Origin of the sequence: Acinetobacter chengduensis (assembly GCF_003664645.1) — a bacterium.
GTDB classification, from domain to species: Bacteria; Pseudomonadota; Gammaproteobacteria; order Pseudomonadales; family Moraxellaceae; genus Acinetobacter; species Acinetobacter chengduensis.
The window spans coordinates 1-57,671 of sequence record NZ_RCHC01000010.1 but is presented as its reverse complement, the minus strand read 5'-3'; the positions used below and the strand labels follow the sequence as shown (position 1 = coordinate 57,671).

At 40.1% G+C, this 57,671-nt stretch carries 41 protein-coding genes (1 of these 41 running past the window's edge); 22 read left to right on the top strand and 19 right to left on the bottom strand.

Annotation, left to right across the window (positions count from 1 at the left end):
• Together D9K81_RS10375 and D9K81_RS10370 are read right to left on the bottom strand one after the other, a co-directional pair.
• Positions 1-175: the 5' portion of an amino acid transport protein gene (locus D9K81_RS10375; RefSeq protein ID WP_120375163.1), read on the bottom strand. The gene continues 29 nt to the left of window position 1, outside the view; the window shows 175 of its 204 coding nt (coding positions 1-175); its start codon is at positions 173-175; its stop codon lies beyond the left edge, outside the window.
• Between the two features lie 113 nt (positions 176-288).
• Entirely contained in the window at positions 289-879 is a 591-nt protein-coding gene (locus D9K81_RS10370; protein ID WP_120375164.1) for a DedA family protein, read from the bottom strand.
• 135 nt (positions 880-1,014) lie between these two features.
• Here D9K81_RS10370 and def point away from each other — a divergent pair, with 135 nt between their 5' ends.
• Positions 1,015-1,500 carry a peptide deformylase gene (gene def / locus D9K81_RS10365; protein ID WP_120375165.1) on the top strand — a complete coding sequence of 162 codons (486 nt, stop codon included), beginning with the start codon at positions 1,015-1,017 and terminating at the stop codon, positions 1,498-1,500.
• 14 nt (positions 1,501-1,514) lie between these two features.
• Here def and D9K81_RS10360 read toward each other — a convergent pair whose 3' ends face one another.
• Positions 1,515-2,297, bottom strand: a complete 783-nt coding sequence (locus D9K81_RS10360) for an AraC family transcriptional regulator (RefSeq protein WP_120375166.1) — start codon at positions 2,295-2,297, stop codon at positions 1,515-1,517.
• A gap of 105 nt (positions 2,298-2,402) precedes the next feature.
• On the opposite strand from D9K81_RS10360, the gene D9K81_RS10355 reads away from it, so the two are divergent.
• From D9K81_RS10355 to D9K81_RS10345, 3 genes are all read left to right on the top strand, one after another.
• Positions 2,403-3,626 (top strand): MFS transporter, encoded by a 1,224-nt coding sequence (locus tag D9K81_RS10355; protein WP_121523274.1) that lies wholly within the window; start codon positions 2,403-2,405, stop codon positions 3,624-3,626.
• A 122-nt stretch (positions 3,627-3,748) separates the two neighbouring features.
• Entirely contained in the window at positions 3,749-4,192 is a 444-nt protein-coding gene (locus D9K81_RS10350) for a hypothetical protein (protein ID WP_120375168.1), read from the top strand.
• A gap of 93 nt (positions 4,193-4,285) precedes the next feature.
• On the top strand, positions 4,286-6,400 hold the full coding sequence (locus D9K81_RS10345; protein ID WP_121523272.1) for a 3'-5' exonuclease: 2,115 nt from the start codon (positions 4,286-4,288) through the stop codon (positions 6,398-6,400).
• Between the two features lie 111 nt (positions 6,401-6,511).
• On the opposite strand, the gene dhaK is transcribed toward D9K81_RS10345, so the two are convergent.
• Positions 6,512-8,242 carry a dihydroxyacetone kinase subunit DhaK gene (gene dhaK, locus D9K81_RS10340; RefSeq protein WP_120375170.1) on the bottom strand — a complete coding sequence of 577 codons (1,731 nt, stop codon included), beginning with the start codon at positions 8,240-8,242 and terminating at the stop codon, positions 6,512-6,514.
• Positions 8,243-8,470: 228 nt separating this feature from the next.
• On the opposite strand from dhaK, the gene D9K81_RS10335 reads away from it, so the two are divergent.
• Positions 8,471-8,848 carry an endonuclease domain-containing protein gene (locus D9K81_RS10335; protein ID WP_120375171.1) on the top strand — a complete coding sequence of 126 codons (378 nt, stop codon included), beginning with the start codon at positions 8,471-8,473 and terminating at the stop codon, positions 8,846-8,848.
• Between the two features lie 149 nt (positions 8,849-8,997).
• A complete protein-coding gene (locus D9K81_RS10330; RefSeq protein ID WP_120375172.1) occupies positions 8,998-10,176 on the top strand; it encodes a RelA/SpoT domain-containing protein in 1,179 nt (392 codons plus the stop codon).
• Positions 10,177-10,322: 146 nt separating this feature from the next.
• On the opposite strand, the gene metH is transcribed toward D9K81_RS10330, so the two are convergent.
• Positions 10,323-14,012, bottom strand: coding sequence for a methionine synthase (gene metH / locus D9K81_RS10325; RefSeq protein WP_120375173.1), 3,690 nt, complete (start codon positions 14,010-14,012; stop codon positions 10,323-10,325).
• A gap of 473 nt (positions 14,013-14,485) precedes the next feature.
• Here metH and D9K81_RS10320 point away from each other — a divergent pair, with 473 nt between their 5' ends.
• Positions 14,486-16,105: an inorganic phosphate transporter gene (locus tag D9K81_RS10320; RefSeq protein WP_120375174.1), complete on the top strand. Its 1,620-nt coding sequence runs from the start codon at positions 14,486-14,488 to the stop codon at positions 16,103-16,105.
• Between the two features lie 191 nt (positions 16,106-16,296).
• On the opposite strand, the gene D9K81_RS10315 is transcribed toward D9K81_RS10320, so the two are convergent.
• Positions 16,297-17,847: a hypothetical protein gene (locus D9K81_RS10315; protein WP_120375175.1), complete on the bottom strand. Its 1,551-nt coding sequence runs from the start codon at positions 17,845-17,847 to the stop codon at positions 16,297-16,299.
• A 173-nt stretch (positions 17,848-18,020) separates the two neighbouring features.
• Positions 18,021-18,974, bottom strand: a complete 954-nt coding sequence (locus tag D9K81_RS10310; protein WP_120375176.1) for an ABC transporter substrate-binding protein — start codon at positions 18,972-18,974, stop codon at positions 18,021-18,023.
• A gap of 239 nt (positions 18,975-19,213) precedes the next feature.
• Between D9K81_RS10310 and D9K81_RS10305 the strand changes: the two genes are divergently transcribed.
• Positions 19,214-19,507 (top strand): DUF7710 domain-containing protein, encoded by a 294-nt coding sequence (locus D9K81_RS10305; protein WP_120375177.1) that lies wholly within the window; start codon positions 19,214-19,216, stop codon positions 19,505-19,507.
• Between the two features lie 127 nt (positions 19,508-19,634).
• Here the strand turns inward: D9K81_RS10305 and D9K81_RS10300 are convergent, their stop codons facing one another.
• Positions 19,635-20,252 (bottom strand): rhomboid family intramembrane serine protease, encoded by a 618-nt coding sequence (locus D9K81_RS10300; RefSeq protein WP_120375178.1) that lies wholly within the window; start codon positions 20,250-20,252, stop codon positions 19,635-19,637.
• 159 nt (positions 20,253-20,411) lie between these two features.
• On the opposite strand from D9K81_RS10300, the gene nfuA reads away from it, so the two are divergent.
• Complete coding sequence (gene nfuA, locus D9K81_RS10295) at positions 20,412-21,050, top strand: Fe-S biogenesis protein NfuA (RefSeq protein WP_120375179.1); 639 nt, start codon at positions 20,412-20,414, stop codon at positions 21,048-21,050.
• 310 nt (positions 21,051-21,360) lie between these two features.
• Positions 21,361-23,415, top strand: coding sequence for a TonB-dependent receptor domain-containing protein (locus D9K81_RS10290; RefSeq protein WP_120375180.1), 2,055 nt, complete (start codon positions 21,361-21,363; stop codon positions 23,413-23,415).
• Positions 23,416-23,502: 87 nt separating this feature from the next.
• Here the strand turns inward: D9K81_RS10290 and D9K81_RS10285 are convergent, their stop codons facing one another.
• On the bottom strand, positions 23,503-24,510 hold the full coding sequence (locus D9K81_RS10285; RefSeq protein ID WP_120375181.1) for a hypothetical protein: 1,008 nt from the start codon (positions 24,508-24,510) through the stop codon (positions 23,503-23,505).
• Between the two features lie 15 nt (positions 24,511-24,525).
• The gene (locus D9K81_RS10280; RefSeq protein WP_120375182.1) at positions 24,526-25,566 is read right to left on the bottom strand and encodes an alpha/beta fold hydrolase; all 1,041 of its coding nucleotides are present in this window, start codon (positions 25,564-25,566) and stop codon (positions 24,526-24,528) included.
• Between the two features lie 485 nt (positions 25,567-26,051).
• Between D9K81_RS10280 and D9K81_RS10275 the strand changes: the two genes are divergently transcribed.
• On the top strand, positions 26,052-26,666 hold the full coding sequence (locus tag D9K81_RS10275) for a carbonic anhydrase (RefSeq protein WP_117007665.1): 615 nt from the start codon (positions 26,052-26,054) through the stop codon (positions 26,664-26,666).
• A gap of 66 nt (positions 26,667-26,732) precedes the next feature.
• On the opposite strand, the gene D9K81_RS10270 is transcribed toward D9K81_RS10275, so the two are convergent.
• Entirely contained in the window at positions 26,733-27,374 is a 642-nt protein-coding gene (locus D9K81_RS10270; protein ID WP_120375183.1) for an arylesterase, read from the bottom strand.
• A 24-nt stretch (positions 27,375-27,398) separates the two neighbouring features.
• Between D9K81_RS10270 and D9K81_RS10265 the strand changes: the two genes are divergently transcribed.
• Positions 27,399-28,124 (top strand): ABC transporter ATP-binding protein, encoded by a 726-nt coding sequence (locus D9K81_RS10265; RefSeq protein WP_120375184.1) that lies wholly within the window; start codon positions 27,399-27,401, stop codon positions 28,122-28,124.
• Between the two features lie 2 nt (positions 28,125-28,126).
• Entirely contained in the window at positions 28,127-30,607 is a 2,481-nt protein-coding gene (locus D9K81_RS10260) for an ABC transporter permease (protein ID WP_120375185.1), read from the top strand.
• Positions 30,608-30,710: 103 nt separating this feature from the next.
• Here the strand turns inward: D9K81_RS10260 and D9K81_RS10255 are convergent, their stop codons facing one another.
• Entirely contained in the window at positions 30,711-31,541 is an 831-nt protein-coding gene (locus D9K81_RS10255; RefSeq protein WP_120375186.1) for a rhomboid family intramembrane serine protease, read from the bottom strand.
• Positions 31,542-31,619: 78 nt separating this feature from the next.
• Here D9K81_RS10255 and mtgA point away from each other — a divergent pair, with 78 nt between their 5' ends.
• Both mtgA and ppk1 read left to right on the top strand, forming a co-directional pair.
• Positions 31,620-32,294 (top strand): monofunctional biosynthetic peptidoglycan transglycosylase, encoded by a 675-nt coding sequence (mtgA, locus tag D9K81_RS10250; protein ID WP_120375187.1) that lies wholly within the window; start codon positions 31,620-31,622, stop codon positions 32,292-32,294.
• A gap of 114 nt (positions 32,295-32,408) precedes the next feature.
• Complete coding sequence (gene ppk1, locus D9K81_RS10245; protein ID WP_120375188.1) at positions 32,409-34,490, top strand: polyphosphate kinase 1; 2,082 nt, start codon at positions 32,409-32,411, stop codon at positions 34,488-34,490.
• Positions 34,491-34,623: 133 nt separating this feature from the next.
• Here the strand turns inward: ppk1 and D9K81_RS10240 are convergent, their stop codons facing one another.
• From D9K81_RS10240 to rubA, 5 genes are all read right to left on the bottom strand, one after another.
• Positions 34,624-35,262 carry a transcriptional regulator gene (locus D9K81_RS10240; protein ID WP_121523270.1) on the bottom strand — a complete coding sequence of 213 codons (639 nt, stop codon included), beginning with the start codon at positions 35,260-35,262 and terminating at the stop codon, positions 34,624-34,626.
• 1,038 nt (positions 35,263-36,300) lie between these two features.
• Entirely contained in the window at positions 36,301-37,206 is a 906-nt protein-coding gene (gene oxyR, locus D9K81_RS10235) for a LysR family transcriptional regulator OxyR (protein WP_120375190.1), read from the bottom strand.
• Positions 37,207-37,219: 13 nt separating this feature from the next.
• Positions 37,220-38,158 (bottom strand): esterase EstB, encoded by a 939-nt coding sequence (gene estB / locus D9K81_RS10230; RefSeq protein WP_120375191.1) that lies wholly within the window; start codon positions 38,156-38,158, stop codon positions 37,220-37,222.
• Between the two features lie 58 nt (positions 38,159-38,216).
• Positions 38,217-39,398: an FAD-dependent oxidoreductase gene (locus D9K81_RS10225; protein WP_120375192.1), complete on the bottom strand. Its 1,182-nt coding sequence runs from the start codon at positions 39,396-39,398 to the stop codon at positions 38,217-38,219.
• A gap of 75 nt (positions 39,399-39,473) precedes the next feature.
• The gene (gene rubA / locus D9K81_RS10220; protein ID WP_068974687.1) at positions 39,474-39,638 is read right to left on the bottom strand and encodes a rubredoxin RubA; all 165 of its coding nucleotides are present in this window, start codon (positions 39,636-39,638) and stop codon (positions 39,474-39,476) included.
• A 546-nt stretch (positions 39,639-40,184) separates the two neighbouring features.
• Here rubA and D9K81_RS10215 point away from each other — a divergent pair.
• Positions 40,185-40,727, top strand: a complete 543-nt coding sequence (locus D9K81_RS10215; RefSeq protein ID WP_120375193.1) for an adenine phosphoribosyltransferase — start codon at positions 40,185-40,187, stop codon at positions 40,725-40,727.
• A gap of 154 nt (positions 40,728-40,881) precedes the next feature.
• On the opposite strand, the gene D9K81_RS10210 is transcribed toward D9K81_RS10215, so the two are convergent.
• Positions 40,882-41,388 (bottom strand): YqiA/YcfP family alpha/beta fold hydrolase, encoded by a 507-nt coding sequence (locus D9K81_RS10210; RefSeq protein WP_120375194.1) that lies wholly within the window; start codon positions 41,386-41,388, stop codon positions 40,882-40,884.
• A 483-nt stretch (positions 41,389-41,871) separates the two neighbouring features.
• Between D9K81_RS10210 and lysS the strand changes: the two genes are divergently transcribed.
• Positions 41,872-43,401 (top strand): lysine--tRNA ligase, encoded by a 1,530-nt coding sequence (lysS, locus tag D9K81_RS10205; protein WP_120375195.1) that lies wholly within the window; start codon positions 41,872-41,874, stop codon positions 43,399-43,401.
• Between the two features lie 273 nt (positions 43,402-43,674).
• Positions 43,675-45,105, top strand: a complete 1,431-nt coding sequence (locus tag D9K81_RS10200) for a capsule assembly Wzi family protein (protein ID WP_228199837.1) — start codon at positions 43,675-43,677, stop codon at positions 45,103-45,105.
• Positions 45,106-45,468: 363 nt separating this feature from the next.
• On the opposite strand, the gene trpS is transcribed toward D9K81_RS10200, so the two are convergent.
• Positions 45,469-46,482 (bottom strand): tryptophan--tRNA ligase, encoded by a 1,014-nt coding sequence (trpS, locus tag D9K81_RS10195; RefSeq protein WP_120366617.1) that lies wholly within the window; start codon positions 46,480-46,482, stop codon positions 45,469-45,471.
• A 188-nt stretch (positions 46,483-46,670) separates the two neighbouring features.
• Between trpS and D9K81_RS10190 the strand changes: the two genes are divergently transcribed.
• The 4 genes from D9K81_RS10190 to D9K81_RS10175 form a co-directional block, all read left to right on the top strand.
• Positions 46,671-47,591, top strand: a complete 921-nt coding sequence (locus D9K81_RS10190; protein ID WP_120375197.1) for a DUF808 domain-containing protein — start codon at positions 46,671-46,673, stop codon at positions 47,589-47,591.
• A 56-nt stretch (positions 47,592-47,647) separates the two neighbouring features.
• On the top strand, positions 47,648-48,553 hold the full coding sequence (gene ypfJ / locus D9K81_RS10185) for a KPN_02809 family neutral zinc metallopeptidase (RefSeq protein ID WP_120375198.1): 906 nt from the start codon (positions 47,648-47,650) through the stop codon (positions 48,551-48,553).
• A 525-nt stretch (positions 48,554-49,078) separates the two neighbouring features.
• Positions 49,079-50,578, top strand: a complete 1,500-nt coding sequence (locus D9K81_RS10180; RefSeq protein WP_120375199.1) for a cation:proton antiporter — start codon at positions 49,079-49,081, stop codon at positions 50,576-50,578.
• A gap of 447 nt (positions 50,579-51,025) precedes the next feature.
• A partial coding sequence (locus tag D9K81_RS10175; protein WP_120375200.1) for an Ig-like domain-containing protein occupies positions 51,026-57,671 on the top strand: 6,646 nt, incomplete at its 3' end.

The window sequence follows — 57,671 nt, the reverse complement described above, 5'->3', positions numbered from 1 at the left end:
AAAGTACAAGGCCTAGCGCTAACATGATGCTGATGTTTTCGATAAAATAAGGGTACATAATAAGAACAATACCGCAGATCAGGGGCACAGATTTTTGTTGCTTTTTACCATATAAAAAATAGCCGAAGCCGATGGAACTAAACAGCACGCCTAATAAAAGTACAGTCGCGTTCACGCTAATTTCCTTCCTGCAAAACTACATATATAGCAACAGGAACTGAAAATTAACTTAAGTTTATGTGTATCAGTATTTTATATCTCGATCACTCAATCGCGAGATGACATTGATTAAGATGAGTGGGTTTCTGTGGTTGCATTGGTTTTGGCAAAACGACCATATATTAGCCGTGCCAATAAAATACATAAGATGACCGCGCTAATAATGACGATTTTATGTTGATGAGGAAGTAACATGTGCCAAAAAATATGTAGCCAATGACTGATTTGTAATCCAACACTGACCACTACAAAGGCCCAGATAAAGCTGGCGATCAAATTAACCATTAAATAGCGCAGTGCTGGATAATGCATAATGCCAAAGCTCATGGGGATAATGGTTCTTAAACCCCATAAAAAACGCATGAGTAAAATAGCAACTGTGGGATAACGCGCAATAATTTGGCTGGCACGTTCAAATTTTTGATTCAGCCGTGGACGACTTTGGATAAAGCTATAACCATATTTTGCACCAATGAAATAATACAGTTGATCCCCGAGAAAGCCACCAATCATGGCAATACCCACCAAGGGCCAAAAAGATAAAATGTGTTGATGTACCGCGTATGAACCGAGCATTAATACGGTTTCGCCCTCAAAAAATGCACCGACAAATACAGCCAGATAGCCGTAATGTTGCAATAAGGCAGACCAGTCAAACATAATAATTTATTTAATCTCCATCCAAAGCTAGTCTATTCTCTGTGACGAGGCTTAAGCCATCATGAAAAAGCATAAAATAATTTATCTTTAAGAAAGCACATCAAATATATACCTTTAAGCTAGGGAGTAAACTGCATGACGACTGTATTGGCAGTGGCACAGCAAGGTGAAGCCATTCTACATTTGATGGCTGTTGCCGTGAGTGAAGCCGAGTTTAATTGTCCGTGGTTAATTGAGCTCACTCAGGCAATGCACGCCACAATGTTGGCTCGTTCTGGTGTTGGGATTGCGGCGCCCCAAATTTATGTCTCTAAACGCGTGATTATTGTGGCATCAAGGCCCAATCTACGTTATCCCGATGCACCTGAAATGGACGCAGTGGTGATGGTGAACCCAGAAATTGTGTATCAGTCTGAACAGACCTTGCAAGGTGAAGAAGGTTGCTTGAGTGTACCTGATACGCGTGGCCAAGTTAGGCGTGCGGCGCATATTCGTGTGCGCTACAGAACGGTGCAAGGTGAGCAAATAGAAACTGAATTTTCAGGCTTTCCTGCACGTATTGTACAGCATGAGGTTGACCATCTAAATGGCGTGTTGTTTGTCGAGCGATTAACGGATTAAAAGGCTGTTCTAACTTATTTGCTCCCTTGCTTAAATTGCTGAGGGGTTTGTCCTAAGTGCCGTTTAAACATGGCACTAAAAGCGCTAGGATTAGCATAGCCGAGTGTGCGAGAAATCTGAGCCACAGATTCACCAATTGAAATTTTACTCAGTGCATGTGCAATATGCATTTGTTGAATCCATGCGCGATAGGACAGCCCCGTTTCTTTTTGAAACATACGCATGAGGGTACGGGCACTGGCACCAATTTCATCTGCCCACGTGCTTAAATCCTTTAACTGACCTGGTGCTTCGAGCATGGTTTTACATATTTGTAGTAGGCGTTTGTCTTGTGGCCAAGGAATCTGAATTGGCAGTAGATTGGCTTTATGAATTTCATCAAAGATTAAAATCTGTAATGAACGTGACAGCTCATCGGCACTGAGCAGAGCCGATGGTGGCATGCTTTCTAGGGCATTTAAACGGATCAGTAGTTCATGCAATAGTTTACTGACACGAATAATAAAACAGTTTTGGCCCATCAGTTCCGCCGCTGCAGTCTCAACCAGCGCCGTATTCATTTTGACATGGCTGAGTGAAATGACGCTGTGTTCAATTCCTGCTGGAATCCACAGCGCACACATAGGCGGTACAATCCAAACATGGTTGGGTGTGTAAACTTGGATCATACCACTCGACGCATATAAAAACTGCGCCCGAGAGTGATGGTGTGGTGGCGTAATCTCCCGATAACTATGCTCAGAAGACAGACCAATCACCAGTTCAGACATTTCTGTTTCAATCAGTAAACTGTGCATATAAGTCTCTCTCTTGTCACTTATGCAATGATTATTGGAAGATAATAGCTTGAGTGACAATTTACAATCACAAACTGACCAATATAGACATGGAGTGAACGGGCAATGAACTCTTCAATACCCGTGAAGAATGAGGCTGGCGAAGCACATCCACAGCCACAAGGCATGGTAATTAAAATCGTGGGTGCGGTTGCAATTGCGCATCTACTGAATGATTTGATACAGGCAGTTTTACCAGCCATTTACCCGATGCTGAAAGTCAATTTTTCACTAAGTTTTGCAGAAGTTGGTCTGATTTCACTGGTCTATCAGCTGACGGCATCCTTGTTACAACCGTGGATTGGTCTGTATACCGATAAGCATCCGAAGCCTTATTTACTTCCGATGGGCATGATGGTTACATTCAGTGGGATTGTGCTACTGGCTTTCGCGCCGAGTTTTACAGTCCTACTGATCGCTTCTGCGCTGATTGGTGTAGGGTCATCAACCTTCCATCCTGAAGCATCACGTGTAGCACGAATGGCTTCTGGTGGCCGTTTTGGTACTGCGCAATCGACTTTTCAGGTCGGTGGTAATACTGGTTCTGCCATAGGCCCATTGTTGGCAGCTTTGATTATCGTACCTTTTGGACAGCATGCAGTCGCATGGCTAGTGCTCTTTGCTTTGTTGGCCATTTGGGTGCTATTTGGTGTGAGTCGCTGGAATATTCAACATAGCCTGAGCCAAGCGACATCCAAAGCACAGCAGGTACAGACTAAATTACAGGGTAAACAGTTGTTTATTGCATTAGCCACCATTTGTGTACTGATGTTTGCCAAATTTACCTATATCGCCAGTATTAGTAATTATTTTACCTTTTACTTAATGCATAAATTTGGCTTAAGCCTTCAAAATGCACAGCTACATTTATTTGCCTTTTTGGCGGCCGTTGCATTGGGTACGTTTGCTGGTGGGCCTATAGGAGATAAAATTGGTCGTAAGGCAGTGATCTGGGTGTCATTTATAGGCATGGCGCCTTTTGCGCTCATGTTGCCTTATGTAAATCTATTTTGGACCACTGTACTGTCAATTGTGATTGGTTTAGTGATGTCATCTGCTTTTGCAGCCATGGTGGTCTATGCACAAGAAGCCGTACCAGGGCGCGTGGGCATGATTGCAGGCTTAATGTTTGGCCTCATGTTTGGTGTGAGTGGTATTGCGGCAGCAGGTTTGGGTTATTTGGCAGATATCAATGGCATTGAATGGGTATTTGGTGTTTGTTCATTGTTGCCTTTACTGGGTTTAGCCACTTTCTTTTTGCCCAAGACACAGGTGAAGCCTGCAAACTAATACAATACAAATGAATCTTTTCTAAACAAAAATAATGGCGCTGTCTGATAGGATAAATCAGGTGGCGCTTTTTATTGTGTCAATCCTTCGCCCGAATTGAAGATGAGTAGGAGAAAATGCCCATGAGCGATACACAAGCAGTGATTGCATTTTCACTGACAGATGAACAACTAAATTTTGAGATAGACGGGCAAGTAATTGAAATTAATAAAGGTTTAATTTTTATCATTTCACAAAGTGTGCGTTTTGGCCGTATTGATGCTTTGGCCATTGAACAGATGATCTATGTGATTGAAGAACTGCTAGAACAACTCAAACTGGGCGCTCATATACAGCGGATGTCACACACGTCTGATGAATATATGCAACGACTTAGTAGCTTATTTTTTAATGGTGCAAAGCACATCGGCCGTCAGATGCTTGAACACGCATTCAATTCATTTGTAGAACGACTAGAATATTATACGGCGCAGGCAGGCGATGATTTTAAGCTATTGGCTTATTTCGTGTTGATTCGTGAAATGATGCATCATTTGAATATTGCTAGAATAAATTTGAATACTTAATTGATTTTCAAAGCAAAGGTAATGGACTATTTAACATTTTTGATTATAATTTGTGTAATTAATCAACTAATTACGACTTAGAGAATAATCACTGTGGCTGAATTGATTCCCCCAAGCATTCAACAATTAAAATCAGCCAGTAGCGGTGAAAGAAAAGTCTATCAATTATTGGAGCATGTCTTTCAAGAGGAAAATGCCATTATTTGGCATGAACCGAAAGCGCTTAACCGTTATACCGATTTTATTGTTTGGTTGCCAAAGCATGGCTTATTGGTGATCGAAGTTAAGGACTGGTCTAAAGATAGATTTGAAACCTTAAACCCTGAAACATTTACGGGGCGTTTTTATAATAACAACCATGCCAAAAGTGTTGCAGTACAAAATCCAGAACAGCAAGTACGTAAGTGCATGTTGAATATTCTGAATCAATTTAAAAAGACGGCGATATTTTTACAACAGAATGGGCATTATCAGGGCAATGTTAAATTTCCAATCAGTAGTTGTGTTATTTATACAGAGCTGAAAGAACAAGATGCTCATGAAATAGGCTTAAGTTTACCTTCTATTAGCACAGTACATAAAACCATTTATAAAGATGATTTACGTCTTGTTGCCGAAAATAAGACTTTTAAAAATAAATTAATTGCTGCATTTAAAGATGTTGGATTCTCTTTTGAAGCATTGAGCTATGCAGAAGAAAAGTTTTTACGCTATATGATTTTTCCTGAAATTCGGGTGAATGAATTTAAACAGGATGAGTTATTTGCCGTAGAGCCACAAGAAGTGAAAGCACTTGATTTATCTCAGGAATCGATTGCAAAGAATATTGGTGATGGGCACCGTATTTTAAAAGGTGTCGCAGGTAGCGGTAAAACATTGGTTTTGGCGTGTCGCGCAAAATATTTAAAAACGATTTACCCAGACTATAAAATTTTAGTGGTGTGCTACAACAATTCTCTGTGTAATCACTTACGACAGATGTTTGGAGATGATTTTAATGGCAAGATAGAAGTGCTGAATTTTCATAGTGTGGTCAAGAAAATTACCAGCGCCAATTTATCGATGCTAAAAAATGAGAAGCAAACAGACTATAACAGTCGTGTCGGTCAAATTTTATTGGATTATCTTGAGGAAAGCGACTTATCTGATACTCAACAATATGATGCTATTTTGATTGATGAAGGGCAGGACTTTGCACAAGAATGGATTATTGGCCTGTCTAAATTAGTCAAAGCAGAAAGTAATAATATTTTGTTCTGCTACGACCCAGCGCAAAATATCTTTAACCGTAAAAAGCCGAGTTGGCGCTCAGTGGGTTTGCAGGTACAAGGTAAAAAGCCAGTAGAACTGTATAAATGCTACCGCAATACCAAAGAGATTTTAGATATTGCCAAAGCATTTTTGAATCCGAAGCAATTCGAGAGTTTACAGAATAATGATGAATATGACCGTGTTTTAGACCCAGATACAGGGGAGTGTAAAACAGGTGAATACCCAAGTATTTATCATGAAAATGATGTGCGCCATTTAGCGGATTTAATTGCCCGTAAAATTCGACAATTGCTGAAGTCAGATGTCCTACCTAGAGACATTGCAGTGTTACAGGCAAAATCTGCTGAATACGATATTTTCATTAATGAGTTAAAAACCAAACTAGAAAGTTATGTTCCAGATGCTGAGGCTGAATTTATTTTCAGCAGTGCTGAAAAGAAAGCGCTCGATTTAAATAAAAATTCAATCAAAATTATGAATGTAGAATCGTCTAAAGGATTGGAGTTTCCGCATGTATTTTTTGTTGGGCTAGACCACATGCCACGGCTGGGGGAAAATCGAGACTTAGATTCTGAGCGTAAACTGGCGTATGTGGGCATGACCCGTGCGCAGAATAAGTTATTTATTTTAGGCTGTGAAAATACAGGCTTTCTTGCGGATGTAAAAGCGATTTATGAGCAAACTGCAAAGCAACAACAAGCAGAAGAAAGCTCAGTGCTGGTCAGCATTGAAAAAGCGCTAGATGAATCAGAAAATAGCGAGTTAGAAGTGGATACGGATTCAATGATTGGTCAAAAATGGACAGAAGATGAAGAAGTCCGCTTGATAGATGCTTTTATGGATGAAAAGTTAGCAATTAAGGACATTGCGCTGCGCCATAACCGTAAAAGTGGTGGGATTCGAGCAAGACTGCGTAAATTACGTTTGATTGATTAAGCGGACTAAAGCTCACTGTTACTTTTACTAAATACAGTGATGAAATAATATTTCAAGTCATAAAAAAGCCCTGAAAACTGTAATGTGATCAGGGCTTTTGAATATTTAAACTTATTTTAAATGTTCGGCAATATCGCTAAAGATCACGCCTAAACCATGTGCGCCCGCATCTGGATAGCCAAGACTGCGGTCACCCACAGTTCCTGCACGGCCCATACGCGCCACGATCTCTTTGGTGTTTTCAGCACCTTGAACGGCTGCTTTGGCACCTAAAGTGAAGTTTTCTTTAAAAGATTTATCCGTATTGGCAGACCATGAATCTGCGCATGGTACTAAGGCATCAATCAAAGTTTTATCGCCTACCACAGCACCACGACCAAATGAGCGTTCGCCAGTAACTTGAATGCCTTTAACTGCTGCTTGAAGCATGTCTGCAAAGTCTGCCGTATTTAAAGCATTTTTGCCTTTAATGGCTTTGCTCGCAGCACGGAATGCTGAACCCCAGATTGGGCCAGATGCACCACCACAATGCTCCATAATGATCATTGAACAGTTCAAGAGGAAGTCATCCATTTGATCTGCTTGTACCAGTTGATGCCATTCACGTTTCAGCTGTTTAAAGCCTTTTGCAACGCTCATACCAAAATCGCCGTCGCCTGCATGGGCATCGAGTTCACAAAATGGCACTTCATTTTTAATGATGCATGCGCTCATCACATCAACCACATAGCGCATATTTTCAATGGTGAACTGCTCATTAGAAATTTTGGCATGTTCAGGATGCGTTTCTACATCTGTATTGATCGTGCGTTCAGCTGTTTCATTTTGGTTAGAAAACTCAAGCGGAAGTGCAGGAGAACCGTCCATTTTAAATGCTGGTGTGTTCGCTTCCGCATCTAAATAAGTTTTTAGTTCATCATCCAGCGCAAGTAGCGATACAGATGCACCGTTCATGTCGATGCTGGTCATGTAGTTACCCACAAATGTGCGGTAAATTTTGATGCCTTTATTGGCAAGATGCTGGCAGACATCATGGTTAAATACATACAGTTCTTGCAATGGTGTTGTACCAAAACCATTGACCAATACAGCCACTTCTTTGAGGTCTGGACGGTCAAGGAATAGGTCATCGACAATGCGCTGCGCTAATTTTTTAGATGGCAGGATTTTTTCACGGCGAATACCCGGTTCACCGTGAATGCCTACGCCGTATTCCATTTCGTCATTAGCTAACGTAAAAGTTGGTGTACCTTTGGCTGGAACGGTGCAAGAAGTATATGCAAAACCCAGACTGGTTACGCTGTCGGCAGCTTTTTGTGCTAATTCTTTTACACGTGAAAGTTCATAACCTTTGCTAGCAGCAGCACCTGCAATTTTGTGTACAAATACTGTACCTGCAACACCACGGCGACCTACGGTATAGAGGCTGTCTTTTACCGCAATGTCATCTGCAACTTTTACATAATCAACTTTAATGCCGTCGTCAGTTGCAAGGGCTGCGCCATTCTGGAAATTCATCATATCGCCAGAATAGTTTTTGATGATCATCAGCACGCCTTTGTCGGTTGCGACTTGTTGCAATGCTTTATAAATTTGAATTTGCGAAGGTGATGCAAATACGTCACCACATACTGCAGCATCGAGCATGCCTGCACCGACAAAGCCTGCATGTGCAGGTTCGTGACCGCTACCACCGCCACTAATGAGTGCCACGTTTTGGTGTTTTTCTTTACGTGAAATGATTTTGTGTGATTCGTTAAATGCAAGTTCAGGATGAGCAAGAACAAAGCCTTTGCACATTTCAACAACCAGATTTTCTGGGTTGTTCATGAGTTTTTTCATGCAGGAAAACCTTTACATGTAGATTTGGGAGAATATTAAATGTGGTTATTATCCTAGAAAGTGAGAATTTTTGCAGAGTTAAAAATGTAAAAATGGATGATTAGGCGTTGATGGGTTAGAAAAGGGGCGGTTTTTAATGTATATCTTATATTAAATGAATCCACCTAAATCCCCCTTTGTTAAAGGGAGGTTAGGAGGGATTAAAAATATTAAAATAGAAGAATAAAAATGAAACCTTACAATAAAAATTTGAAGCAAGCCTCTCGTGATTTACGGAATAACATGACTGATGCTGAAAAGCTGTTATTGTCACGGCTTCGTAATAAACAAATTTTAGGTTTGCAATTTTATAGGCAAAAGCCGATTTTAAATTTCATTGTTGATTTTTACTGTCCTGTTGCCAATTTAGTTATTGAGTGTGATGGTGGACAGCACTTTACGGATGAGGGATTAGAAGCTGATCGGGCGAGGGATGAGACTTTGGCTCAGTTGGGATTGAAAGTGCTGAGGTTTGATAATTTACAGATTTTGAATGAGGTTGATGATGTGGTAGAAGTGGTTTATCAATATTGTTTGAAAGAGATTTCTAAAGAATCCCCCCTTTGATAAAGGGGGACTTCACGCGAATTTGATAGTTTTTTTGAATTTGAGATGTTTATATCAAAAGGTTTAGATTGAGCTTTCTATTTGAAATAATATTTAAAATTTAATCTAAAAATTATATACTTATTCAAAATCCGTAAGAAAAAAGATAAATGACATATTCTAATAATCAAGTTGAAAGAGCTGGTGAAGACTTAAAAAAGCTGGCTAATTATAAAAATCATAAACTACATGAGGATACGTTAAAAATATTAACATTTTGGCGTGATAGTCATGTTGTTGCTTTAGATAATGCAGAAAAAACTGTAAAAACAGTTATGGATTCCTCATATAAAAATGTATTCATCGCTAGAAGGATTAAAAGAGCTGATTCAATAATCCGTAAACTTTCTAGATTTAGTAGGATGAGTCTAAAAAATATGCAGGATATAGGTGGCATTCGTGTGGTTCTTAAAAATCTCAAAGATGTAAATAGAGTGTTTTCAAAATTAAAGAAACATTCAGATTTTTGTGAAGAAGGTGGACATACACGTTTTAAGAATTATTTAGAAAATCCTAAGCAAGATGGTTATAGGGGCATACATGTAATAGGAAAGTTTAAAAATTCAGAAAATATCTTACGAAGTGTAGAAGTGCAACTTCGTACGCAATTGCAACATAGTTGGGCAACAAGCATAGAAATAGTAGATATATTTAGTAATAATAATTTGAAATTTACGAGCGGTGTTGATGAATGGTCTAGATTTTTTAAATTAGCAAGTAATCAATTTAATTATATTGAATCTTTAGAATCATTTGTTAAAAATAGGCAAAAGGATTTAGTACAAGAATATTTGTCTAAAGCGCTAAAAAATCAAAATATTGCCAATGAATGTATAGAAATAGCTGAGTTATTTAATCAAGTTCTAAGTAATAAAATAACTATTGAATATAGTTTTAGGAGTTTTGCAGATTCTATAAAATTTATTCATGATGAACTATCGAAGAAGTCAGTACAACACGGCTTTTATTTATTAAGACTTAATTTACGAACTAAATCAGTTCAACATGAATTTTTTGAAAAAAAAGAACATTCAAAAGCTTCAGAACAATACACCTTGTATGAATCGACTTTACAGGCAAATCCTGATTGGATCGTAGCATTAGTGTCTTCTGATGCAGTTGATGGTATTAAACAAGCTTACCCGAATTATTTTGCTGATTCTGAAGTATTTATATCGTATGTAAAGTTGATCGAGAATGTGGCGAAGGTTGTATATAAACAACGAGTAGTAGCTTCCAGAATGAAAAGTTTCTTGGATGAGAAGAAATCCCTCCCTGCCTCCCTTTAAAAAAGGGAGGAGTTGTCACGTAATTCATGTAATCACATGACAAAGTCCCCCTTTGAAAAAGGGGGATTTAGGGGGATTAAAAAATAAAAGCCCTCAATTGAGGGCTTTTTTAGTTCCCCTTTATCAAAGGGGGCTAGGGGGATTTTTTAAACTACAGAATCATCCAAATTAGGCGCTAACCAACGCTTCGCTTCATCCAACGACCAACCTTTACGCTTCGCATAATCTTCAAGCTGATCGCCCGCGATTTTACCCACGTTAAAGTATTGGCTTTCAGGGTTGGCATAGTAGAAACCGCTAACAGATGAAGGCGGCCACATTGCAAAGCTAGTGGTCAATTGTGTACCAATTTTGTCAGTAGAACCTAACCAGTCAAACAATGGCGCTTTTTCAGAATGCTCAGGGCAAGCAGGGTAGCCGGGTGCAGGACGGATACCCACATACTTCTCTTTAATCAGCTCTTCATTGCTTAAAGTTTCAGAAGCTTGGTTGCCCCAGAACTCTTTACGGATGCGCTCATGCAAATGCTCAGCAAAAGCTTCCGCAAAACGGTCACCCAAAGATTGAGCTAAAATAGCAGAGTAGTCATCGCCTTTGGCTTTGTACTCATTCGCCATTTCTTCCGCACCGAAAATCGATACCGTGAAACCGCCCAAGTAATCTTCTGCAACGCCTTTAGGCGCTACAAAGTCCGCCAACGACAAGTTTGGTTTGCCAGTCACTTTGTCAGACTGCTGACGAATGTGATGGAAAGTATGCGTCACCGATTGACCATCTTCACTATACACTTCAACCGAATCCGCGGCAGAACGGTTGGCTGGGTAAATGCCAAATACAGCGCGCGCATCAAAGCGTTTGTTGTCGATGATGTCTTTTAGCATAGTCTGCGCTTGTTCAAACAAGTCAGTTGCCGCTTCACCCACCACTTCATCCGTTAAGATTGCAGGGAATTTGCCTGCCAAGCTCCAAGAAATAAAGAACGGTGTCCAGTCGAAATATTCAACCAGTGTTTCAAGCGGATAGTTGGTCAGCGTTTGCGTACCAATAAAATTCGGTTTCGCAGGCTTATTGGCTGCGAAGTCAATTTTCAAGCCATTTTCGATAGATTCTGCATACGTCAGTTTGGCCGCTTTCGGCTGTTTATTGGCAATACGCTCACGTACTTTTTCATATTCAGCGCGAGTTTCTTCAACAAACTTCGGCTTCATTTCTTTAGATAATAAAGTCGTTGCAACACCCACCGCACGCGATGCATCGGCAACATAAATCACTGCATCATTCGAATATTGCGGATCAATTTTTACTGCAGTATGTGCTTTAGAAGTGGTTGCACCGCCAATCATCAACGGTACATTAAAGCCTTTGCGCTGCATTTCTTTAGCAACAAACACCATTTCGTCCAAAGATGGTGTGATCAGACCAGAAAGACCGATAATATCCACTTTTTCATCAATGGCAGTTTGTAAAATCTTCTCGCAAGGCACCATTACGCCTAAATCGACAATGTCATAACCGTTACAGCCCAGTACTACGCCAACGATATTTTTACCGATATCGTGTACGTCGCCTTTTACGGTGGCCATCAGCACTTTACCTTTAGACTGCCCGCCAGATTTTTCTGCTTCAATGAACGGATTGAGCCAAGCCACTGCTTGCTTCATTACACGCGCAGATTTCACTACTTGCGGTAAGAACATTTTGCCCGAACCGAACAAGTCACCCACTACGTTCATGCCGTCCATCAGCGGGCCTTCAATTACATCGAGTGGACGTTTGGCTTTTAAACGTGCTTCTTCAGTATCTTCATCAATGAATGTGGTAATACCTTTGACCAAAGCATGTTCAAGACGCTTTTCTACAGGAAGCTCACGCCATTCCAAGTTTTCTACTTGTTTTTGCGCTGCACCTTGGCCACGGAATTTTTCAGCAACTTCAAGTAATTTTTCAGTTGCATCATGTTGGCTCTCACCCTGATTCTGATTCAGAATCACATCTTCAACAGCAGCTTTTAACTCAGGGTCAATATCATCATAAATCGCCATTTGACCTGCGTTGACGATACCCATAGTCATGCCTTGCTTGATGGCATGATAAAGGAACACAGAGTGAATCGCTTCACGTACAGGTTCGTTACCACGGAATGAGAACGATACGTTCGACACACCGCCTGAAATCATCGCGTGTGGTAAATTTTGTTTAATCCAACCTGTCGCTTCAATAAAGTCCACAGCATAGTTGTTGTGTTCTTCAATACCCGTTGCAACTGCAAACACGTTCGGGTCAAAGATGATGTCTTCAGCAGGGAAGCCGACTTCATTTACAAGTACGTCATAAGAGCGTTTGCAAATTTCACGTTTACGTTCAGCAGTATCGGCCTGACCTTTTTCATCAAAGGCCATGACGATAACAGCAGCACCGTACTGACGGCATAGACGTGCTTTGTGTACAAACTCGTCATAACCTTCTTTCAAGGAAATTGAGTTAACTACAGGTTTACCTTGTACGCATTTTAAGCCTGCTTCAATGATGTCCCATTTTGATGAGTCAATCATGATCGGCACACGTGAAATTTCAGGCTCAGAAGCAACAAGATTCAAGAAGTGCACCATCGCGCCTTCTGAATCGAGCATACCTTCATCCATGTTGATGTCGATGATTTGCGCGCCAGCTTCAACTTGCTGCTGTGCAACATCGAGTGCTTCTGCAAAGTTTTCTTCACGGATTAAACGAAGGAATTTTTTAGACCCTGTCACGTTGGTACGTTCACCAACGTTGACGAATAATGATTCTTCAGTAATGTTAAATGGCTCTAAACCGCTTAAGCGACACGCAGGTTTAGTTTCAGGCACTTGACGTGGCGCAATGTCTTTGACTGCATTGTAAATGGCACGAATATGATCAGGTGTTGTACCGCAGCAACCGCCCGTAATGTTAATCAGGCCACTTTCAGCAAATTCTTTAATAAAGGCTGCCGTTTCTTCGGGTGTTTCATCGTAGCCACCAAAAGCATTTGGCAAACCAGCGTTTGGATGCGCTGATACAAAAGTGTCTGCCACATCGGAAATAGTTTTTACATGCGGACGCATCGCATCTGCGCCCAAGGCACAGTTAAAACCAATAGACAGTAAATCGCCGTGACGCACCGAGTTCCAGAATGCTTCCGCAGTTTGACCAGTCAGGGTACGACCTGAAGCATCGGTAATGGTGCCTGAAATCATCAATGGCAATTCATAACCAAGCTGATTAAACACTTCTTTCACTGCAAAGATCGCTGCTTTACAGTTCAGCGTATCGAATACAGTTTCGATTAATAGAATGTCCGCACCGCCTTCAATCAGGGCATGTGCAGCCTCAATATAGTTTTCTTTGAGTGCATCAAAAGTAATGTTACGAAATGCTGGGTCATTTACATTCGGTGAAATTGAACAGGTACGTGATGTAGGCCCAAGCACACCTGCAACAAAGCGAGGCTTTTCTGGCGTTGAATATTTTTTGCAGGCTTCCTTGGCAATGCGCGCCGCTTCACGGTTAATTTCAGGCACCAAATCTTCCATGTGGTAATCCGACATGGATACGCGTGTGCCGTTAAAAGAGTTGGTTTCAATGATGTCTGCGCCCGCATCCAAATAGGCTTCATGAATACCTTGGATAATATGCGGTTGTGTAAGCACCAAAAGATCGTTGTTGCCTTTGAGGTCAGATGCCCAGTCAGCAAAACGCTCACCACGGTAATCAGATTCTTCGAGTTTATGACGCTGAATCATGGTGCCCATCGCACCGTCAATAATCAGAATCCGTTGAGCTAGAAGCTCTTTTAAGGTGGCAAGCGTGGACATAAATAACCCAATCCGATGGCATATAAAATCGGCATCTATGTTAGCAGATTTCAGCTTAAAATGAGTGCAATTCAGTTTAATTCAGCAAAGTGCATTTTGAAGTGCCGAATAAACCGCCAAATGTGCTACAGCTAAAATACCGGCTGCCTGTCATAAATACTTCATCAAGCTGTCATATCCCACAAGCATGCTATGCAATGACCCGTTATGCCTAGAACGAAGCTTATATTTCATGTTTTGTAACATGATCGTTTTTGGTGCAAATACAGGTCGATTAAATGAATATAAATCATTGTGAGTAATTTTAAGTGTATGAATATTAAATAAATATTTGAATTTTAATAAGCGATTTTGATGGCGAGCTGTAAAAAATAAAGTATGAAATATTGCTTTATATGACAGCGCTTTGTCATATAATTGTCACAATTTAATTGAACAATATGGGGATTCTTAAATCCTCCATTCTTGCTTGCATGAATTCTAATCAAACTCCCGTAGATTCAGCACACCAGTCGGCAAACAAAAAGTCGACGAATGTTCATGTGCCTACACCGAAATTTTTTATGCCGGTGTTTCTAACGTTAATTATTTCAACGTTAATTTATATTGGTTTTCAACTCACAGCTGATCTCGCGCACGTTCCTGCACTTAGTCTCTACTCCATGATTTTATTGGGTACAGCTTTGTTTATTGCGCTTGGTTTTGAATTTGTAAACGGTTTTCACGACACAGCAAACGCTGTTGCAACAGTAATTTATACCAATGCATTGTCTGCCCCTGTGGCGGTGATGTGGGCTGGTTTTTGTAATTTCTTAGGCGTAATGGTTGCCAGTGGTGCAGTTGCCTACGGCATTATTGCATTGCTTCCTGTTGAATTGATTATGAACGTTGGTTCTGGTGCGGGTTTTGCCATGGTCTTTGCCATGCTAATCGCGGCCATTCTTTGGAACCTAGGTACTTGGTTCTTGGGTATTCCTGCGTCTAGTTCACATACTTTAATTGGTTCGATTCTAGGTGTGGGTATCATGAACTACATTCTGCACGCGGGTAGCGGTGCATCGGGTGTAGACATGGACCAAGTGATTAAAGTGGGTAAAGCTTTACTATTTTCTCCTTTAATTGGTTTTGCATTTGCTGCGGTGTTGTTCTTATTGGTTAAAAAAATCTTTAAGAAACAAATGGAATTATTCCAACCACCTGAAGGCAATAAGCCACCACCGCCACTGATTCGTGCAATTTTGATCTTTACCTGTACAGGCGTAAGCTTTGCACATGGTTCCAATGATGGTCAAAAAGGCATGGGTTTAATCATGTTGATTTTGATTGGTTGTGTACCTTTGGCTTATTCTTTAAACAAAAATTTAGATCAAGCGCACATTCAGTCATTTGAACAATTGTCTGCGCAAACAGCGACTGCAATTTATGCTCAGCATGCTGATATTGCAGATGACAAAGCGCGTGATGTGATTACCAAATACATTCAGACCAAAGAAATCACACCTGAAGTTGTGCCTGCTTTAGCAAGCTTAACGGATCACTTAGGTGAGCGTGTAGGTCAATATGGTGATCTTAAAGATATTCCAGAAACTGAAGTTTCTTCAATTCGTAATGATATGTACTTAAGTACCACGGCATTTAAGCGTTTAGATAAATCAGAACAGCTTCCAGCAATGACTGCGGATCAATCTAAGCAAGTTAAAGAATACCGTAGTAACTTAGATTCTTTCCTTCAATATATTCCAACGTGGGTGAAAGTTGCTGTTGCATTGGCACTTGGTCTAGGAACGATGGTGGGTTGGAAACGTATTGTTGTGACTGTTGGTGAACGTATTGGTAAGCACCACATGACTTATGGTCAAGGTATGTCAGCCGAGCTTGTTGCGATGACCACAATTGCTGCTGCAGATGGTTTTGGTATGCCAGTTTCAACTACGCACGTACTGAACTCTGCTGTTGCAGGTACAATGGTTGCCAACAAATCTGGTCTTAACTTTGCCACAGTAAAAACTATTCTTTCAGCTTGGGTTTTCACACTACCAGCGACCATCTGTTTATCTGGTGGTTTGTATTGGTTGTTCTTAAAAGTGTTCTAAGCACTTTTAAAGCTATAAAAAAACGCTACTTCGGTAGCGTTTTTTTATGCTCTGCTTTCGTGTTTTAAGTGCTATGGCGAGCTTTATGGATGAGATCATGAGGAGCATAGAATCTATCAAAATACCCAATCAATAGACCCTTCCCATAGACCACTTTGATTGCAGAAAATGAGAAGGGTGGATTCATAGCATTATGCTTTTTTCAGCATGCGGAGCATAGGTTTGATTGGGAGCTTGTCTGTTGCAAAGCCATAGACGGCAGCAAATGGCAGAGCAGTACGTGCTAAATAAGCCACACGCCATAAACCGCCATGGTTTGCACCTTCCATCATCAGTTCTAAGGGATGGTCTAATTTAAGTTCTGGGTTTGCTACCGATTCAGGATTACGAAGATCATGGATCCATAAGGCTGCCATAATGGCATTGGTGGTTTCTGGGCTAAAAGCTTCAACATCAAACAGTTCAGCACCATTAAAGGCTGCTTTTAAAAGCGGATTTTTTGTGACTGAATGCGTGGTTGTGGACGGTGCAATATTAATGCTGACACGCTGACCATTATGTCGCGCTAAAGTAGCACGCCACTGTTGAATACGTTTTGCGAGGGCATAATTGGGCCCTTGTTCAACTACCAAGCAATCCGCAATACCATAAGATTTCCCATTATTTGAAGGGATCAAATCATGCAAATTCTTTTGGAAAAAATGCTGACGGCTCAGGGCTGAAATACCTTTGCTCATCCATTGCTGCTTTGGGGATCGTTGCGCGAATTTAAGTTCTGAGGCTTCAACCACTTCCTTGGGTACAGCATACACATCGGTTGGTGTGCACATGTACATCAGGCTGGTATCCGGCTTTTTCGCGCTGACATATTGCATAATGGCATCCATTGCCATAGAGACGCGAACGTGTTTTTCACCATCTAAATAGGCAATAGCGGCTAAGTCTAATTGATGTTGACTTTGCGCTAGCCAATGGGCAATTTCAGGCGTTTGTGTCAGTAAATTCGCACCCAATTTCTCTTTGAGTTCTGCTTCGGTTGAATCTTCAGACAGTGCTTCTATACATGGTGCATACAGCGTCGCATTACCATGTTTTATAGTGTCTAATATTTTGCTCCAAATGCGAGTATTGGGTAGATCGACCGCGGCTATATTGGCTTTCCATTTAGATAACCAAGTCAGTGGGCCGGCCTCAGAAGCTGCACCAAATAGCACAATAGTACGGTCAGACAAATCAAACCACTCTGGGTGGGCAACACAGGCGCGTAAGGCATCTGCATGGCTCGGTTCCACAATACCTGCATCTTGCCAAGTTTGAAGCTGAGCCAAGAGTGTATCACCTTGCAATTTTTGTCCTTTATAGGGCACATACCACTCAGGTGCAGCTTCACTTTCACCTTTTAATTGAATGGTATGTAAGGGCTGGGTCGCTAATGACATTACATCGATGAATAAGTGCTTTTGCCCATCTCTATAAAATTCAAAGCTATGATGTGCTTTATTTAAACCAGAAGTAGCAATATCTAATGGTGCTTGGTCATTCAAAATGCCATGTTGTACCAAAGCTTTGAAATATTTTGGATATTGTTTGCGCCAGTTTTTCTCTTGCATGGCTTGTACAGATAAGTTGTGATCAACTGAGGCCAATGCTTCTGCAATAATTTCACGCCCCACTTTGGATGTGCTGGGCTTTTGCTGTGAAGCAGTAGTTGGAAATTGAAGGCCTTCTAAAGAACTAGACATGCAAAATATCTCACCTGACATGGTCATTAATATACATTTGTATACATTATCTATGCCAAATTAGATTCGGTGTTGGCATAAAGTGCCAATGTTTTGTATAAAAATATTTCTAGATATTTCATGAAAAAAGGGAAGCTTATGCTTCCCTTTGTATTTTAATATTTTTTAAATATTTAAGGCTGAATGGCTTGTTTCAACTCTTTAAGCATCGCAATGGTATTGTCTAAGCCTGCACCTGTTAAATACCAAGAATCCGCATTCACATTAATTACACGATTATTTTTTACAGCATTGGCTTGGCTCAAAATAGCGTGAGTTTTAATACTGTCTTTAGCTGTGTACTGCTGTGTATTTACTGCACCGCGGTCTAGTAAAATAATGTAATCAGGCTGAGTTTCGACTGCTTTTTTCAGCAGTTGTGCATTCTTTTCTGCCAAAGCCTGTGCTTCTGCAGAGCCAGCTTCAGGGCGTGGTGCATCAGATTTTTCACTGAGCGGAAGTACAGATTTAAAACCTGTTAAATCGTATACAAAGCCAAAACGGTCATTGGTTGCATGCAACATGTAGTTGTCTTTATTTACAAAGAGCATTAACGCAGATTTAGATTGTGTTAAAGTTTTTAATTCTGCCTGTAACTTTTTAATTTCTGCTAATTTTTCGTTTGCAATTTTTTCGCGTTTAAAAGCATGCGCAAGTAGGTGAGTACGTTGTTCTAAGTCAGCTACATAATGTTCAGTTTGTGTTGATAAATTAACAGTAGGTGCAAGCTGCTGTAATTGACTTTGCGCTTTTGCTGAACGTCCGCCCACAAAAATAAGATCAGGCTTAGCGACTTTCAGTTTTTCTACATCAGGTTCAAATAAAGAGCCAGCTTTAATAAATTGAGTGTTTTTATATTTTGCTAAATCACCGCTGAAGCTGGTTTCGGGAACAATTTTTGCCTCTATGCCTAAAGCATTGAGTGTATCGAGTATTGAAAGGTCATATACCGCAATATTTTGAGGTGTTTTTTTGAGTTCGATCGCATTCTGTTCTGGTGCTTTTAATACGAATGGTGCAGCGAGTGCCAAGCTAGATACAGTAGATGTGAGTGTTAATAAAACAGCGCACAATAATGATTTTTTCATAATCCTCTCAAATATTTCCCTAAAAAATTCCAGCGAATATAACAGAATGATTCTTAAATGAAAATAATTAACATTTCTATTATTACTTGTAGTTGTGTATTGCTCCTTTCAATTCAAATTTTATTGGTTACGAAAATTGGCTGAAATGACATCAAAAAAATAATAAAGTGTGATTTGCATCACAAAATAAAAGGAGTAAATTAAATCATCAAATAAGAATTTGTTCTTAGGGGAAAGTTATGAGTGATTTAAATCGCGTTTATCTATTTAGTGCGCATAAATCTAATTTCTCTTCAGCAGTATTTTCTACTTATCTGCAAGCCAAAGACTGGATTGAGAGTCACCATTTAAGCGGTATTTTAATTGAGTATCCATTAGATCAGAGTTGCTATGACTGGGCAATTAACGAAGGTCATTTTAAAGAAAAAACACCAATTGACCGTGCACCTGTATTCATTGCCAAATTTGTGTCTGCATATCAGCGCAACTGGCATTTTGAGCATGGTGATCTTTTGGTCCACACAGATGTTTAATCCTTCTTGCGTAGAAGCGATTAATACCAATCACTAGCCAGTGAACTAAAAAGGGATTCTGTATCAGAATCCCTTTTTTATGGTTGAAATATTTAATTCTACTCAATCACTGTAATCGACTCAGGTATTAAAATGGCAATTGCATGAGCTGGTTAAAGAAGTGGGGCAGTACACGTGGTTCAATGATAATGGTCATGATGACCCCGTAGGCTGCACCCCACAAATGTGCGCTGTGGTTAATATTACTATTACCACGTTTGCCCGACCAAATACTATAAGCCACATAAAGCACCGCAAAGATAATCGCAGGTACAGGAATAAAAAATACAAAAATCAGCTTCCAAGGCTGAAATAAAATATAGGCAAATAAGACTGCTGAAACTGCTCCTGAAGCACCTAAACTGGCCCAGCGGTGGTCATTTTTATGTTGAAGATAACTTGGAATAATGGCAGCAATTAACCCGCCGATATAAAACAGAACAAAGCCCATTTCAAATAAGTATTGACGATAGAACTGCTCGATAATACTGCCAAAGAAAAATAAGGTAATCATGTTAAATAATAGATGAGCACCATCGGCATGAATGAAGCCGTGCGTCACGAAGCGGTCATATTGGCTTTGCTTAATTGCAGGTGGCCAAAAAATCAGACGGTTCATGATTTTTTCGTTTTGAAAGGCAAGAAATGAAACAACCACGGTAATTAAAATAATGGTGACCGTGTGGTTAAAAGGTAAGTCCAGCATAGGGTTCTGTTCTATATTTTGACTATTTAAGATTCATCATGCCATTAAACGGGTGTTTAGAGTGAACTTTCAATATAATTCCGACAATTTTAGTTGATTTTTTTCTACTGAACCGCATCTTCAGTTAAAATAGATAATTCAGCATGAGGAAATATTGTTATGTCGACTGAGAACACCAGCACTGTAGTTGCAGAAGAGATTCCAAATTTATTAATTACGCCCAATGCACAAGAGTATTTAAAAGACTTATTGGCGAAACAAAATACGCCAGGTATTGCGGTACGTGTTTTTGTGGAAAATGCTGGAACACCGCGTGCTGAGTGCTGTATGGCATATAGTGCGCCAGAAGAAATTGTGCCTACAGACTACAAGCAAGATTATCCAGACTTTGTGGCTTATGTTGATACCCCATCTATTCCATATTTGTTAGATGCTGTTATTGATTATAATAAAGACCGTTTTGGTGGTCAGCTGACTTTTCGTGCGCCAAACTCTAAAGTGCCACGTGTAGGTCCAGATGCTTCTGTAGAAGAACGTATTACTTATGTTTTACAGTCAGAAATTAACCCTGGCCTTGCAGGTCATGGTGGTAACTGTGCTTTGGTTGAAGTGGTTGAAGATGAAGAACATGGTTTAACCGCTGTTCTTAAATTTGGTGGTGGTTGCCAAGGTTGTTCATCTATCGATTTAACCTTAAAACAAGGTGTAGAAACGACTTTAAAACAGCACGTACCAGAACTTTCGCGTGTGGTTGACCAAACGGATCACAGCAACACTGAAGGTGCTTATTTTAAATAAGTACTAAAAAATGTAGAAAATAGTCTCAATTTGAGACTATTTTTTTGTTTATTTTTCGCCATTCAACTAAAAAACTGCCTGATTTTTCCAATAATAAGCTTTTGTCAGGATTACAGTCTCTAGATTATATGCGCTAGGCATATCCTATTTTCTTTCAATAAATTGATTATCTTGATGTTGAGTTATTAGATAAATATTTTTAATAATAATGAGAATAGTTATTAATTATAATTGCATTACGTTTGTTTTTTGTTACACTTAGCCCCGAAAATCAAAGACCATCCATAGATAGTAAATAGAGCATACGAGTATGAATAAGCCGTTGATTCGTTCAACTTTAGCATTTGCAGTTGCATCAGCCTTAACTGCCCAGCTTCAAGCTAATGAACAAAATGTTGCGTCTCAAGATAATGTGACAAAACTTGAAACGATTGTTGTAACAACTGCGGGTGGTTTTGAGCAGAATATTGCTGATGCACCTGCTTCAATTTCAGTGATTACTGGTGAAGAATTACAAAAAAAATCATATACCGATGTCATTGATGCTGTGAAAAATATGCCTGGGGTTTCGGTACAAGGTGGCGGTAATAATAAAGAAATTACGATCCGTGGTATGGGTGCAAGTTATACCAAGTATTTGGTCAATGGACGTCCTGTTAGTGCAGGCAGAACAGTCAATGGTAATGGTACAGATGGTGGTAAAATAGGTGCATATTTACCTCCAATCGACATGATTGAGCGTATTGAAGTAGTACGTGGACCAATGTCTTCATTGTACGGTTCAGATGCAATGGGCGGTGTAATCAATATTATTACCAAAAAAGCATCATCTAGCGATTGGCATGGCAGCATTTCACCAGAATATACAAAATCAGATAATGATTATGCCAATGACAGTTACGGTGTTGGTTTTTATGCGACAGGCCCGTTAATTAAAGACAAATTATCTTTGAGCTTGGACGGTAATTTTCAAGGCAACGATGAAAGTGACTATGTAGGCGGTGAAGGACAAAAATCAGGTTCAAGCGAATCGGAGAAAAAAGTCAGAAAATTCGGCACTGAGTTGGTGTGGAGTGTAGATGAAAATAATGACATCGGCTTACGCTATGATTTTAGTGGTCAGCAATACACCACAACTTTAGGTAAGAGTGTTGGTACTGCCGCAGAAGCGTCAACCAACGAAAATGAAAAAGAAATGTATACCTTAACCCATAAGGCAAATTACGATACATTTATCCTTGATTCATATTTCCAAGATGAAAAAACCAAAAAAGTTTATAGCGGTGCAGTTGCAGATCGTAAAGAAGAAGATTTAAAAGTATTCAATACACAAGGTACATTCTTCTTGGGTGACCATACGCTAACTGTTGGTGGTCAATATCAACAAGAAGAAATTACAGATACGACTAATGGTTTAGCAAGTGTTACGGGTGTGACTTCACTTGAACGTTGGTTATTTGCATTGTATGCAGAAAATGAGTGGAACATTACCGATGCTTTTGCTTTAACTGTAGGTGCTCGATTCAATAAAGATCAATACTTTGGTGGTGAAATTACCCCACGTATTTATGGTGTTTACCATTTGACTGATGCTTTAACTTTAAAAGGTGGTGTGAGTACAGGTTATAAGCAACCAACAATTAGCCAAATTTCGGAAGGTTTTGGTAGCCGTACGGGTAAAGGTAGTGGTGTGATTATTGGTAACCCGAACTTGTCTCCAGAAAAAAGTACAAGCTATGAGTTAGGCTTTAACTTTTCAGATCCAGCATTGGGCTTAAGCACGAGCTTAATGGTATTTAAATCAGACTTTAAAGACAAAATTGTTGAAGACCGTTTATGTGAAACACAAGGAACAACAAACAGCTCGCCTGTAGAAGACTGGAAATGTGAAGCGAACGGCAAACCTTACCGTTTTGTCAGCCAAATGATGAACGTTTCTGATGCTGAAATGAAAGGCGTTGAATTTACATTAGATTATGACCTAATGGACAATTTAAGCGCGAGCACAAGCTATACCTATACAAAATCTGAGCAAAAAAGCGGTGAGTTTGCAGGTCAGCCGTTAAATAAAATGCCAAAACACATGCTTAACGTTGGTCTCGACTATGATATTTCAGATCGTTGGAATACATGGATGGATTATAACTACCGTGGTAAAACCAGTGATTACTTAAGCCGTACTTCAATGAGTACAGGTACACCAGCTTACGGTACATTTGATGCAGGTGCTGTATATAAAGCAAGTGAAAAGCTAAGCTTGACGGCTGGGGTTTATAACCTCGCTAATAAAGAAATTACCAACAGCGAATACGATATTGTGTTGGATGGTCGACGTTATACAGTGGGTATGAACATTAAATTCTAAGCTATAGCTCATAAAAAAAGCCACATTTTGTGGCTTTTTTTATCGCTCATAGAGCCGTCATGATCATCAATATTTTTGCTACAAACTTTATTTTGTAATATTTAAAATATCTAAAGTAGAATCTTGATAATAAAAGTGTTCTAAATAGTGGCGCGAACGTTCACGTAACCAGCCAGAGCCAATCATTTGCTGTATAACAGGTTGTAGCAACGCGCTCAATTGATTTTGAATCAATGCCTCATCAATATTTAAATCACGTAGTAATAAGTCAAAAGGACGTTCAGCATTGCGAATATACCAAGCATAGACACCATCATGGACTTGTTGCTTTAAATATTCACTTTGACGAATAAAATCCCAAATTTCAGCGCCCATGCCGACAGTTGCTGGCAGGTCTTGCACTTCAATATAATTTTTCAGCACAGACACTGGCATTGCTTTGATTTTATGCCATAGATTGGCTTGGAAGTGATATAGCTTATGATCATCAAAGTGTTGGTTTAATACGGTTTCACTCATTTGACTGAGCTTTAAAATATTTTTTTGCAAATACTTACTTACCGCATCATCTAAATTAGTATCGGTCACATTTTCCAATACAGATTTGCCCATTTTCATAAAGCGCGATACACCCGGTACGCTTTTTGCCAGTACAGAGTTATCTAAATAATCTTGAATCGAGTGCTGAATGAGTTGGCTAATCATGGCTGAAAAAGCAGGATTATTGACCATGGTTTTGATTAGGCGTTGGCGGTGTCCGCTTTTACTTGCAATGTATTGCGCAATTTTATCGACTGTTAGTACAGGCACAATATCGGCAATTTGAGTGCTGTCATTAATCGGATGCACCAATGCGAATTTAATATGTTCTGCAATTTGTTCAATCAAAAAACTAGACGCAGGCGTCTGTAGGATTTGCTTTTCAATGAGGCTATGAATTTGCTCAAAAGACCACAGTTGCTGCAGAGCTTGCTTGCGAAACCATTGGTAAAAATGAACAAACTCAGTATCGACAGTAATGTTTTGGCTAAAAGTGTGATCTAAGAAATTAAGTTGAGCTTCAATGAGCTGCTCAATCATAGGGTGCTTTTGCATACTGTCTAGGTGTACCTAATTTAAAGGAATGAGTTTATCCGTAAGGGGATTGACGAATTTTTGGCTTTTGGCCAGAAATGGTAAATAGTGATTTGCCACTTCTTGTTCGGCTTCTATGATGGGCATGTGACCGACGTTATTAAGAATGACAGGAGCTTCCGCGCGTTTCAATAAAGATTTTAATTCATTTGCTGCTTCAACATTAATAATCTTATCTTGCTTGCCCCATAAAATTAAAGTGGGAGCCTCAACATTACGCGCCAATCGAGCAAAACTGTCTGGGGTATAAATACGATTAAGTGTAATAATTTGCTCAATCATTTTTTGTGTTTGATACGACTGGGCAATCAGGACTTTTTCTTGAGCTTGTTTCAGTTTAAAAGGGATGCTAGGTGGTTGTTGCATCAGTTGGTGACTCACTTCATCTAAATCACCAGGTTTGCTCACAATCAAATTTTTAAGAAAATATGGGTCTTTGCTATAAATGGTATTGGCTTTTTTATAAATTCCAGCACTATTGACCAAAAATAGGCTTTGCGTATCGAAGGGGAACTGCGAAGCATATAAGGTTGCAATTGAACCACCCAATGAATGACCTGCAATATTTAGCTTATCTTCTACATCAATTTTAACGACAAATTGACGCAGTTGCTCGGTTACATTGGGAACAGAAATATCAAAATCGGAAGGAACTTGCGTTTCACCATTGGTAGGCAAGTCTGGAATAATCACATGATAATAAGGCGTAAGATAATGCGCTACACGGTTCCAGTTATCGCGGTTACCCGCAAGACCATGAATCAATAGAATAGAGGGAGAGCTTCTAGAGCCACCTTCGTTATAACTCCATTTTACATTGCCGACTTGAATACTTTTAGATACCAATCCAGCCGCTTTGCGCTGTTGGCTTAAATAGTCTTGTAAAATATAAGGCGTGGAAAATGTAGATGTTGGTTGCTGAACTTGAGCGCTCAATCCAGATACACTTGTGGTACATGCTAAACAGAAGCCAGCAAGCTGTAGGATCTTTTGTGCAGACAAATGCAATCCTTTCATTGACATTTACCCCTTAAAAATAGGCTAAAAATTATTATCGTGATTCGTAGATCAATTTATTGCTTGCAAAAGAATGCTTTAATTGAAATGACTTATTCTTCCATTTTAATGTAAATGCATTATAAGTCACGATTTTGTTGTGAACGTAGCGTGAAAAACCAAGTCTAAAATGTGATCTGTTTAAATAAAAGAAGAATTTTATGGGTAAGTGAAGCATTCTTGTATTGGGCAAAGTTAGATTTATTTTGGTATTTCTCAGAATATCTGAAAAATTTAAGCCCAGAACGGAGTGATGAGTTTAAATTGGTATAGTGATTGCATAGATGATTTAAATGCCAGTCTGTTTGCTCGAAAAGATACAAAATTTAAATAAGTGACAAATGTAACAAAATATTATAAAAAAATTACGCACTATTGCTTTTTGCAAGTGACATTCAAAACAGGCAAGCATAAAATATATTAACTTCAAATCAGGGTAGAAGAACATGCTAACAGCAGAAGAAGCTTTAGAACGTTTAAAAAAGGGTAATGAACGTTTTGTCAGTGGTCAAACACAACACCTTAAGCTTTTGACGCATCAAGAGCGTGCAGCTATGGCAGAAAGCCAAGAGCCGTTTGCAATTATTTTGGGCTGTTCAGATTCACGTGTACCTGCCGAAATGGTTTTTGACCAAGGTTTAGGTGATTTGTTTGTTATTCGTGTTGCAGGGAATATTGTTGCCCCATCTCAGGTGGGCAGTGTGGAATTTGCAGCAGATAGCTTTGGGTGTCCATTAGTGATTGTCTTGGGTCATACGCACTGTGGCGCCATTCACTCAACGATTGAAGCATTAATGAATCCAGCCACACCACCTTCAGCGAACTTAATGTCGATTGTGAACCGCGTACGCCCATCTGTAGAAATTTTGCTACAAACTGAATTAAAAGATGATTTAGATAAATTGTCTGTGCATGCAGTACGTTCAAACGTATTTGCTTCAGTGAATCAATTACGTCATGGCTCTGCGGTATTAGAAAGCTTAATTGCTCAGGGCAAATTAAAAGTAGTGGGTGCAGAATATTCACTTGAAACAGGCAAAGTAAGTTTCTATGACTTTTAACCGTTGATTGTTTCTGCATAAAAAAAGGCGCTTTTATAAGCGCCTTTTTTTATGCCTAATGCTTTTTTATAAATGACGCTGAATAGAAGGATAGGCGTTATTCAGTAGAATCGGCTGTGCTTTGGCATTCGGATGAATTTGGTCGCTTTGGATCAAGTTTTTATTGCCCGCAACGCCTTCTAAAAAGAAAGGCAATAGTGGAATTTTGTATTGTTGGCTCACAGTTTTATAGTTGTTTTCAAAGGCTTTGCTATAGGCTGTCCCGTAGTTAGGCGGAATTTTCATACCAAATAACACCACTTTGGCTTTGGCTTGCTGACTCTTTTGAACCAATTGCGCTAAATTTTTTTCAATCATTTTTGGTGGTTGCCCACGCAGCCCATCATTGCCCCCTAATTCAATCACCACGAGGTCTGGGCGGTGGGTTTGCAATAGTTTTGGCAAACGTGCTAAAGCACCGCTGGTGGTTTCACCACTCACACTTGCATTGACCACTTTGTGTTGTTTCGGATACTGTTGGTCTAAGCGTTTTTGTAGCAAATTTACCCAACCTTGCTGTGTGGTTATGCCGTAGCCTGCACTTAAACTATCACCCACAATCATAATGGTTTTGGCCTGTACGTACACAGGAAGCATACTTAAACTGAGCAATAGTACGCATGGTACACAGCTAATTTTAACTTTACATTTTTGTACACGTTTTAGCATATAAGTCCGCATATTAGGAAAATTATGAGCCAATCTTCGACTGATAAATCCATCATGCCACAGGTAATTATTTCTGCCCAGCAACTGACACAAAAGATAAAACTTGCCGATAAAGAATTATGTATTTTTGAAAATTTGAATTTAGACATTTATGCAGGTGAGCAGGTTGCCATTACAGGACGTTCTGGTTCTGGTAAGTCGACGTTGTTGGGAATTTTAGCTACATTAGATCAGGCCAGCTCTGGTCATTTGCAGGTTTGTGGTGAAGCGATAGAAACACTCAATGAAGAACAACGCGCCATGATTCGCCTCAAGAATGTTGGTTTTGTTTTTCAGTCTTTTCAGCTTTTGCCACATTTAACAGCCTTAGAAAATGTAATGTTGCCTTTGCGTTTAGATGCCAAATTTCACTATGCAACAGCCGAGAAAAAAGCTCTCGCTTTGTTAGAACGTCTGGGATTGGCACGCCAAGTTTCTCAAACACCGAAGGTTTTATCTGGTGGGGAACAACAACGCGTTGCCATTGCTCGAGCACTGATTCGTCAGCCCAAAATTATCTTTGCAGATGAACCAACGGGAAATTTGGATGGGGCAACTGCCAAAGAAATTGAGCAATTGCTATTTAGCCTAAATCGTGAATTTGGAACGACATTGGTATTGGTCACTCATGATCAGCAGTTAGCAAAACAGTGCCAGCGTCATTTTGAGTTACATGATGGCTTGTTGATTGAGCACTCGCAAGGGGACTAAAGATGAATGCATTATTTAGTCCTTTATTGAGACAGAGCTTTCAAACCACTGGGGTGTATTTACTCATTATTGCCTTAACTTTGGCCATTAGTGCTACGACGGCACTTAAGTTTAGCAATGAGCAAATACAACATGCGGTGGCTTTGCAAGCTGCTGAAATGCTGGCAGGTGATTTGGTGCTGAATGATACTCAGCCAATACCCCCCAACTGGCGGGAGCAAGCAAAGCAGTTGGGCTTAAAGCAGTCTGAAGTAACAGTTTTTAGTTCAATGGCTCATACAGATGAGCAGTTTGTGATGGTGAATGTCAAAGCCATACAAGCGAACTTTCCACTGCGTGGTGAACTTAGGATTGAGCCTAAGGTTCAGAAATTGCAGTCGGGTGAAGTTTGGTTAAGTCAACGTGCCATGGACTTGCTTAAGGTTCGGGTGGGGGATCGTGTTGATATTGCAGATGGTGAATTTCGAGTCACGGGCAAAATTGTGCATGATTCGAATCAGGAATTAGGCTTTAGTGGTTTTTCACCAACGGTGATGATTGCACAGCAAGATATCGCTAAAACTAATGCCATTCAAACGGGCAGTCGTATTGATTATCGGGTGTTATTGGCTGGTGAGTCTAAGGCCATACAGCAATATGAACAGGACTTTAAACAATTTAAAAATCAGCAAAAGCCTCAATCTGCACAAGTCGCACAAGCTGAAGATGAACAGCAAGCCGGACTTCGCTTAAGAAATGCCAGTGAAGGCAATACACGCTTAATGAAGTCCATTGCAAATTTAGATACATTTTTACAACTGGCCAATATTTTAACTATTTTGCTATGTGGTATTGCAATTGCCCTAAGTAGCCAGCGTTATATATTGCAAAATCAAGATCATATTGCTTTGTTGCGTTGTATGGGGGCTTCAAAGCTTCAGATTTTTAAAACCTACCTATTATTGTTGTTGGTCGTTTTTGCTCTGGCCATGTGCTTTGGTACTAGTGTTGGTGTCGCGCTGGGCTATGGCTTATTGCAACTGATGATGCAGTTGATACCACAATTAAGTGTTCCTTTCTCTGCCTTTGCTATGCTTTCGGGGCCATTGCCAATTGCCTTAGTCACCAGCGCCACAGTATTGTTGGGTTTTGTGTTACCTCAACTTTGGCAATTGCTTAATACACCACCTATACGCGTGATTCGCCAGCAAGAAAAGTCCGTGCAGTCAATGCTTTGGGTGCTTATCTCTGGCGTACTGAGTTTAATGATTTTTAGTGTAATTTTGACTGAAAATATTGTACTTAGCGCATGGGTGATGGGCGCGATTTTAGGGCTATGCGCTGTGCTATATAGCTTGATTTGGCTATTACTCAAACTGATTCGACAGCTCAAAAATGGGGTGTCCGCATACGTCCGAACGCCGTATCAGACCGCATTCCAAATTACCGCCTTGGCGCTGGGGCTGAGTTTAATTACGGTACTGGCGGTATTGCGAACAGATTTACTTGAGCGCTGGCAACAGCAATTGCCAGAAGGTACGCCTAACCAATTTGTATATGGTTTACCTCCGTTTGAGAAAGATGCATTTCAGCAACAGCTGGACCAACATGGCTGGAAGGGCACACCACTATACCCAAATGTGCGCGGGCGCTTGGTGGCTAAAAATGATCAACCTTTTGCGACTCAATTGGTACAACACAATAATTCATTGCGCCGTGAGCTGAATTTGACTCAAGCCAAGACATTTCCAAGTGATAACATTATTGTGAGTGGTGCGACGCAATTTAGCCAATCTCATCAAGTGTCTGTGGAAGCAAAAACGGCGACTGAGCTTGGCATTCAAATTGGTGATCGACTCACTTTTAGCTTACCTGAAGGTGTTTTACAGGCGACAGTGATTAACTTGCGAAGCGTGGAATGGGAGAGTTTTAGTCCGAACTTCTTTTTTATTTTTTCGCCAAAAACGATGGATGAAAATGCGGGAAGTTATTTGGCGAGCTTTTATGTGCCACCCGAACAAAAGCATCTATTGATTGACATAATTCAGCAGTTCTCCAATACAGTATTTATCGATGTCAGTTTGGTACTCGATGAAGTAAAGCGCATTGTCGGTTTGTTGGTTCAAATTATAAGTATCTTGGCCATGCTCGTTGCACTGTCAGGCATATTGGTTCTGATTGCCTGCTTAAATTTATTGATGGATGAACGTAAGCGTGAAGTGGCATTGTTACGTTCATTTGGTAGCTCTAAACAAAAACTGAAACGCATGCTGAGCTTAGAAATAGGCTTTATGGGCTTTATTGCGGGTGTGGTTTCATGCTTTTTTGCCGAAGTTATTAGTGCGATTGCCAGTTATAAAATGGAGCTGGTAGTACAAGCTCATTGGGAAATTTGGTGGATTTTACCGCTGTGTATGACGTTATTATGTATGCTGATTGGACGCTATCGATTGAGCTATTTAAGTGACATCCCACCTTTAAAAAGCTTAAGAGAGTTGAATTAATAGCAGTGCTAAGTAGTTGAGTTTAAGCTCATCAAAATGAAGCCCAAGTGAGTGATCACTTGGGCTTCATTTTTGAAAATATGCTTTTGACAGAGATAGGGTTTTAAGCCTGTGGCTGTTGTAAAGATTGCGTCATCCATTGCACCAGCTCATGCCAAAACGGCGCAATTGCCGCCACTTTGATCAGGCAGTACTGATAAACCGCCCAACAAATGATGGCTCCTGCAATCAGTGCAATCCATTGAATTAGGCGAGGGCGTTGGATTTTTTCACCCCAATACCATGCTAGCGCTAAAAAGCCACCCATCAACATGCCACCAATATGCGCTGCATTATTAATCCCACTAATGCTAAAACCCATGGCTAAGTTAATGCCCATCACCATGAGCAAGGTTTTTTTATCCAATAAAAAACGCTGATGAGGCAAGTTTGGAAATAGTGAAATTACAGTCAGAGTAGCACCTAAGCCCATGACTGCACCTGATGCACCAGCACCGACACTTGGCATTAAGCTTGCGTTGGCCGTGCCTATTTGTAAAAGTTCATAAGAGTCACGGATTGTGACATAGCCACTGAGCAAAGAGCCACTTAAACCAGCCAATAGATACAAGCCAATATAATAAGCGCGCCCTAACATTTGTTCTGCAATATTGCCGAAGATATATAAAGCCCACATATTGAGGGCGAGGTGAATCAGGCCAAAATGAAAAAACATGCTGGTAAATAAGCGGATGGGTTCCTCTAAATAACTTAAAGGTGCATAATCAGCACCCCAACGAATAGCGTCCGCTGTACTTGGGCTCGTAATGTTCATGCCATGTAAAACTTGCCAAGCAAATAAACAGACATTGATGGCAATCAGCAGAGCAGTAAACCACCATAATTGCAGGTCGGTTTTGTTGCGATGGATTTTAGGAGGCGCGTATTCAGGCATGCTATTCTTTTGCTGTGATTATTCGTTTAAAAATAAGCTTAACACGAAAATAGTGAGATTCAGGAGCAACAAACTGACATGAAAGCCTTTATTGTCCGATCTTTGTTAATTCTAGTCAGTGTGGTGCTCCTCATTCAGCTTTGGATTTTCTCAAGTTTAGTTTGGTGGCGTACCAATCCAGTTGACACTACCATGATGATGCGTTTGGATTATTGGTCTAGCACATCTAAACCTATTCAGCACGAATGGCGTGACTATGATCAGATCAGTGATTATATGAAACACGCAGTTGTAGCGGCAGAAGATGGTAAATTTTTACAGCATAATGGTTTTGATTGGGCGGGCATGCAATTTGCCATGGAACGCAATAAGGACAAAGGAAAGGTCGTTGCTGGTGGTTCAACCATTTCACAGCAATTGGCGAAAAATCTATTTTTATATAATAAACGCTCTTTTATTCGTAAAGGCCAAGAAGCTGTCGCAACATGGATGATGGAACGCATGTGGTCAAAAGAGCGTATTTTAGAAGTGTACTTAAACTCGGTTGAGTTTGGGGATCATATTTATGGGGTAGAAGCGGCCACGCAGCATTACTTTGGTAAAAGCTCACGGAGTTTAAGTCGCGAACAAGCAGCATTTTTAGCGGCCATCTTGCCCAATCCTAAATATTATCAAGATCACCGCGATGACCGTAAATTGAAATATCGCAAAGGGCTGATTTTGAAATATATGCGTTATAGTCATATTCCTTAATGGATTAAAAAATGAAAAAAAAGCTGAGTAAAATCGGCTTTTTTTATGAAATTGTCACAAATTTGAAGCATACTAAATTACAGCCAGTGAATTAAGCATTTGAGTAGGGCAGATATGAATACGGCAGCGGATACAGGACTTGTAAAACCTGAATATACTTATAACGATCGCTACATTAACCGTGAGCTGTCAATTCTAGATTTTCATTTGCGCGTCTTGGAACAAGCCGTCGATCCATTGCATCCTTTATTGGAACGAATGAACTTTTTGTTGATCTTTTCACGCAATTTGGATGAGTTTTTTGAAATCCGTGTTGCAGGCATGATGGAACAATTAGACCTAGGCAACGAGAGCCATACGCCGGATGGATTGACACCCAAACAAGTGCTCGATCAAATTTCTGTGACTGCACATGCTGCTATTGAACGCCAATACCGTATTTTAAATGAAGAAATTTTGCCTAAACTACGTGAAGAAGATATTTGCTTCTTGCGCCGTGGTGAGCTGACACCTGCACAATCTGCATGGGTGAAAAAGTATTTCCAAGAGCAAGTTGCACCAGTCCTTACGCCAATTAGCCTTGACCCTGCGCATCCGTTTCCACGCTTAGTCAACAAAAGCTTAAACTTTATTGTGACCTTGGAAGGCAAAGATGCCTTTGGCCGTCAAATTGATTTAGCTGTTGTGCCAGCGCCACGTTCATTGCCACGCGTAGTTCGTTTACCTGATGAATTGACAGGTGGTAAAGAACATCATGTGATGTTATCTGCAATTATTCATGAGCATGTATCTGATTTATTCCCAGGGATGACGGCAACAGGTTGTTATCAATTCCGTGTGACACGAAATGCGGACTTAGCTTTAAATGAAGATGTCGAAGATTTAGCAAAAGCTTTAAAAGGCGAGCTTTCTTCGCGTCGTTTTGGTCGTGCTGTTCGCTTAGAAGTGACTGAAAACTGCCCAGAACATATTTATAACTATTTGTTAGACGAATTTGATTTAGATAACGAACAGCTGTACAAAGTGGATGGTCCAGTCAACTTAGCACGTTTGCTATCGAACTTTAAACGTCCGCATTTACGCTATGAGTCACATACACCTATTATTCCAAAGGTGCTGAAAAAATCTGAAAATATTTTCAGTGCGATGCAAAAGCAAGATATTCTGCTCCATCATCCATTTGAATCTTTTGCACCTGTCATTAATTTGCTCCGTGAAGCTGCGCGTGATCCGCAAGTACTGGCAATCAAACAGACGCTATATCGCAGTGGCGCAGACTCGGAAATTGTACAAGTGCTGGCTGAAGCGGCACGTAATGGTAAAGAAGTCACAGCGGTGATTGAGCTACGTGCACGTTTTGATGAAGAGTCGAATATTGCTGTTGCTAATGTATTGCAAGAAGCTGGCGCTGTCGTGGTGTATGGCATCGTGGGCTATAAAACGCATGCCAAAATGATTTTAGTGGTACGCCGCGAAAATAATAAACTAGTGCGTTATGTACATTTGGGTACGGGTAACTACCATGCAGGAAATGCACGTATTTATACCGATTATGGCTTACTTACTACCGATAAAGAGCTCTGTGAAGATGTTCATCGTATTTTCCAAGAACTGACCGGTATGGGCAAAATGGCGAAGCTGAAAAAGCTATTACATGCGCCATTTACCTTACATGCTCAATTGGTTAATTTTATTGATGATGAAATTGCCAATGCAAAAGCAGGTAAACCTGCCCAAATTATTGTCAAAGTGAATGCGCTGACTGAAGTACAGTTAATCAATAAGTTATATGAAGCGTCTCAAGCTGGTGTGCAAATTGATTTGATTATTCGTTCGATCTGTTGCTTACGTCCAGGCTTGCCGGGCTTGTCGGAAAATATTCGTGTACGTTCGATTGTAGGACGCTTTTTAGAACATACGCGGGTTTACTATTTTAGCAACAATGGCGATGCGCGTATTTACGCATCGAGTGCAGATTGGATGGATCGTAACTTATTCAATCGCGTGGAAGCTTGTTTCCCAATTGAAGATCCAGCCTTGAAAAAACGAATCTATCAGCAAGGTTTGTTGAACTATTTAAAAGAGAACCAACAAGCATGGTTATTGCAAGGCAATGGTGAGTGGGTGCGTGTACAGGCCAATGAAACGGAAACCTTGCACAATGCACAGCGTGAGCTTTTAAACGCGATTAAGTAAATGCGATTAAATCATTGTTAAGTGGTTTGAATAGATCAGCCTGATGCTTTGCATCAGGCTTTTTTATGCAGTGTATTTAAATTTGAACACTAAAAGCCATTGAGATCCAAACAAAGGCTAGTATTGGATTTTATTAATCATGTAAAGCAACCTTACGCAAGATTTGTTTAACCAAATTACTCACTTGTACTGTTGAAAGTTGGAGGAGCATTGCAGTTTGTTCAAGCGTCTGTGCATGCGCAAACTGTTGCAAAATTTGAATTTCAATAGGTGAATATGGAATGGGGGAAACAGCAAGAGCTGTTGAGTGTGTATGCGCGATTTGAGCAGGCGATGTTAAATGGGCATTTAACAGATAATTTGCCAGTTGAGGATGTAAAATTGCGCCTCCACGTAAAATAATACGAATATGCTCAGCAAGTTGTTCAGCTTCGCTACTATTGAGCAAATATGTATGTGCACCTGACTTGAGTGCTATCAAAATATCTTCGCATTCAAGAGATGAATGTAAGCTAATGAGATGCGCTTCAGGATGGATTTTTTGTGTAGATTGTAAAAAAACTAAATCATCAAAGTCTTCGACAGCACATAAAATTAAGTTAGGTAAATGCTGTTCAATGAACTGAGTCGCCTGACTTAAATCTGAAGTGTGCAAAATAACATCTTCAGGATATCCGAAGTTCACCAGTATTTCATGTATGTGCGTATGCGGTATATTCGAGTATTGATGAATAATCAATACAGGGACCGGTAAACTTAGAATTGAAACCATTAAATCGCTCTAAATAAAATACTCGTGAATTAAAATTTGTATTTCAATATTTTTATATTGACCTACTGTGCCCTAAAAATAATGCTTCGCATATACCTAGAAATGGTGATTTTTAAGGTGAGTTATATTTAAGTACTTGTTGAATAATTGGTATTTTTAATTTTTAAAGTTATGTTAATATTGTTTTAAAATCTTTTTCTTTATGTGAATAATATCTATTACGGTTATTTTTATGTTAATTTTCATTATAAAATAATATCGGTATTTAGATTTTTATGACTCTAAAAGTTATACATTAATTTAATATATAGAGGTATATTAAATTTCTATGTTTGCTTTAACCCAATTGAAGTTGGAGTGAATGCCGAGGGTTAAATGATGGAGAGAAAATTTAACGTTTGGAATAATTTCTAAAAATGAAAAGTGTGATGTTTGTCACTAAAAATAGGCCATCTTGATGATATTTGAAGAAAAAATTATCAATAAAACAATATTTCTTTGCAAAAATACCCAAAAATAGGGATAGTCAATCACGCCGTCTGAACTTAAGATAAACACATCTTCAAACTGATCTGGCTAGTGAGAAGATTTCTAAAGGAAGTAAATGAGATTTCATTTACGTCTTACCTTATTTAGGGCAACCGTTTTGGTTTGCCCTTTTTTCTTTTCTACTATTATGCAAATGAAATACAGCTCCTATCCCGAGTACTTCATTGGATAAATCATATATTGAATACCGAAGGATCAGCGTGATCTAAAATTGGATTATGACGTTCAACTACTCATTAGCTTGGTCATAAAGATTGGGTCAAAATTTTAAGCAATAAAATCTATGTCACGATAAGCGAAATTGAATGTCTTTTGCATTCATGTTTATCTGTATGGCCGAGTGTGGGACTTAGTCAAAACTGATTTAGTATCTTTAAATGCTAATCTAAGAATATAAAAAACCTGAGTGTATAGCACCTTTACTGTTGACAGGGGAAGGGCTATACGGCTCAGGTCTTTAATAACTTGAACGAAAGTTTAAAGCTAAACTCAGTGTAAGTTATTCGTAATCTTTTGCAAAATTTGAAGTAGCACATCAAACTCGCTTTGTAGTGGTGTACTTTTACGGGTCACTAAAGCCAAAGTACGGCTTGGGCCAGCTTCAATTGGTTTGATAACCAAATCTGGGTTGGCTTTAATCATATTGGTGTGAAGCGCAATTTCTGGCAACAAGGTGAAACCAAGATTTGCAGAGACCATTTCAACCAAAGTTGGCAATGAGCTTGCTTTTAAGCGATGGTCATTTTTACGTTCGCCAATTGGGCATGCACTGAGTGCATGATCACGTAGGCAGTGGCCTTCTTCTAAAAGCATTAAGCGAGAAAGGTCTAAGTTATCTAAAGAGGTCGCATGCGCAGCATTTTGATCTGCTTTATGGTAAACCAAATATAGATTTTCTTTCGCAATTTCGGCAACTTTTAAGCTACGTGTGTCAAAAGGTAGAGCAAGAACAACCATATCGAGGTTGCCGTGTTCTAAGCGTTCAACAATTTTTTCACTTTGTGCTTCATGCAAGTGCAATTGGATTTTAGGCAATTGCTTGTGCACTTCATCCAGCAATTGAGCAAGAATGAAAGGTGCAATCGTTGGAATAATCCCAAGGTGCAGATCACCAGTAAGCGGTTCGCTCATTTCACGGCTTAAACGCATTAAGTCTTGTGCATCAGCCAATAAAACACGCGCGCGACCAACAACTTGTTCACCAAGTGGCGTTAAACGTACATTTTGGCGGTCACGTTCTACCAGAACACCACCAAGTAGGCGCTCTAGTTCCATGATACCCCCAGAAAGGGTAGACTGTGTGACGAACGAACGGCGCGCAGCCTCTGTAAAATGTAGCGTTTCTGACAGCGTTACAAGATATGATAGCTGTCTTAGAGATGGTAATGCAGCCATAGTGTCCTAGTGTTTATGATTTAAAGTGATCAGCAAATAACCCGCTAAGATATGGAATAAAATGCGGTGGGATATCATGCCCCATTCCATCAATTAATTCAAATTTTGCGCCAGAAATTGCTTTAGCAACTGCCTTACCATGGCTAGGGGGTAACAAGCGATCTTTAGAGCCATGAACCACCAGCGTCTTGTGATCGATCTGTTGATCTAGTTTAAGCAAGGAGCCTGTACATAATATTGCTAAAAACTGTTGAAGTACACCCGCAGGATAATAACTTCGTTGATATAACTTACGAGCGGTCTGAATTGCTTCTAAATGATTCACAAATCCAGGGGAGCCAATAATTTTAAAAACTTTTAGACTGTGATTCACAATGCCTTCTTCATCCGAAGATTCGGGCTTGCCAATTAAGCTAAATAGTTGCTTTGGAAAGGGTGGTGGTAATAAAGGCTGGTTATTACTGGTAAACATCAGGCCAAGTTTTTGTACTTTATCTGGATGTTGCGCCGCTAAAATTTGCGCAATCATGCCCCCCATAGATGCACCAATAACATGAACTTTATCTAAGCCTAAGCGTTCAATTAATAAGGCAGCATCATTGGCCATGTCATATAAATTATAAGGTGAGCCTTGGTTGTTTAAACCCAGTGCAAATCGCCCCATCAGTTTGAGTGTATTTAAACGTGGACCTTTATGACGAACTTTTGAGGAAAGTCCAATATCACGATTATCATAGCGAATAATACGGTAGCCTTGATCAATCAGCGATTTGCAGAAAAAATCGGGCCAATACAACATTTGTGCGCCCAAACCCATAATTAATAATAGTGTGGGGTGTTCAGGATTGCCTCCAACCTCGACATGTAATTCAATGCCATTGCCCAAGTCCACTTTTGTTTCATGCATAAATGGCGTGTAAGGCGAGGGTTGGTATTGCAGGGCACTATTCATTTTTATTTTCCTGAAAAACTGAACGCTTCAATGCGTGAAGCGTTCATGTATTTAAACCTTAAACTGAAGCAGGAATCAAGTCAGGAACTAACTTGGTCAGACTTAGGCGTTGCTTGGCCGCAGTTGCACCCAAGAGTACAAAACCACGCAGTGTGCCTTCTTTATCCATTGCTTTAGACAGCATACCATCTTCAAACTCTTCAGTTTCCCACTGAACCTCTACATTTAATGGTGCAGGTAAAACGGTCAACGGTGCAGCTGGTGTTTTTACTGCGACGGGCATAGCAGGGTAGTGCACTGCAGTTGTTTCACCATTTAAGGTTTTTGCTAATGCGCGCGCTTGTTGCATGATTGGCATAACGTATGGCAGCAGCAATCCATTCACTTCTGCGCAGTCACCTAAAGCATAAATGTGTGATTGATTGGTTTCTAAATGTCCATTGGTCACAATGCCACGGCTGGTTTGAATGCCCGCTTCTGCTGTGAGTGCAAGATTAGGTTGTAAACCAATTGCAGATAGTACTGCATCTGCTGTAAAGCTTTGACCATTGGCTAAAGCAACGCTATAAGTTTCATCGGCATTTTTGGCAACTTTTTCAACTGTTGTACCTAATACAAATTGAATACCTGTAGATGAAAGCTTATCTTTAAAAGATTCAGCCACATGCGCAGGTAGCAAACGACCTAAAGGCAGTGGTGCTAAGTCTACAACTGTTACTTCATGGCCTGTATTTTGGAGATCGTTGGCAAATTCACAACCAATTAAGCCAGCACCTAAAATCACCACACGTTTATGTTGACGTTGGTCTAAGCATGCACGGAAATTTTTGTATTCGGTTAAGCTGTTGACGGTATGAATGTCATCGCTACCATCACCTGCAATCGCTAAGCGGATAGAATGAGCACCTACGGCAAGTACCAACTGAGAGTAAGCTTGGGTTGAAGCTTCACCTTGGGTATTTTCAAGTTGAATTTCTTGTGCTGTTGCATCAATGTTTTTAACCCAAGTATGACTTACAATGCGCATATTGAGTTGTGTTGCCATTTTTTCGGCATCACCAAGTGCGATTTGCTCAGGGGCTTTTTTTAATGCAAAAGCATTGGATAGGGTCGGTTTTGCATAATTGGCTGCATCGTCAGCACAAATCATAACCAGTTCTTGTTCTGTATTTAGCTTGCGAAATTCACGTGCAGCAGCATAACCAGCCATACCTGAACCAATAATGACAATTGGGTGCATACTCGACTCCAAAGAGATTCTATTTTATTAAGACGTAAAAAAAGACCATAAGTGTATGGTCTTTTTAAAGATGTATCAGATTTCAACCATTTCAAAGTCGGCTTTTGACACGCCACAATCAGGGCAAGTCCAGTCGTCAGGAATGTCTTCCCATTTTGTACCTGCGACGATACCGTCTTGAGGCCAACCTTCTGCTTCGTCATAAATCCATCCACAAACGATGCATTGATACTTTTTCATTTGATTCTCCAAAAACTGACTATATGTATAAACAGTCAGAAAAACTCAATCTACTGCAAGACTCTAATAATTTGACTTTAAACAGCATTAACTTCGGTTAAATTTTTACGCAGTTCTGAGCATAAAGTAAAGTGCATAAGAGTTTAAACAGTGAAATTAAAAGCAGAATGTCAGCCGAGGACAGAAATTGTCATTAAACCCATCAGTCACAACGTAAAATATTAGATTTTGAAGACTGAAAAATGAAGCTAAAGCATCGCTTAAATGACACCACTGTCAATATTTTTTAGTCTTATAGGAAATGATAGTTGAAAAAAATGCCTTTTTTAGACTAAAGCCGTGTATGAAAGAACACTGCAATTCGTTAGATTAGAATTAGAAGAATATATACTGAATATTTTTAAAATAAATGTTTGTTTGTAAAACAATGGTTTAAGTTGTTTTTTGAGGCGTTTGCCCTCGCTGTAAATTGTATATTGACTATTCATTTAATTGAATAAGCGTTAAAATTCACACATTCCTTATCTTTTTTAAATTTCTCCTATTATGAGCAACTCGTCTACTGCATTGTGGTCACACATTCGTTCGGTCCAAGATTTTCCAAAACCTGGTATTTGCTTCTTCGATTTAACACCGTTGTTCCTAACTCAAGTTGGTCCTTTGACGGATGCTTTAATTGCGAGTATTCCTGCGGAACAATTGGACGCAGTAGACAGCTTTATTGCCGTAGAAGCGCGTGGATTTGTACTCGCTAGTTTATTGGCACAGCGTACAGGCAAGGGCCTTATTTTGGTACGTAAAGCAGGCAAGTTACCACCACCAGTGGTGGGTGTTGGTTATAGTCTTGAATACGGTATGGATCGTTTGGAAATGTCTGCTGAAATTCAAGCACAAAAAGTCATTATTGTGGATGATGTATTGGCGACTGGTGGCACCTTAAAAGCAGTGAAAGAGCTAGCTGAAAAATGTAATCACGAAATTTTAGGTGCGAGTATTTTCTTAGACCTTCCTGACTTACACCAAGATTTAGGTATGAATATTTGGACAGTATTAGATGATAAATCTAAGCCTGAAGCAAACGCCGCTTAATGACGGGTGATTTGAATCCATTGATGAAAGCCTTGCTCATGCAAGGCTTTTTTTATGCCTAGCGCTAAGATTTTAAGTGTAAGCCGAAGATTGTTGAGCAATAAGATTTGTGTATGGCGAGCAGATATTTTTTATATCAATTGACTCTAAAAGTTTATTCTTGGTGGTAAGAGTTTTCAATTTGTTGAATTAACACGTTAATGCATTCGGGATGCGCTAAACGGTGGTGTCCACCTGAATGTGTTTCCACTTGCATATAATCTTCTAATTGGTGTTTAACTTCGTACATATCGAGTATTTCATCGCCTAACTCTAAATAGGCGAGTTGAGGAATATCATGATCTAAATCGTAATCGCTAATTGCAGGGTAGTCATCACGAAAATTTGGCTTAAGACTTGGATTGGCAATTACACAGGGAATGTGATGGGCATGTGACATTTTTAAGGCCCAATAGCCACCTAAACTATGACCCACAATAATCTCAGGTTGAATCTTTTGAATAATATCGTGATAAAAGTCAGCCACTGTCCGAAAATTGAGGTTTCGGTAGTCGATATTGATGCAGTACTTTTGTTCGGCATCAATCGCATGGAATTTGGTCGATTCTTTGGAAGAATCTAGTCCATGCAAAAACAGAATTTTAGATACACAAGAAGTCATTGTTTTTGTTCGCACTGAATTTTTTTAAAATATCTGGCAATTGAAAATAATGTAATTTTCAATCAATACGATTCAGTTATTGTAGGGCCTAATAATAAAAAGATAATTTAGCTATTGGTCTAATCTACTAAGGGATAAGGCACGCATAGGGCGGGCTTATGTATATTTTAGTTAGGCTAAATACTGATTGAAGAAGTTATTTTTAACCATATCGTTGCACATTTATTTCTTTACAGGGTTGATGTATTTATCAGCTTCAATAAGTGTATGTGAATATTGATGTGAGTGGGAATGATCATAGCTTTAAGTATGCTCAAACCAATATTTGAAAGAGTGTGTCATGAACTCAAAATATGACTATGTGCGTTAACAATTACTTGGTTCGGTGAATGCTTATTGAAATTCGCAGAGATTCTTCGAATTTTTCTCTATTTCTGCTATGCTATGCACCTTCTTATTTATTTGATCATATTCGAGGCAGAGATGACGCAAAATAACGCTCAATCGACTTCTGAACAACACATTTCCGAAAACGATTTAATTGCACAGCGTCATGCCAAGTTAAAGCAAATTGAAGAACACGCAAAGGAAAAGGGTACAAGTCCTTGGCCAAATACGTTTAAACGTGAGCACTACGCACAAGACTTACAAGACCAATTTGCAAACGTATCTAAAGAAGATATCGAAGCTGGTGAAAAGGTGTATGTATCTGTAGCGGGTCGTGTAATGTTGAACCGTGGTTCATTCATTGTAATTCAAGATATGACGGGTCGTATCCAATTATATGTTGCACGTAAAGAGCTTGCACCTGAAGTATTGGAAACAATTAAAGGTTTAGACCTTGGCGATATCATCGCAATTAAAGGTTATGTAGGTCGTTCTGGTAAAGGCGATTTATATGTACATATCGAACACTTCGAATTATTAACAAAATCATTACGTCCACTTCCAGATAAGTTTCACGGTTTAACTGATACAGAGGTGAAGTATCGTAAGCGTTATTTAGATTTAATTGTAAACGAAGAAACACGTAAAACTTTTGAAATTCGTGCAAAAGTAGTTTCAGGTATTCGTGCCTATTTAACCAATGAACGTTTCATGGAAGTTGAAACACCGATGATGCATGTGATTCCAGGTGGTGCGTCTGCACGTCCTTTCGAAACACATCATAATGCATTGGATATGCCATTGTTCTTACGTATTGCACCTGAGCTTTACTTAAAACGTTTGGTTGTAGGTGGCTTCGAGCGTGTATTCGAAATTAACCGTAACTTCCGTAACGAAGGTGTTTCTACACGTCATAACCCAGAATTCACCATGATCGAATTCTATCAAGCTTATGCAGATTATAAAGACTTGATGGAACTCACTGAAAAAATGCTTGAGAAATTGGCCATCGACATTTTAGGTTCTACAGATGTGCCTTATGGCGAAGAAGTGTATAGCTTCAAAGGTCCATTCAAGAAAATTTCAATGTTTGATGCAATACTTGAGCACAATCCACAATTCACAGCTGAAAATGTGGCAGATCGTGAATTCCTTGCAAACTTTGTTCGTGAAGAATTAAAAGAGCAAGTGAAGCCAGGCTTTGGTCTTGGTAAACTTCAAACCATCGTATTTGAAGAAACGGTTGAAACTAAACTTCGTCAACCAACCTTCATTACAGAATACCCAGCGGAAACTTCTCCATTGGCACGTCGTAACGATGACAACCCGCATATTACAGATCGTTTTGAATTCTTCATTGGTGGTCGTGAACTTGCTAATGGTTTCTCAGAGTTAAATGACCCAATTGACCAAGCAGAACGTTTCCAAGCACAAGTTGCTGAAAAAGATGCAGGCGATGATGAAGCAATGCATTACGATGCAGACTTCGTTGAAGCTTTGGAGTACGGTTTACCTCCGACTGCAGGTCAAGGTATTGGTATTGACCGTTTAGTGATGTTATTTGCGAATGCACCAAGTATCCGTGATGTGATCTTGTTCCCTCACATGCGTCACAAAAATGTATAAGTCATAGAAAATTTAGAGTCAAAAAACCCGCTTTAAAGCGGGTTTTTTATGTTAATAGCGTGATTAAAATATCAACTTATTCTAATGAAATTTAAAAATAAATTATTTAAAAACAAAATTTTATCGCATAAATATTTAGATATTTTTGTGTTGTATTAGGTTTGCTATTTGGTAATTTCTTATTATTTTTTGTTAAAAAACCGATAATATTCACTGGAATAATAAAGAATTAGTATGAAGTGAAGCTTAAAATATAAGAGTAAAATGTTGAAAATTGTAAAAAAACGCTGTTTGTCATTTTTGCTGTTGAGTGTCTGTGCGACGCCAGTTTGGGCACAAGGTTTGGTTTTAAATGATGAATCATTGCGTACTGATTTGAATTGGCTTAATCAGCAAGGGGTAATTCAAATCAGCACGTCGACTTGGCCTTTAAGTGGTGATGAAGTTCAGCGTGCTTTAGCATCTGCAAAAATCACGACTGGTGTACAACAAAAAGTTGTTCAATCAATTCAAAATCAACTCACTACAGAGAATACGTTGTTAAAAGCAGAAGTGTTTGCTGAGTCAGATCAAAAAAATATCCCTCAAAGTTTTGGTGATCATCAAAAAGCACAACTTCAGGCCGCTGTAGAATTGAATGCCGGTGGTCAAAATTGGGATGCACGCTTACGTGTGAATGCTGAAAAAAATCGTCAAATTGAGAATGATCAAACTGTGAATGTAGAAGGTTCTTATATAGCTGGTAAGCTGTGGAATCAATGGTTGATTGCTGGTCAGATTCCAAGTTATTGGGGGCCAGGTCATGACGGAAGTTTGATTCGAGGGGATGCAAGCCGACCTGTTTATGGTTTTACGGCGCAACGTGCAACACAACAAGCATTTGATAGTAAATGGTTATCTTGGGTAGGTCCTTGGCAGTATCAGGCCTTTGCAGGCCAGCTAGATGATTATAAGGCTATACCAGATACTAAATTGATTGGGCTACGTTTAACTGCTCAGCCATTACCTTATTTGGAATTAGGCGCCTCTCGTATGATTCAATGGGGCGGTGAAGGTCGTTCGCAAAGTGCAAGTTCTTTATGGGATGCATGGATTGGCAACGATAATGTGTATGGTGATACAGAAAATCCATCAAATCAGATTGCTGGCTTTGATGGTCGTTTAAATTTACAGATGCTGATCAATGTACCAGTGAGTCTATATGGTCAATATGTAGGTGAAGATGAGGCTGGTTTGATGCCTTCAAAAAAAATGTACCTAGCGGGTGCTGACTATTCTTCATCTTTGAAAGATATGCCTTATCAGCTCTATGCTGAGTGGGCTGATACCCGTACTAACGGTGATGCTCGCGGTATTAGTTATAATCATAGTATTTATAAAGATGGTTACTATCAGCATGGTTTCCCTCTTGGGCATGCCATGGGTGGTGATGGTCAAATGATTTCTGCTGGTGGTAGCATGACGATTAACTCTGCTAACCGAGTGAATGGGCGTGTCATTTTTGCTAAAGTTTCAGAAAATCAAAGAAGTGCATTAATTAACGCGGCTTTTCCTGAAAAGGATGAGGTTAAAGCACTTGATTTAACTTGGATCCATCAGTTACGTACTGATATTCCTATCAAATTGAATGGTTGGCTCAGCGATTCTGATCGTCGCGGTTCAGATGCTGGTGTGTCTTTGGGAGTCGAGTTTCCAATACATTAATATCTGTTTAGTCATAAATTCAAATCAAAGCCCGCATTGTTGCGGGCTTTTTGATGTGGCTTAAAGTTAAAAATATTGGGCTAGCAATATGATTTTTAGACAAAAAAATACGCAATGATTGGGGTTGTCATTGCGTATAACAACGAAACTACTCGCGTAGTCTCGGTAAAGGAGAAATGTATGACTTAGGGTTTCCTAAAACATGAGTAGATCATAAAACGAAAGTGTGGATTATTCATGAGTGTTCGGGTTACGCGATGTTACTGAGCGTTAAGAATGCGTACTTTGTGTGACTGATATCAAATAAACAGTATAAAAAAAGCCCTTCATCATAGAAAGGCTTTTAATATATGACGAAAGCTATTAGAAATGGAATACACCCAGACCTGATTTAACTTCATCTAGCGTTTGTTGAGTGATATCGCGACATTTATCTGTGCCATGCTTCAAAATATCCATGATGTAATCTGGATCTTTAGCAAGTTCAATACGGCGTTCACGGATTGGTGTGATTAATTCTTTGAGGACACCTTCAAGGCGTTTCTTCACTGTACCATCACCTAAACCACCACGACGGTAATGTTCTTTCAGTTCTTCAACTTCTTCTTTGTTTGGATCAAAGGCATCTAAATAGGTAAAGACGACATTGCCTTCAACTTGACCTGGGTCTTCAATCCGAAGATGGTTCGGATCTGTATACATCGCATTCACTGCTTTTTTAATATCTTTATCCGAAGCATCAAGCACAATGGTGTTGCCCAAAGATTTAGACATTTTAGCTTTACCGTCAAAGCCAGGTAAGCGACCAACATTCGATAGGAGCGCTTTACATTCTGGTAGTAAATCATGACCAATTTGACGGTTCAAACGACGAACAATTTCATTTGTTTGTTCGATCATTGGAATTTGGTCTTCACCTACAGGGACAATGCTTGCTTTAAATGCTGTAATGTCTGCTGCTTGAGCAACTGGATAGCATAAGAAGCCCGCAGGAATATCACGCTCGAAACCACGCATTTGAATTTCAGATTTAATCGTTGGGTTGCGTTCTAAACGTGAAACAGTCACGAAGTTCAAGTACAGCATGGTAAGTTCATTTAATGCGGGTAAGCATGATTGAACACAAATTGTTGTTTTTGTTGGGTCAATACCCACCGCTAAATAATCAGTAGCAACTTCAATAATGTTACGGCGTACTTTTTCGAAATTATCGGCATTGTCAGTCAGCGCTTGAGCATCAGCCAATAAAAGATGTTGGTGATGTGAATCTTGTAAGCCTACACGTGAACGTAAAGAACCTACAAAGTGACCGAGGTGAAGTTGTCCTGTTGGGCGGTCGCCAGTCAAAATCACTGGACGATTATCTTGATTGCTCATTATCTATTCCATCTCTGCAGCCAGCGCTGCTGTACATTTTTAACGAATGGCAACATTGTACGGGATAATTTTTCAATATGTCAGTCACATTATAAATCTGCAAAAAAATATCTAAAAAACCATCATGCAGATACATTATTTTGTAATGAAAGCGATTAAACTCATGCAAAAAATGAGGAAAAATAAAAATGGCCAGTAGTTTGTTAATGTTGCTCGATGATATTGCTACGGTTTTAGATGATGTTGCTGTTATGAGTAAAATGGCCGCCAAAAAAACGGCTGGCGTATTGGGAGATGACTTAGCCTTAAACGCCCAGCAAGTCAGTGGTGTGCGTTCAGATCGAGAATTACCTGTGGTGTGGGGCGTTGCCAAAGGTTCGTTTGTAAATAAACTCATCTTGGTGCCCTTAGCACTGTTAATTAGTGTAGTTGCGCCGTGGTTGATTAATCCTTTACTCATGATTGGTGGTTTATTTCTGTGCTATGAAGGCGTAGAAAAAGTTATTCATAGCTTATTTCATAAAAAAGCCAAAACCACCGAAGCTGCCCAGCAAGAACTCGAAGCTACAGAAATAGATTTAGCGACTTTTGAAAAAGAAAAAGTAAAAGGCGCGATTCGAACCGACTTTATTTTATCTGCTGAAATTGTGGTGATTTCTTTGGGCACAGTTGCTACAGCAACGTTTTTGACCAAGCTAAGTGTACTGAGTGTGATTGCTGTTGTTATGACGGTAGGTGTTTATGGGTTTGTAGCTATGATTGTTAAAATTGATGATTTAGGGCTTTACCTAACCACTAAAAGTTCTGCAGTTCAGCAAAGCATTGGTCGTGGCTTGTTGGCTTTTGCTCCAAAGTTAATGAAGACTCTAACGATTGTAGGCACTATTGCGATGTTTTTGGTGGGTGGCGGGATTATTAATCATGCTGTGCCGTGGATGCATCACTTTACAGATGATGCGGTTCAATTTGCGCAGGAGTTACCGAGCATGTCGAGTATTATTGGCGCTATAACGCCAATGGCGATCAACTTGGTGACAGGTTTTATTGCAGGATTATTGGTATTGTTCGTTGTTCATCTGATTGGCAAAGTTCGACATAAAAGCGTCTAGACCCGAATGAGATAAAACGCTTAACATAGCCAAAACGACTGAATAGGGAGATTGATATGCGTTGGAAAGGTCGCCGTGTCAGTGCAAATGTAGAAGATCGTCGCGGTGGTGGTGGTGCAAAAGCGGGTGGGATTAGTATTCTGGGTTTGGTGGTGGCATTTGTTGCGTGGAAGTTTTTTGGGGTCGATCCTCAACAGGCTTATCAAGCAACCAAACAAGTTACACAGCAAGCCTCGTCTGCAGAAACCAAAGGCTTGGATAATCCAACACCAGATCAGCAAGAAGCCATGCAATTTGTAGGGACTGTACTTGCTGATACTGAAGACACATGGAATGAGATATTTAAACAGCAACTAAATGCACAATACACGCCACCCAAATTGGTGATGTTTAATGGCGTGGTTAATTCAGGCTGTGGTACAGCGCAAGCTGCCATGGGGCCTTTTTATTGTCCAGCAGATCAAAAAGTTTATATAGATACCGCATTCTTTAAAGATATGCGTACCCAAATGGGCATTTCGGGTGAGCAAAATAAAACGGAACTGAGTCGTGATGATCAGGCTGGGGATTTTGCACAGGCTTACGTGGTTGCGCATGAAGTGGGCCATCATATACAAACACTTTTAGGAATTTCTCAGCAGGTTCAACAAGCACGTGCCAAGGCTACAAAAGTGCAAGGCAATCAGCTGTCTGTTCGTCAAGAATTACAAGCTGATTGTTTTGCTGGTATTTGGGCTAATCACAACAATGCACGTACACAGTTTTTAGAAGCGGGTGATGTTGAAGAAGCCATGGATGCTGCGCATAAAATTGGTGATGATTACTTGCAGAAAAGCGCAACTGGCCAAGTGGTACCAGACAGTTTTACACATGGTACCAGTCAACAGCGTATGAAATGGTTCGATATTGGTTTAAAGTCAGGTCGAATTGAAAGTTGTGATACCTTCAATCAATCTATTTAAAGTCTACGACATTAAAAAAGAGGATTTAGATCCTCTTTTTTATACACTTTAGTGTACAGCGGATAAAAGACAGTGATGGATGCTTGAGTCTATTGATGGTCTTCGTCTTGAATATTTTTTGAAAAGAGCAAGTTGAATCCTAAAATTGAGCAGATGAGTAGTTAAAACCACCAAAAAGTTCATCCGTACTAAGAACTGGTTGGGCTTAGTGTGTATTTTCGATCCCTTAAATTTTAGAAAAAGCACTAAGAGAGCTAAGAGTGCACGAATGAAGTGTTTAAAAAAATATGTATTGAGATCGTGCTACAAAAAATAAATTTCATTCAAAGTGGTTAGTGATCAGTATTAGCGCAATAGTGGACTAAGTTTTAAACACTATGTATGAAATAGTTAAATAAACAGAATTTACGTGGGAAATTGGGTACAATATTTATAATTTAAATGAATATGCTTTTAGTATTTTTTATTTAAATATATGTTTTGAATTCCCTAAATTGCACAGTAGCTCAAACAATTGGATCAAGTATGGGAAATTATTTTTTCTTACAGGTTTTTACTGTAATCTTTGCACTTTCTATTGCAACCACAATATTTAATAAGCGAATTCTAGGTTTCCCTCAAGCCATTGGTGTACCAATTGTTTCTGCAATATTTGTCTTTATTTTGCAGTGGGGAGCCAGTTTATTAAATGGTAACCAATTTGTTGTCATTAATATTCATAATATTGAAGAAGCAGTACGGCACATTGATTTTTATGACTTTTTAATCAATGGTGTGATCTGTTTCATTTTGACCTCATCTGCACTGAAATTTAAGGTCTCCGATTTACGTAGTCATTGGAAACCGATCAGTATTTTGGCCAGTATTGCTTTGGTTTTATGTGCCACGTTCTTTGGTGTGGTGCTGTACGGTTACCAATTTTTAATTGGACAGCATGTAGATCTGATGGTGCTGTTGTTACTGGGTGCAGCTTTAGGGGCAACGGATCCTATTGGGATTAAAGGCGTATTGAGTTCGGTTCGAGCACCGCATCACTTAATTGTGAAGCTCGAAGGTGAGTCATTGTTTAATGATGCTATGTGTATTGCCTTATTTATGACGTTATTAAATGTACTACAGGGTGCGCATGTCACCTTGTATGGCGTTTTAAAAACCTTGCTCTACGAAATTGTGGTGGCAGTAATTATCGGTTGGGCTTTTGGTCAGGCTATTTTACGCATTTTGCGTGGTAAGCATGAGATGGAATCTCTAATTCTAACCACAGCATTATTGGCTTGTGGCTCATACTTAGTTGCATTATTTGCCCATGCATCTGCGCCAATTGCCTGTGTGATTGGTGGCTTGATTGTGGGTAACCGTTGGAAAGAAATTTTAGAAGCACGTGAAATCCGTGAAGTGAATCATTTTTGGCATACCGTCGAAGGGATTATTAACTCCTTCTTATTTACCTTAATTGGTTTAGAGCTCTTTATTTTGGATCTCAGTATTAGCTTAATTTTGGGCGGGATCATTGCCTTCTTAATTTTGCATGCTTCACGCTTTGCAGCCAATTATCTTTCATTTGCATTTTTCCCAAGCTTTCGCAAAAAGAGCTACAACGGTAGTTTGGCCATCCTGTCTTGGGGTGGGGTGCGTGGTGGTATCTCGCTGGCCTTAATTTTGGCCGTCGCGAACGTACCACAGCTAAGCGAATATAGTAGTATCTTAATTGGTTATACCTTTATTGTTGTACTGTTATCTGGTTTGGTTTGTGGTTTAGGGCTACCTGCGGTTATGAATGCCTTTTATCATAATTCACAAGAGGAGACTCAAGGTTTTAAGGGCTGGTATCAACGCATGTGCCATAAAATGAACCGTCAAGGCTTTCAATATGTCGTGGGTGAGGATGCTCTAGGCAATGAAACGATTACCGTATATAAGCCAGAAGCATTGATTGATGAAAAGGCAGAAGATGGTGTAGCTGCAGTGCATAACCCTGAGCGTGTCCATGAAGTAAAACGACTGGAGAATCCGGATAATTTCTGATTAGTAGTTCAATATTCACTTTGATACGTATCTTATACATTTAAGCTGTATAAGATTTGGAAAAGCCAAATAAAGTATAACTTTATTTGGCTTTTTTATTATTTCTGTAAAGTATTAATTTATAAACATTTGACGGAAAGTTGGTATATGGCTTTTTATTTTTACTTAAAAAGCAGGAAATTCAGTTACAAAAAAATGTGATGAATATCACAGAAAATAAGTTGTTGTTATTTAATAGTTATATTACGTTTTTTAGGAGTATAGCCATGGTAATTAAACAATATATTTCAAGCAATTGTGCAAAAAAAAAGCAAAATGTGATATAAAACACATTATTAAAAATAGAGTTTCTAATGGGTTGTATTTTAATAAAAAAGTTAAAAAAACAACACATTGCAAAACGAATCTAAAACAGAAACAAACATAATACATATTGAGGGTCACGCTATGACGCAAATTTCTGTTATTTCGAAGGAAAGCCATCAGGTTCTAGAACAAGTAGATTCGAACCGTGTTGGACTTACACAAAACTCAGTTGTTGTAGTGAAGGTTCCTAAAGAGGATGTAGCCTCAATTACTCGAGACGGCAATAATGCGGTGATCACGCTAAAAAGCGGTGAAACCATTGTTATTGAAAATTATTTTGCAGGTGATAAATCAGACAATAGTTTGGTTTTTGAAAGTGACGACGGTAGTTTATTCTGGGCTAAATTTACAGATGCAAATGGCGCCATTGCTGACGTGATCCAATATCAACCTTTAGCAGAAATTGAGCCTTTACTATATAAAGACTCTTTAGTTGGTGCGGTTTTACCTTGGGCACTGGGTGCCGCGGGGATTGGTGCGGTGGGTGCTGCAATCAATAATGGTTCATCAGACAACAATGATGGTACGCCAGTAGCAGTTAAAAAACTGAGTACACTGGTTGTTACAGATAACGTTGAACCTAAAACAGGTCAATTGACTGCGGGTAGTGCAACAAATGACAAAACCCCAGTTGTATCGGGTACAGGTGCTGAACCAGGCGCTACGATCAAAGTTTATGACGGTAACCAGCTTGTTGCAGAAACTGTAGCGAAAGCAGATGGTAGTTGGAGCGTTAAGCTTCCTAAAGAATTAGCAGATGGCGATCATTCGATTTCTGCAACTCAGACAGTGGATGGTGTTGAAGGTCCTAAATCTGACGCTTTAAACTTTACAGTAGATACTCAAGATCCAACTGTAAGCATTAATGATTTGGGTGATACCAACGATACAACGCCAACAATTAGTGGTAAAACCAACGAGCCAAAAGCTGAAATTGATGTTGTTATTAAAGATAAAAATGGCAATGTGGTGGATAGTGGTAAGGCAAATGTAGATGATCAAGGTAACTGGAATTACACTCCATCTAAACCTTTGCCAGAAGGTGAATACAAGGTTGAAGTGACTGCGAAAGATCCTGCAGGCAATGAAAGCACACAAGATAAAGGTGGTTTGGTTGTAGATACGACTGATCCAACGATCACGATTGATCCATTAACGCCAACAGGTGATACAACACCAACCATTACTGGTAAAACAGATCCAGATGCAACGGTTGACGTAGTCATTAAAGATAAAGATGGCAACATTGTCGATACTGGAAAAGGTACTGTAGATGGCAATGGGGATTGGAGTTATACACCTTCTAAACCGCTTCCAGAAGGTCCATACGAGGTTGAAGTTACAGCAAAAGACCCAGCGGGTAATGATAAAACTGTGACGGATAAAGGCTTGGATGTAGATACATCTTTACCTGTAATCAGTATTGATCCACTGAAACCAACCAATGATGCAACCCCAACGGTGACGGGTAAAACTGAATCAGGTACGACAGTAAATGTTGAGATTAAGGATGCAACGGGTAAAGTTGTAGATTCTGGTTCTGCAACTGTAGATGCGAATGGCAACTGGACATACACCCCATCTAAAACACTACCAGATGGCGCGTACACTGTAGATGCAACTGCTAAAGATGCTGCTGGTAATCCATCGACTGCGACAGACAAAGGCTTGTCTGTAGATACGCAAGCACCAACAATTAGCATTAACCCACTTGCACCAACCAATGACACGACACCGACTGTTTCAGGTAAAACCGAAGCAGGGGCAACTGTTAATGTTGAAATTAAAGATGCAACAGGTAAGGTTGTAGAGTCTGGTCCTGCAACTGTAGATGGCAATGGTAATTGGTCATACACACCATCTACAACATTACCAGATGGTGCTTATACTGTAGATGCAACTGCTAAAGATGCTGCAGGCAATCCAGCAACTGCAACAGACAAAGGTTTAGCCGTTGATACTCAAGCGCCAACAATTAGCATTAACCCACTTGCACCGACGAATGACAATACCCCTACGATTTCAGGTAAAACTGAGTCAGGCGCAACAGTTAATGTTGAAATTAAAGACCCAACTGGCAAAGTTGTAGAGTCTGGTCCTGCAACTGTAGATGGCAATGGCAACTGGTCGTATACACCAGCAAATCCACTTCCTGAAGGTCCATATACTGTTGACGCAACTGCAAAAGATCCTGCAGGCAATCCTTCAACAGCAACAGAGAAAGGCTTAGATGTTAATACATCTGCACTTACTGTATCGATTGATCCATTAAAACCAACTCAAGATACAACACCAGATATTTCTGGTAAAACAGCTGCTGGTGCAACTGTAACAGTTGAAGTGAAGGACTCGACTGGTAAAGTTGTGGCTACAGGCCCAGCGACTGTAGATGCAAATGGTCATTGGACATACACACCATCTACTGCGCTTGCTGAAGGAAACTATACAGTTGCAGTTGAAGCAGTAAATGCTGCTAACACTAAAGCCAATGCAACTGCGACAGGTTTAATCGTAGATACGACTTTACCAGCAGTCACCATTGATCATTTGGTTTTAACCAATGATGCAACACCAACAGTTAAAGGTACGACAGAAAAAGGCGCAACAGTTACCGTAGAAGTAAAAGATGCAACGGGTACAGTTGTAGATTCAGGTCCAGCGACTGTAGATGCGAATGGCAACTGGACATACACCCCATCTAAAACACTACCAGATGGCGCGTACACTGTAGATGCAACTGCAAAAGATGCTGCTGGTAATCCTGCAACTGCAACAGATAATGGTTTGGTTGTAGATACCACTCCACCAACTGTAACCATTGATACATTAGGTTTGACGAATGCTACGTCACCAATCATTAAGGGGACGGCTGAAGCAGGAGCGACTGTTGTTGTTGATGTCAGAGATGCTACTGGCACAGTGATTGACTCTGGTAAAGCACAAGTCGATAGCAATGGTAATTGGACATTTACACCAAACAAACCGTTAATAGATGGTTCTTATACCATTGAAGCGACTGCAATAGATGCTGCAGGTAACCCTGACACCGCAATTGATTCAGGTTTGAAAATTGATACTGTTCCACCAACAGTAGACATTGATAACCTATTTGGTGCGGCTTCTGCGCGTATGCTTATGAGTGTTTCAAGCACAACATCTGCATCATTGCCACAAACAAATCAAATCAAACCAACATTCTCTGGTAATTCAACGAAGAGCGTGGAGGTAATGATTTATCTTCAAGACGAATCTGGTAAAACTGTTGATTCTGGCTTGGCAAAACTAGATACAGCAACAGGCAAGTGGACTTATACGCCATCTCAAAACTTGGCTGAAGGCTACTACATGCTTCAAGCAATTTCTAAAGATGCTGCGGGTAACCAAAGTGCGCCAGCTGCAAAAGCGTTCATTGTGGATACACAAGCACCAGTAGTTGACGTAGACGATGTTGGTTTAACCAACGACGCAACACCTGATGTGAAAGGTAAAGTAAATGAGCCGACATCTACAGTGACTGTAAAAGTTGCTGATTCAACAGGCAAAGTGCTTGAAACAGGCATTGCAACAGTCGCATCAGATGGTAAATGGTCATATACCGTTAAAGCATCACTTCCAGATGGCGATTACGTTGTATCTGCAACTGCAAAAGACAAAGCAGGCAATACGAGTGTAGAAGATACTGCAACAGCTAAGATTGATACAGCAGTACCAACATCTACGCTGACTGTGAGCCCAACAGGCGAAGTTGTTATTACCTTTAGCGAGGCAGTAAAAGGCTTCGATAAGTCAGATGTGACTGTAAATGGCGGGACTTTAGTTGGTTTGACACAACAAGCTGATGGCTCTTGGAAAGGCCAAGTGGTTGCTGATGGTACCACGGGTACCTCAGGTAAAGTTGATGTTGCTATTGCAGATGGTTCATATACTGACCTTGCTGGTAACAACGGCAAAGGCTCAAGTGCGAATGGCGTTGATGTACCAAGCGTAGACAGCACAGCACCAACAGCAAATATTGTGATTTCACCAGAAGGTGAAGTAATAATTACATTTAGCGAACCAGTAAAAGGTTTCGATGCATCTGATGTGAAAGTGGCTGGCGGTACATTACAAGGCTTAACACAACAAGCTGATGGTTCTTGGACAGGTCATGTTGTTGCAAATGGCAACACAGGCGCGTTGGGCAAAGTGGATTTAACCATCCCAGCAGGCTCATATACTGACTTAGCAAATAACCCTGGTGTTGTTGCGAATCAATCACAATCTGTACCAAGTATTGATACAACTGCACCAACCCCAACGATTACTCTTACTCCAGCGGGCGATGTAACTATTACATTCAGCGAGCCAGTAAAAGGCTTTGATGCATCTGATGTGAATGTAGATAAAGGTAAATTGGTTAGTCTAACAGAACAACCAGATGGCTCATGGACAGGCAAAGTGGTTGCTGATGGCAACACAGGTGCTCCTGCAACCGTTGTGGTTTCGATTAATGCTGGTTCTTACACAGACGTAGCAAATAACCCAGGTAATGGTGCATTTAAAGTTGGAAATGTACCAAGTATTGACACCACAGCACCAACTTCAACAGTGACGTTGGATGCAAACGGTGACTTGAATATTACGTTCAGCGAGGCAGTTAAAGGCTTTGATGCAACTGATGTGAAAGTAACTGGTGGTACAGTCAGTGGCCTCGTTCAACAAGCAGATGGTTCTTGGACGGGTAAAGTCGTTGCTAATGGCAACACAGGCGCACTTGGTAAAGTTACAGTTAGCGTAGCAGATGACTCATATACAGACCTTGCTGGCAATAACGGTAAAGGCAGTAATGCATCAAATGATATTGCAAGTATTGATACGACTGCGCCGACAGCAACTATTGTGATTACCCCAGCGGGTGAAGTAACAATTAGCTTCAGCGAGCCAGTAAAAGACTTTACTGCATCTGATCTGGTTGTAGCAGGTGGTACTGTAACGGGTCTAATTCAACAACCAGATGGTACTTGGAAAGGCCAAGTGGTCTCGAATGACCCAACAGGTGCACCAGGTCAAGTAGATATTACAATTCCAGCGGGCTCTTACACTGACAATGCAGGTAATCCAGGTCAAACAGCAACAGGTAGCCAAAGTGTTCCAGGTTTTGACACTGTTGCACCAACTTCGACGATGACACTAGATGCTGATGGTAACTTGAAAATCACATTCAGCGAAGAAATCAAAGGTTTCGATGTAAACGATGTGAAAGTAACTGGCGGTACAGTGAGTGGCCTTGCTCAACAAGCAGATGGTTCTTGGACAGCTAAAGTCGTTGCAGATGGCAACACAGGTGCACCAGGCCTTGTAACCGTAACAGTTGCAGACAACTCATATACAGACCTTGCTGGTAATAACGGTAAAGGTTCAAAAGTTGAAAATGTAAGCGTGCCAAGTATCGATACCACAGCACCAACATCGACGATGACGCTAGATGCTGATGGCAACTTGAAGATTACGTTTAGCGAAGCAGTGAAAGGCTTCGATGCAACTGATGTGAAAGTGACTGGCGGTACAGTGAGTGGTCTCGCTCAACAAGCAGATGGTTCTTGGACAGCTAAAGTCGTTGCAGATGGCAACACAGGTGCGCCAGGCCTCGTAACCGTAACAGTTGCAGACAACTCATATACCGACCTTGCAGGTAATAACGGTATTGGTTCGAAAGCTGAAAATGTGAGTGTACCAAGCGTTGATACCACAGCTCCAACAGCGACAATTGTGATTACGCCAGCAGGTGATGTCACTATTACATTTAGTGAACCAGTGAAAGGCTTCGACCCAACTGATGTGAAAGTGGTTGGTGGTACAGTGAGTGGATTAACTCAACAAGCAGATGGTTCTTGGACGGGCAAAGTGGTTGCTGATGGCAACACGGGCGCGTTGGGTAATGTTGATTTAACCATCCCAGCAGGTTCATACACAGACAACGCAGGTAACCCTGGCACCGTTGCAAATCAATCGCAATCTGTACCAAGTATCGATACAACAGCACCAACATCTACGATGACGCTAGATGCTGATGGCAACTTGAAGATTACGTTTAGCGAAGCAGTGAAAGGCTTCGATGCAACTGATGTGAAAGTGACTGGCGGTACAGTGAGCGGTTTAACGCAACAAACAGATGGCTCTTGGACAGGCAAAGTGGTTGCTGATGGCAACACAGGTGCACCAGGCCTTGTAACCGTAACAGTTGCAGACAACTCATATACAGACCTTGCAGGTAATAACGGTATTGGTTCAAAAGCTGAAAATGTAAGCGTACCAAGTGTTGATACCACAGCACCAACGTCAACCATTATATTAGATGCAAACGGTGACTTGAAAATCACATTTAGCGAAGCAGTGAAAGGCTTTGATGCAACTGATGTGAAAGTGGCTGGCGGTACAGTGAGTGGCTTGACTCAACAAGCAGATGGTTCTTGGACAGGCAAAGTGGTTGCTGATGGCAACACAGGTGCGCTAGGCACAGTCACTGTGAGCGTAGCAGACGACTCATATACAGACCTTGCTGGTAACAACGGTAAAGGCAATAGTGCATCTAAAGATATTCCAAGTATCGATACCACAGCACCAACATCGACGATGACGCTAGATGCTGATGGCAACTTGAAGATTACGTTCAGCGAAGCAGTGAAAGGCTTTGATGCAACTGATGTGAAAGTGACTGGCGGTACAGTGAGCGGTTTAACGCAACAAA

Bases quoted from the DNA above. Each gene is read 5' to 3' on its own strand.
- D9K81_RS10370 (WP_120375164.1), bottom strand. From the start codon at position 879: ATGTTTGACTGGTCTGCCTTATTGCAACATTACGGCTATCTGGCTGTA.
- def (WP_120375165.1), top strand. From the start codon at position 1,015: ATGACGACTGTATTGGCAGTGGCACAGCAAGGTGAAGCCATTCTACAT.
- D9K81_RS10360 (WP_120375166.1), bottom strand. From the start codon at position 2,297: ATGCACAGTTTACTGATTGAAACAGAAATGTCTGAACTGGTGATTGGT.
- D9K81_RS10355 (WP_121523274.1), top strand. From the start codon at position 2,403: ATGAACTCTTCAATACCCGTGAAGAATGAGGCTGGCGAAGCACATCCA.
- D9K81_RS10350 (WP_120375168.1), top strand. From the start codon at position 3,749: ATGAGCGATACACAAGCAGTGATTGCATTTTCACTGACAGATGAACAA.
- dhaK (WP_120375170.1), bottom strand. From the start codon at position 8,242: ATGAAAAAACTCATGAACAACCCAGAAAATCTGGTTGTTGAAATGTGC.
- D9K81_RS10335 (WP_120375171.1), top strand. From the start codon at position 8,471: ATGAAACCTTACAATAAAAATTTGAAGCAAGCCTCTCGTGATTTACGG.
- D9K81_RS10330 (WP_120375172.1), top strand. From the start codon at position 8,998: ATGACATATTCTAATAATCAAGTTGAAAGAGCTGGTGAAGACTTAAAA.
- metH (WP_120375173.1), bottom strand. From the start codon at position 14,012: ATGTCCACGCTTGCCACCTTAAAAGAGCTTCTAGCTCAACGGATTCTG.
- D9K81_RS10320 (WP_120375174.1), top strand. From the start codon at position 14,486: ATGAATTCTAATCAAACTCCCGTAGATTCAGCACACCAGTCGGCAAAC.
- D9K81_RS10315 (WP_120375175.1), bottom strand. From the start codon at position 17,847: ATGTCTAGTTCTTTAGAAGGCCTTCAATTTCCAACTACTGCTTCACAG.
- D9K81_RS10310 (WP_120375176.1), bottom strand. From the start codon at position 18,974: ATGAAAAAATCATTATTGTGCGCTGTTTTATTAACACTCACATCTACT.
- D9K81_RS10305 (WP_120375177.1), top strand. From the start codon at position 19,214: ATGAGTGATTTAAATCGCGTTTATCTATTTAGTGCGCATAAATCTAAT.
- D9K81_RS10300 (WP_120375178.1), bottom strand. From the start codon at position 20,252: ATGCTGGACTTACCTTTTAACCACACGGTCACCATTATTTTAATTACC.
- nfuA (WP_120375179.1), top strand. From the start codon at position 20,412: ATGTCGACTGAGAACACCAGCACTGTAGTTGCAGAAGAGATTCCAAAT.
- D9K81_RS10290 (WP_120375180.1), top strand. From the start codon at position 21,361: ATGAATAAGCCGTTGATTCGTTCAACTTTAGCATTTGCAGTTGCATCA.
- D9K81_RS10285 (WP_120375181.1), bottom strand. From the start codon at position 24,510: ATGCAAAAGCACCCTATGATTGAGCAGCTCATTGAAGCTCAACTTAAT.
- D9K81_RS10280 (WP_120375182.1), bottom strand. From the start codon at position 25,566: ATGAAAGGATTGCATTTGTCTGCACAAAAGATCCTACAGCTTGCTGGC.
- D9K81_RS10275 (WP_117007665.1), top strand. From the start codon at position 26,052: ATGCTAACAGCAGAAGAAGCTTTAGAACGTTTAAAAAAGGGTAATGAA.
- D9K81_RS10270 (WP_120375183.1), bottom strand. From the start codon at position 27,374: ATGCTAAAACGTGTACAAAAATGTAAAGTTAAAATTAGCTGTGTACCA.
- D9K81_RS10265 (WP_120375184.1), top strand. From the start codon at position 27,399: ATGAGCCAATCTTCGACTGATAAATCCATCATGCCACAGGTAATTATT.
- D9K81_RS10260 (WP_120375185.1), top strand. From the start codon at position 28,127: ATGAATGCATTATTTAGTCCTTTATTGAGACAGAGCTTTCAAACCACT.
- D9K81_RS10255 (WP_120375186.1), bottom strand. From the start codon at position 31,541: ATGCCTGAATACGCGCCTCCTAAAATCCATCGCAACAAAACCGACCTG.
- mtgA (WP_120375187.1), top strand. From the start codon at position 31,620: ATGAAAGCCTTTATTGTCCGATCTTTGTTAATTCTAGTCAGTGTGGTG.
- ppk1 (WP_120375188.1), top strand. From the start codon at position 32,409: ATGAATACGGCAGCGGATACAGGACTTGTAAAACCTGAATATACTTAT.
- D9K81_RS10240 (WP_121523270.1), bottom strand. From the start codon at position 35,262: ATGGTTTCAATTCTAAGTTTACCGGTCCCTGTATTGATTATTCATCAA.
- oxyR (WP_120375190.1), bottom strand. From the start codon at position 37,206: ATGGCTGCATTACCATCTCTAAGACAGCTATCATATCTTGTAACGCTG.
- estB (WP_120375191.1), bottom strand. From the start codon at position 38,158: ATGAATAGTGCCCTGCAATACCAACCCTCGCCTTACACGCCATTTATG.
- D9K81_RS10225 (WP_120375192.1), bottom strand. From the start codon at position 39,398: ATGCACCCAATTGTCATTATTGGTTCAGGTATGGCTGGTTATGCTGCT.
- rubA (WP_068974687.1), bottom strand. From the start codon at position 39,638: ATGAAAAAGTATCAATGCATCGTTTGTGGATGGATTTATGACGAAGCA.
- D9K81_RS10215 (WP_120375193.1), top strand. From the start codon at position 40,185: ATGAGCAACTCGTCTACTGCATTGTGGTCACACATTCGTTCGGTCCAA.
- D9K81_RS10210 (WP_120375194.1), bottom strand. From the start codon at position 41,388: ATGACTTCTTGTGTATCTAAAATTCTGTTTTTGCATGGACTAGATTCT.
- lysS (WP_120375195.1), top strand. From the start codon at position 41,872: ATGACGCAAAATAACGCTCAATCGACTTCTGAACAACACATTTCCGAA.
- trpS (WP_120366617.1), bottom strand. From the start codon at position 46,482: ATGAGCAATCAAGATAATCGTCCAGTGATTTTGACTGGCGACCGCCCA.
- D9K81_RS10190 (WP_120375197.1), top strand. From the start codon at position 46,671: ATGGCCAGTAGTTTGTTAATGTTGCTCGATGATATTGCTACGGTTTTA.
- ypfJ (WP_120375198.1), top strand. From the start codon at position 47,648: ATGCGTTGGAAAGGTCGCCGTGTCAGTGCAAATGTAGAAGATCGTCGC.
- D9K81_RS10180 (WP_120375199.1), top strand. From the start codon at position 49,079: ATGGGAAATTATTTTTTCTTACAGGTTTTTACTGTAATCTTTGCACTT.